Annotated in this window: 53 protein-coding genes (1 of these 53 cut by a window edge); 27 read left to right on the forward strand and 26 right to left on the reverse strand. The window is 68.8% G+C overall.

The features are described from left to right. Both ettA and JWN21_RS05895 read left to right on the forward strand, forming a co-directional pair. Positions 1-141, forward strand: partial view of an energy-dependent translational throttle protein EttA gene (gene ettA / locus JWN21_RS05890; protein ID WP_299647216.1) — the 3' portion only. 1,539 nt of this gene lie to the left of the window's left edge; 141 of the gene's 1,680 nt are visible here — the last part of the coding sequence; its start codon lies off the left edge, out of view; it ends in the stop codon at positions 139-141. A 66-nt stretch (positions 142-207) separates the two neighbouring features. Beyond that, positions 208-384: a hypothetical protein gene (locus JWN21_RS05895; protein WP_299647218.1), complete on the forward strand. Its 177-nt coding sequence runs from the start codon at positions 208-210 to the stop codon at positions 382-384. A gap of 441 nt (positions 385-825) precedes the next feature. Here the strand turns inward: JWN21_RS05895 and JWN21_RS05900 are convergent, their stop codons facing one another. The 4 genes from JWN21_RS05900 to JWN21_RS05915 are packed head-to-tail and all read right to left on the reverse strand — an operon-like array spanning position 826 to position 4,477. Continuing rightward, a complete protein-coding gene (locus JWN21_RS05900; RefSeq protein WP_299647220.1) occupies positions 826-1,596 on the reverse strand; it encodes an NYN domain-containing protein in 771 nt (256 codons plus the stop codon). A gap of 38 nt (positions 1,597-1,634) precedes the next feature. Next, positions 1,635-1,871 carry a hypothetical protein gene (locus tag JWN21_RS05905; protein ID WP_299647222.1) on the reverse strand — a complete coding sequence of 79 codons (237 nt, stop codon included), beginning with the start codon at positions 1,869-1,871 and terminating at the stop codon, positions 1,635-1,637. A gap of 47 nt (positions 1,872-1,918) precedes the next feature. Continuing rightward, positions 1,919-2,404 (reverse strand): GreA/GreB family elongation factor, encoded by a 486-nt coding sequence (locus JWN21_RS05910; protein ID WP_299647224.1) that lies wholly within the window; start codon positions 2,402-2,404, stop codon positions 1,919-1,921. A gap of 45 nt (positions 2,405-2,449) precedes the next feature. Then, the gene (locus tag JWN21_RS05915; protein WP_299647226.1) at positions 2,450-4,477 is read right to left on the reverse strand and encodes a lytic transglycosylase domain-containing protein; all 2,028 of its coding nucleotides are present in this window, start codon (positions 4,475-4,477) and stop codon (positions 2,450-2,452) included. A 4-nt stretch (positions 4,478-4,481) separates the two neighbouring features. On the opposite strand from JWN21_RS05915, the gene dapA reads away from it, so the two are divergent. The 4 genes from dapA to JWN21_RS05935 all read left to right on the forward strand — a co-directional run bounded on the left by dapA (position 4,482) and on the right by JWN21_RS05935 (position 8,933). After that, a complete protein-coding gene (gene dapA, locus JWN21_RS05920) occupies positions 4,482-5,363 on the forward strand; it encodes a 4-hydroxy-tetrahydrodipicolinate synthase (protein ID WP_299647227.1) in 882 nt (293 codons plus the stop codon). A 234-nt stretch (positions 5,364-5,597) separates the two neighbouring features. Continuing rightward, a complete protein-coding gene (gene smpB, locus JWN21_RS05925; protein ID WP_299647229.1) occupies positions 5,598-6,080 on the forward strand; it encodes an SsrA-binding protein SmpB in 483 nt (160 codons plus the stop codon). Positions 6,081-6,157: 77 nt separating this feature from the next. Next, a complete protein-coding gene (locus JWN21_RS05930) occupies positions 6,158-8,539 on the forward strand; it encodes a PAS domain-containing sensor histidine kinase (protein ID WP_299647231.1) in 2,382 nt (793 codons plus the stop codon). 43 nt (positions 8,540-8,582) lie between these two features. Further along, positions 8,583-8,933 (forward strand): response regulator, encoded by a 351-nt coding sequence (locus tag JWN21_RS05935; RefSeq protein ID WP_299647233.1) that lies wholly within the window; start codon positions 8,583-8,585, stop codon positions 8,931-8,933. Between the two features lie 25 nt (positions 8,934-8,958). Here JWN21_RS05935 and JWN21_RS05940 read toward each other — a convergent pair whose 3' ends face one another. Then, on the reverse strand, positions 8,959-9,318 hold the full coding sequence (locus tag JWN21_RS05940) for a hypothetical protein (protein WP_299647235.1): 360 nt from the start codon (positions 9,316-9,318) through the stop codon (positions 8,959-8,961). Positions 9,319-9,714: 396 nt separating this feature from the next. On the opposite strand from JWN21_RS05940, the gene ilvD reads away from it, so the two are divergent. From ilvD to JWN21_RS05960, 4 genes are read left to right on the forward strand one after another with little or no spacing between them, the layout of a single operon-like run. Then, complete coding sequence (gene ilvD, locus JWN21_RS05945) at positions 9,715-11,433, forward strand: dihydroxy-acid dehydratase (RefSeq protein ID WP_299647237.1); 1,719 nt, start codon at positions 9,715-9,717, stop codon at positions 11,431-11,433. Continuing rightward, entirely contained in the window at positions 11,420-11,773 is a 354-nt protein-coding gene (locus JWN21_RS05950; RefSeq protein WP_299647239.1) for a hypothetical protein, read from the forward strand. Before ilvD ends, JWN21_RS05950 begins: the two co-directional genes overlap by 14 nt. Then, positions 11,773-13,152 (forward strand): NAD(P)H-hydrate dehydratase, encoded by a 1,380-nt coding sequence (locus JWN21_RS05955; RefSeq protein ID WP_299647241.1) that lies wholly within the window; start codon positions 11,773-11,775, stop codon positions 13,150-13,152. The genes JWN21_RS05950 and JWN21_RS05955 overlap by 1 nt, the downstream gene beginning before the upstream one ends. After that, entirely contained in the window at positions 13,143-14,327 is a 1,185-nt protein-coding gene (locus JWN21_RS05960) for a class I SAM-dependent RNA methyltransferase (RefSeq protein WP_299647243.1), read from the forward strand. The genes JWN21_RS05955 and JWN21_RS05960 overlap by 10 nt, the downstream gene beginning before the upstream one ends. A 75-nt stretch (positions 14,328-14,402) precedes the next feature. Here the strand turns inward: JWN21_RS05960 and truA are convergent, their stop codons facing one another. Both truA and fmt read right to left on the reverse strand, forming a co-directional pair. After that, positions 14,403-15,155 (reverse strand): tRNA pseudouridine(38-40) synthase TruA, encoded by a 753-nt coding sequence (truA, locus tag JWN21_RS05965; RefSeq protein ID WP_299647245.1) that lies wholly within the window; start codon positions 15,153-15,155, stop codon positions 14,403-14,405. Then, the gene (gene fmt, locus JWN21_RS05970) at positions 15,152-16,063 is read right to left on the reverse strand and encodes a methionyl-tRNA formyltransferase (protein ID WP_299647247.1); all 912 of its coding nucleotides are present in this window, start codon (positions 16,061-16,063) and stop codon (positions 15,152-15,154) included. The genes truA and fmt overlap by 4 nt, the downstream gene beginning before the upstream one ends. 149 nt (positions 16,064-16,212) lie before the next feature. On the opposite strand from fmt, the gene recR reads away from it, so the two are divergent. The 3 genes from recR (at position 16,213) to rmuC (ending at position 18,921) form a co-directional block, all read left to right on the forward strand. Then, entirely contained in the window at positions 16,213-16,809 is a 597-nt protein-coding gene (gene recR / locus JWN21_RS05975) for a recombination mediator RecR (RefSeq protein WP_299647249.1), read from the forward strand. Positions 16,810-16,880: 71 nt separating this feature from the next. Beyond that, entirely contained in the window at positions 16,881-17,405 is a 525-nt protein-coding gene (gene def, locus JWN21_RS05980) for a peptide deformylase (protein ID WP_299647251.1), read from the forward strand. 61 nt (positions 17,406-17,466) lie between these two features. Next, the gene (gene rmuC / locus JWN21_RS05985) at positions 17,467-18,921 is read left to right on the forward strand and encodes a DNA recombination protein RmuC (protein WP_299647252.1); all 1,455 of its coding nucleotides are present in this window, start codon (positions 17,467-17,469) and stop codon (positions 18,919-18,921) included. Here rmuC and JWN21_RS05990 read toward each other — a convergent pair. The 7 genes from JWN21_RS05990 to JWN21_RS06020 all read right to left on the reverse strand — a co-directional run bounded on the left by JWN21_RS05990 (position 18,918) and on the right by JWN21_RS06020 (position 24,159). Beyond that, positions 18,918-19,733, reverse strand: coding sequence for an RNA methyltransferase (locus JWN21_RS05990; protein WP_299647253.1), 816 nt, complete (start codon positions 19,731-19,733; stop codon positions 18,918-18,920). The genes rmuC and JWN21_RS05990 overlap by 4 nt on opposite strands. Positions 19,734-19,845: 112 nt before the next feature. Beyond that, positions 19,846-20,124, reverse strand: coding sequence for an HPr family phosphocarrier protein (locus JWN21_RS05995; protein WP_299647254.1), 279 nt, complete (start codon positions 20,122-20,124; stop codon positions 19,846-19,848). Then, complete coding sequence (locus tag JWN21_RS06000) at positions 20,121-20,528, reverse strand: PTS sugar transporter subunit IIA (RefSeq protein ID WP_299647255.1); 408 nt, start codon at positions 20,526-20,528, stop codon at positions 20,121-20,123. The genes JWN21_RS05995 and JWN21_RS06000 overlap by 4 nt, the downstream gene beginning before the upstream one ends. Before the next feature lie 15 nt (positions 20,529-20,543). Then, positions 20,544-21,458 (reverse strand): RNase adapter RapZ, encoded by a 915-nt coding sequence (gene rapZ / locus JWN21_RS06005; RefSeq protein ID WP_299647256.1) that lies wholly within the window; start codon positions 21,456-21,458, stop codon positions 20,544-20,546. Next, the gene (locus JWN21_RS06010) at positions 21,455-21,889 is read right to left on the reverse strand and encodes an HPr kinase/phosphorylase (protein WP_299647257.1); all 435 of its coding nucleotides are present in this window, start codon (positions 21,887-21,889) and stop codon (positions 21,455-21,457) included. Before JWN21_RS06010 ends, rapZ begins: the two co-directional genes overlap by 4 nt. 4 nt (positions 21,890-21,893) lie before the next feature. Beyond that, positions 21,894-23,486, reverse strand: a complete 1,593-nt coding sequence (locus tag JWN21_RS06015; protein ID WP_299647260.1) for a stimulus-sensing domain-containing protein — start codon at positions 23,484-23,486, stop codon at positions 21,894-21,896. Beyond that, positions 23,455-24,159: a response regulator transcription factor gene (locus tag JWN21_RS06020; RefSeq protein ID WP_299647262.1), complete on the reverse strand. Its 705-nt coding sequence runs from the start codon at positions 24,157-24,159 to the stop codon at positions 23,455-23,457. Before JWN21_RS06020 ends, JWN21_RS06015 begins: the two co-directional genes overlap by 32 nt. Before the next feature lie 140 nt (positions 24,160-24,299). Between JWN21_RS06020 and JWN21_RS06025 the strand changes: the two genes are divergently transcribed. Continuing rightward, positions 24,300-25,913: a phosphoenolpyruvate carboxykinase gene (locus JWN21_RS06025; RefSeq protein WP_299647311.1), complete on the forward strand. Its 1,614-nt coding sequence runs from the start codon at positions 24,300-24,302 to the stop codon at positions 25,911-25,913. 229 nt (positions 25,914-26,142) lie between these two features. On the opposite strand, the gene JWN21_RS06030 is transcribed toward JWN21_RS06025, so the two are convergent. Continuing rightward, complete coding sequence (locus JWN21_RS06030) at positions 26,143-26,625, reverse strand: NfeD family protein (RefSeq protein ID WP_299647264.1); 483 nt, start codon at positions 26,623-26,625, stop codon at positions 26,143-26,145. A gap of 9 nt (positions 26,626-26,634) precedes the next feature. After that, on the reverse strand, positions 26,635-27,645 hold the full coding sequence (locus JWN21_RS06035) for an SPFH domain-containing protein (RefSeq protein WP_299647266.1): 1,011 nt from the start codon (positions 27,643-27,645) through the stop codon (positions 26,635-26,637). A 118-nt stretch (positions 27,646-27,763) separates the two neighbouring features. On the opposite strand from JWN21_RS06035, the gene guaB reads away from it, so the two are divergent. The 3 genes from guaB (at position 27,764) to JWN21_RS06050 (ending at position 31,100) form a co-directional block, all read left to right on the forward strand. Beyond that, the gene (gene guaB, locus JWN21_RS06040; RefSeq protein ID WP_299647268.1) at positions 27,764-29,221 is read left to right on the forward strand and encodes an IMP dehydrogenase; all 1,458 of its coding nucleotides are present in this window, start codon (positions 27,764-27,766) and stop codon (positions 29,219-29,221) included. A 171-nt stretch (positions 29,222-29,392) separates the two neighbouring features. Next, positions 29,393-30,568 carry an RsmB/NOP family class I SAM-dependent RNA methyltransferase gene (locus JWN21_RS06045; protein ID WP_299647270.1) on the forward strand — a complete coding sequence of 392 codons (1,176 nt, stop codon included), beginning with the start codon at positions 29,393-29,395 and terminating at the stop codon, positions 30,566-30,568. Between the two features lie 34 nt (positions 30,569-30,602). Beyond that, positions 30,603-31,100, forward strand: coding sequence for a tetratricopeptide repeat protein (locus tag JWN21_RS06050; protein WP_299647272.1), 498 nt, complete (start codon positions 30,603-30,605; stop codon positions 31,098-31,100). On the opposite strand, the gene rsmA is transcribed toward JWN21_RS06050, so the two are convergent. The 4 genes from rsmA to JWN21_RS06070 form a co-directional block, all read right to left on the reverse strand. Continuing rightward, positions 31,075-31,905: a 16S rRNA (adenine(1518)-N(6)/adenine(1519)-N(6))-dimethyltransferase RsmA gene (gene rsmA, locus JWN21_RS06055; protein WP_299647313.1), complete on the reverse strand. Its 831-nt coding sequence runs from the start codon at positions 31,903-31,905 to the stop codon at positions 31,075-31,077. The two genes, JWN21_RS06050 and rsmA, sit on opposite strands and share 26 nt — an antisense overlap. Continuing rightward, entirely contained in the window at positions 31,899-32,873 is a 975-nt protein-coding gene (gene pdxA, locus JWN21_RS06060) for a 4-hydroxythreonine-4-phosphate dehydrogenase PdxA (RefSeq protein ID WP_299647274.1), read from the reverse strand. The genes rsmA and pdxA overlap by 7 nt, the downstream gene beginning before the upstream one ends. A 4-nt stretch (positions 32,874-32,877) precedes the next feature. Further along, complete coding sequence (locus JWN21_RS06065) at positions 32,878-34,254, reverse strand: peptidylprolyl isomerase (protein ID WP_299647276.1); 1,377 nt, start codon at positions 34,252-34,254, stop codon at positions 32,878-32,880. A 71-nt stretch (positions 34,255-34,325) separates the two neighbouring features. After that, positions 34,326-36,590 (reverse strand): LPS assembly protein LptD, encoded by a 2,265-nt coding sequence (locus JWN21_RS06070; RefSeq protein ID WP_299647278.1) that lies wholly within the window; start codon positions 36,588-36,590, stop codon positions 34,326-34,328. Positions 36,591-36,725: 135 nt separating this feature from the next. Between JWN21_RS06070 and JWN21_RS06075 the strand changes: the two genes are divergently transcribed. The 4 genes from JWN21_RS06075 to JWN21_RS06090 all read left to right on the forward strand — a co-directional run bounded on the left by JWN21_RS06075 (position 36,726) and on the right by JWN21_RS06090 (position 39,737). After that, complete coding sequence (locus JWN21_RS06075; RefSeq protein ID WP_299647280.1) at positions 36,726-38,192, forward strand: leucyl aminopeptidase; 1,467 nt, start codon at positions 36,726-36,728, stop codon at positions 38,190-38,192. A gap of 92 nt (positions 38,193-38,284) precedes the next feature. After that, positions 38,285-38,725, forward strand: coding sequence for a DNA polymerase III subunit chi (locus JWN21_RS06080; RefSeq protein WP_299647282.1), 441 nt, complete (start codon positions 38,285-38,287; stop codon positions 38,723-38,725). Positions 38,726-38,796: 71 nt separating this feature from the next. Next, positions 38,797-39,219, forward strand: coding sequence for a nucleoside-diphosphate kinase (gene ndk / locus JWN21_RS06085; protein ID WP_299647284.1), 423 nt, complete (start codon positions 38,797-38,799; stop codon positions 39,217-39,219). A gap of 107 nt (positions 39,220-39,326) precedes the next feature. After that, the gene (locus JWN21_RS06090) at positions 39,327-39,737 is read left to right on the forward strand and encodes a GNAT family N-acetyltransferase (RefSeq protein WP_299647286.1); all 411 of its coding nucleotides are present in this window, start codon (positions 39,327-39,329) and stop codon (positions 39,735-39,737) included. On the opposite strand, the gene JWN21_RS06095 is transcribed toward JWN21_RS06090, so the two are convergent. The 4 genes from JWN21_RS06095 to purM form a co-directional block, all read right to left on the reverse strand. Continuing rightward, entirely contained in the window at positions 39,734-40,321 is a 588-nt protein-coding gene (locus tag JWN21_RS06095; protein WP_299647288.1) for a hypothetical protein, read from the reverse strand. The two genes, JWN21_RS06090 and JWN21_RS06095, sit on opposite strands and share 4 nt — an antisense overlap. Next, complete coding sequence (locus JWN21_RS06100) at positions 40,318-40,692, reverse strand: MmcQ/YjbR family DNA-binding protein (RefSeq protein ID WP_299647290.1); 375 nt, start codon at positions 40,690-40,692, stop codon at positions 40,318-40,320. Before JWN21_RS06100 ends, JWN21_RS06095 begins: the two co-directional genes overlap by 4 nt. Beyond that, positions 40,689-41,207 carry a phosphoribosylglycinamide formyltransferase gene (purN, locus tag JWN21_RS06105; RefSeq protein WP_299647315.1) on the reverse strand — a complete coding sequence of 173 codons (519 nt, stop codon included), beginning with the start codon at positions 41,205-41,207 and terminating at the stop codon, positions 40,689-40,691. Before purN ends, JWN21_RS06100 begins: the two co-directional genes overlap by 4 nt. Positions 41,208-41,378: 171 nt before the next feature. Continuing rightward, a complete protein-coding gene (gene purM / locus JWN21_RS06110) occupies positions 41,379-42,482 on the reverse strand; it encodes a phosphoribosylformylglycinamidine cyclo-ligase (RefSeq protein ID WP_299647292.1) in 1,104 nt (367 codons plus the stop codon). Between the two features lie 124 nt (positions 42,483-42,606). Here purM and JWN21_RS06115 point away from each other — a divergent pair, with 124 nt between their 5' ends. From JWN21_RS06115 to JWN21_RS06130, 4 genes are read left to right on the forward strand one after another with little or no spacing between them, the layout of a single operon-like run. Continuing rightward, positions 42,607-43,863 (forward strand): heavy-metal-associated domain-containing protein, encoded by a 1,257-nt coding sequence (locus JWN21_RS06115; protein WP_299647294.1) that lies wholly within the window; start codon positions 42,607-42,609, stop codon positions 43,861-43,863. A 48-nt stretch (positions 43,864-43,911) separates the two neighbouring features. Then, positions 43,912-44,535 (forward strand): DnaA/Hda family protein, encoded by a 624-nt coding sequence (locus JWN21_RS06120; protein ID WP_299647296.1) that lies wholly within the window; start codon positions 43,912-43,914, stop codon positions 44,533-44,535. Then, positions 44,532-46,697 carry an RNA degradosome polyphosphate kinase gene (locus JWN21_RS06125; protein WP_299647298.1) on the forward strand — a complete coding sequence of 722 codons (2,166 nt, stop codon included), beginning with the start codon at positions 44,532-44,534 and terminating at the stop codon, positions 46,695-46,697. The genes JWN21_RS06120 and JWN21_RS06125 overlap by 4 nt, the downstream gene beginning before the upstream one ends. Continuing rightward, the gene (locus tag JWN21_RS06130; RefSeq protein WP_299647300.1) at positions 46,694-48,184 is read left to right on the forward strand and encodes a Ppx/GppA family phosphatase; all 1,491 of its coding nucleotides are present in this window, start codon (positions 46,694-46,696) and stop codon (positions 48,182-48,184) included. Before JWN21_RS06125 ends, JWN21_RS06130 begins: the two co-directional genes overlap by 4 nt. Here JWN21_RS06130 and JWN21_RS06135 read toward each other — a convergent pair. Continuing rightward, on the reverse strand, positions 48,181-48,426 hold the full coding sequence (locus JWN21_RS06135) for an I78 family peptidase inhibitor (RefSeq protein WP_299647302.1): 246 nt from the start codon (positions 48,424-48,426) through the stop codon (positions 48,181-48,183). The genes JWN21_RS06130 and JWN21_RS06135 overlap by 4 nt on opposite strands. Then, positions 48,426-49,610 (reverse strand): ribonuclease D, encoded by a 1,185-nt coding sequence (gene rnd, locus JWN21_RS06140; RefSeq protein WP_299647303.1) that lies wholly within the window; start codon positions 49,608-49,610, stop codon positions 48,426-48,428. Before rnd ends, JWN21_RS06135 begins: the two co-directional genes overlap by 1 nt. A gap of 185 nt (positions 49,611-49,795) precedes the next feature. Here rnd and aspS point away from each other — a divergent pair, with 185 nt between their 5' ends. After that, a complete protein-coding gene (gene aspS / locus JWN21_RS06145; RefSeq protein WP_299647305.1) occupies positions 49,796-51,631 on the forward strand; it encodes an aspartate--tRNA ligase in 1,836 nt (611 codons plus the stop codon). Between the two features lie 207 nt (positions 51,632-51,838). After that, a partial coding sequence (locus JWN21_RS06150; RefSeq protein WP_299647307.1) for an APC family permease occupies positions 51,839-52,894 on the forward strand: 1,056 nt, incomplete at its 3' end.

Consider the following 52,894-nt stretch of genomic DNA (forward strand, 5'->3'; position numbering starts at 1 on the left):
CACATCCTGGCGTTCGAGGGTGATAGCCATGTCGAATGGTTCGAGGGGAACTTCGAGTCGTACGAAGAGGATAAGCGGCGCCGGCTGGGCGACGCGGCCGACCGGCCGACCCGGCTGGCGTACAAGAAGCTGACACGCTGATCTGCGTCAATCGGCTGGAACACGGTCGATCTCCTCTCGTTTTTCACGAAAGAGAGGAGATCGGCGATGGCTCAGAAGGGCGCAGGCGGCAATCCGGGCGCGGTGACCAAGAAGGGCGGCGATCCCGGATCGGGCGCGAAGAGCAAGACGACCGGTGGCAAGGGCGGCGGCGGCCGTTCCGGCGGCTCGAAGAGCGGCGGTGGCGGCAACAGCGGCGGCGGATCGACCGGCGGATCGAAGTAGGCGGTCAGAGTCCGTCAGTGGCGATCGTCAGACCGGGGATCGTCGCCGACGTGATCGGCTGGCCGAACTCTATCCTACCCCTGTCGGCGTATAGCTCGCCGGCCGGCGACCACATATGGTGGAGGGCGCGCGCGTTGAAGTATCCGACAGGTCGACCGAAGGAGCGATCCAGGTCTTGAGCGTGCTACCGAGCGCTGCCAGCGCCCCGTAAAGGCGCCCATGCAGTTCGGCCTGAACACCGGCGTGACGACTGGGGATCGCGTTCACCCCCCAGATCTCCCCGTCCAGCAACTCGGTCCTGACGTGACCGTCAAGGAGCCGTTCGCCTCCAGCAGCAGGAAGTCGTCCCGGCTGAGCTTTCAGACATGCTGCCCGGCCTCGGCAGTCATTGGCTGATGTGCCGTCATGCTGACGATATCCTGCCGGCGAGCGCTTGATAGTCTAGCGCAGCCGCTTGACCCAGGCGCGCCCGCCCTCGCGCTTCTCGATCTGGAAGTTGGGCACTGCCGCGATCAGGTCGCTCAGGCGCTGGTAGCCATAGTTGCGCACGTCGAAGCTGGAGCGGTTGGCGGCGAGCTGGCCCATTGCGGACAGGCTGACAAAGCCGCGCTCGTCGCGCTTGGTGGCGTCGTAGGCGTCGATCAGCAGCTTGAGCAGCTCGGCGTCGACGGGGGCCTTCTTTGCAGATCGGGTGCCGCTGATCGGCGGGGGCAGGGCCTCGTCGATCGGCACGTCGACGTTCACCACCGGCGCTGCCGGGGCGGCCTCTCCGTCCAGCTTGTCGACATCGAAGAAGCGCGTGCATGCCGTCCGGAACCCCTCGGGCGTGGTGCCGCGCCCGAAGCCGTACACGGGCAGCCCGTCCTGCTTGATCCGCGTCGCCAGCGGCATGAAGTCCGAATCGGACGACATGATCCCGAATCCCTCGACACGGCCCCGGAACAGCAGGTCCATCGCGTCGATCGTCATCTTCATGTCGGTGGCGTTCTTGCCCTTCGTCAGGTCGAACTGCTGCTGCGGCTCAAGCCCATGCTTGATCGACATGTCCTGCCAGCCCTTCAACCCCGGCTTCGACCAGTTGCCGTAGACGCGGCGCACGTTGATCGTGCCGAGCTCGGCCAGCACCGTCAGCACGGGGTCGAGCGCATGCCAGGAGGCGTTGTCCGCGTCGATCAGCAGCGCGATGTTGCGGGTGGGGGTGTCGTCGGTCATCGCGCTGCTCTCGCAGCAGCGGATGGCCGACGTCAACGTCAGCGATCGCTGTCGTACGCCTGATCGTTGGCGATATCGTCCGCCTTTTGCGGGCGGGTGGTGGAGCCGCTGTCGCCCAGCCCCTGCTTGAGGTCGTCCTGCGAGCCGATGTCGGTCTGCAGATGTCCGCCGGCCGAGCCGACGACGGCGCCTGCCTCGCTGCCGGCGACGGCGCCGTCGATCAGCTCGTGATCGTCATGGTCGCGAGCGGTGGTGGTGCGCGGATTCTCGGTCAATGCAGCTCTCCTTCGCAGACCAGAACGGACGGGGCGGGACCACGTTCCTAGCCTGGGTACTCGATCTCGATCACCTCATACTCGCGCTCGCCGGAAGGCAAGGTCACGCGCCGCAGATCACCCACCGCCGCGCCCCGCAGCGCGCGGGCGAGCGGCGCGCTCCAGCCGATGCTGTTGCCCTCGGCTTCGTCGTCCCCGACGATGGTGAGCCGCCGCCAGGCATCGTCGCTGTCGTCGTCGGTCGGGATGATAAGAACCGTCGCGCCGAAATACACCCGGTCGCGGTCCGGCTGTTGCGCTGGATCGACGACCTTGGCCGCCTTCATCCGTCTGGACAGCCAGCCCAGCCGCCGATCGATCTCGCGCAGCCGTTTGCGCCCGTAGATATAGTCGCCGTTCTCCGACCGGTCGCCGTTGCCCGCGGCCCAGGCGATCGTCTCCACCAGCGCCGGGCGTTCGGTGGCGAAGAGCTGCTCGTACTCCGCGCGAAGGGCCCCGAAGCCGGCAGGCGTGATGTAGTTCGGCTTATCCACAGAGTATTGCATCCATACCGACGTAAGCCGGGGTGGAGCGGACGACTAGGAAGGCCGCCGCCCCAGATACCAGCTCAGGTGGTGCGGCCCCCGGCTCTTCGCCCGATCCGGCCGCGTCAGGTCGTAGACCACCGCATTCTCCAGCACGCGCTGCACGTAATTGCGCGTCTCCTGGATCGGGATCGCCTCGATCCAGTCGACCATGTCGATCGCGCCGGTGCGCGGATCGCCGTTGAGGCGCAGCCACTTGTTCACGTTGCCCGGGCCGGCATTGTAGCCCGCCAGCGCCAGCGGATAACTGCCGTAATTGGCGAACACGCGGCGGAAATAGCCGGAGCCGAGCTTCATCGACAGATCGGGATTGGTCAGCAGCTCGCTGGGTTGATAGCTGATCCCCATCTTGCCCGCCTGTTCGCGCGCAGTGCCCGGCATCAGCTGCAACAGCCCGCGCGCGCCGGCCGAGCTGATCGCGGAGCGATTGAACTGGCTTTCCTGACGACCGATCGCATGGATCATCGTCCAGTCGCCCTCATATCCCATCGGCACCGGCAGCGTCGGAAAGCCGATCGCTGCCAGCGACGGCAGCCGATTCGTAAGCGCGCTGCGGCCGATCATCACCGCCAGGTCGGGCCGCTGCAGCTCTCGCCCCAGATCGGCGGCGAGCAGGTGGTCGGACTCGCTCTTCGCATCGAGCGCGATCTGGCGGATGAAGGCGGTCTGATCATCATATTGCCCCAAATTGCCGAGCAGCCGTGCCGCGCGGACGATCTCGCGGCTGCCAAAGGCGGACTTGATCACCGGATCGACCATCCGCGCGCCGACCGGCGCCGGCGCCACCAGCGGGCGGTTCAGTCGCTCCAGCGCCAGCTGCCCGTAGAACTGCTCACGGTATGCGGCCGTCGCCTCCCATAGCCGCTGCGCGTCGGCGGTCTGGCCCGCCCGCTCGGCCGCGCGTGCCGCCCAGTACAGCCCCTTGGAGCGGGTCGACGGCGTCAGCGTGCCATTAGCGTAACGCTCGAACAGCACCGCGGCATCGGCGGGCCGGTTCAGCCGCCGGAATGCGGCTTGGCCGGCGAGCCACGCGAGGCTGGTATAATCGTCGCGCTCGCCATAGCTTCTGGTGGCGACGTCGGTGCCGGGCGGAAAGACATCGATCTGGCGCGCGATGTCATAGGCGGTCTGCCACTGCCCGTCCGCCGCCGCGCCGCGTGCTGCGGTCAGCAGCACCTCCATATATTCCTTCGGATCGCCGGGCAGCGCGCTCAGCCGCCGCGACTGCGCCAGCCATGTCCGGGCGCTCGGCCCGGCGCCATTGTTGCGCAGCCAGGTCGCACGGTCGGCGACGTAGCCGGCGTCGCCGCCGTACAGTGCCGATGTGCTCGCCGAGAGATATGAAGCATCGGCAGCATTGGTGCGGAACGCCAGTCGCGCGGCGAACACCGGGCGGCGCTGGGGCGAGACATAGGCGAGGCCCGGCGCCGCCGCGCCCAGCTGACCCGCCCAGATCAGGGCATCCATCCGCGCCTCGTGATCCGCCGTCGTCAGCTGCGGTCCGAAGCTCGCCAGCACGTCGCGCTCGTCCGACGGCGCAAGCGAGCCGCCGCGCCACGCCGCGCGCGCCGCCCCCAGCGCCTCGCCAAGTTGGCCGGTCGCCAACAGGGCGCGGGCGTGGGCAACGCGGCCGCCATTGGTCTGCGGCGGAAAGACGCGGAACAACCGCGTGACGCTGGACGGCGACGCCGTGCCCGCCTTGGCCTCGGCGGCGCGCCGGATCGTCGCCTCGTTGGGCCAGCCGGGGTGCGCGAGCAGGAAGTCTGCATAGCTGTCGAACGGCAGCTGGCTGGTGTCGCTCACCACCCGCCATTGCGCCAGCGTCGCCGCGATCGACTGATCGGGCGCGGTCGCACCCGGCAGCGGTTGCACGAACTGCGGTGCGCTGTAGGAGCTGATCGCGGCGAGTGCGGCGACCGCGAGAATGGTGAGCGAGGCGGGAGCAATCATGTGGACAGGATACCGGTCGCGCCAGTATCTGTCCTGAACGAAATGGCCGCGCTTGGCCAAATGAGGCCGCATCTCGATGTTTTCCGGATCGATTCCCGCGCTGGTCACGCCGTTCGATGACGGCGGCGGCTTCGCGGAGCAAGCGTTTCGCGACTTGATCGAATGGCAGATCGCGGAAGGTTCGTCGGCGCTGGTCGCCTGCGGCACCACCGGCGAAGCGGCGACACTGAACAAGGCCGAGCACTTCCACGTCGTGCGCGTCTGCGTCGAACAGGCGAGGGGCCGCGTCCCGGTGATCGCCGGCGCGGGTTCCAACGACACGCGCGTGGCGGTCGACAACCTGACTGCGGCGAAGGAAGCGGGCGCGGACGCGGCGCTGATGGTGCCGCCCTACTACAATCGCCCGAGCCAGGACGGGATCGCGCAGCATTTCGCCGCGTTGGCAGGGGCGACGGCGCTGCCGATCATCCTCTACAACGTTCCCGGCCGCACGGTGACGGACATCCTGCCCGCGACGGTGATCCGTATCGTGCAGGAGAATCCGGCGGTCTTCATCGGCATCAAGGATGCGACCGGCGACCTCGCGCGCGTGTCGCAGCATCGTGCGGCGCTCGGAGCGGACTGGTGCCAGCTTTCCGGCAACGACGACCTGGCGTTGGCTTTCAACGTCATGGGCGGGCGCGGGTGCATTTCCGTCACCGCCAACGCCGCCCCCCGCCTTTGCGCCGAATTCCAGGCCGCCTGCGCCACGGGCGACATTGCGCGCGCACGCGAGCTGCACGACCGCCTGTTCCCGCTTCACCAGGCGATGTTCACCGACGCGTCGCCCGGCCCTGTCAAATATGCGCTTAGCCGGGTGCGGTCCGAGACGCCGCGCGGCCTGAGGCTGCCGATGACATGGCCCTCAGAGGCGGCGCAGGCTGCGGTGGACGACGCGCTGACGCATGCCGGCCTGTAGTGCTGATGGTGGTAGCATTGCTGTAGGCGATCGCCGGTCCCGCGCTGCCGTTGGCGCGCCGTTCTTCCATGACCCCCCTGTCCGCCAGTTACGTCAACCGATGACGGGGTCGTCTGCGCGCGTTCGCAGGACTTCCACCGCCTGAAGCCGCTGCCGCCCCCCGCGGACACGGCACCGCATGACCTTGAAACGGCAAGCTTCCGCTAAGCAGCCGACCCTCCTACATGCGTCCGCATGGCCCGCCCCAAACCCCTCGTGTTCGACAAGCAGAAGATCGTCGCGGAGAACCGTCGTGCGCGGTTCGAATATTCGGTCGAGCAGGTGTTCGAGGCCGGCATCGCGCTGAAGGGTACGGAGGTCAAATCGCTGCGCTCCGGCCAGGGGTCGATCGCGGAATCCTATGCGGAGGTTCGCGGCGAGGAGGTGTGGCTGGTCAACGCCAACGTTCCCGAGTTCAGCCACGGCAACCGGTTCAACCACGAGGCCAAGCGCCCGCGCAAGCTGTTGCTGCACGAGCGCGAGGTCAACAAGCTGCATGGCGCGGTCGCGCGCGAGGGCATGACGCTGGTACCGCTGTCGGTCTATTTCAACGCCCGTGGCCGCGCGAAGGTTGAGCTGGCGCTCGCCAAGGGTCGCAAGGACCATGACAAGCGCGAACACATCAAGGAGCGCGAGTGGAAGAAGGAGGCCGGACGGCTGCTGCGCGACAAGGGATGAGAATCGATCGACCATCGTCGACCGCCGCCGCGCCAGCTGCTCTTGACCAGCACCCGCACCTCGCCCGAAGCAGCGCCATGGCCACTGCCCCGATCCCGACGCCCCTGACGCCCACACGCACCGCCGCGCTCGTTGCCGTTGCCGCCGGCCTGCTGGCCGCGTTGCTCGCCTTGTGGGCGATTGACAGCGCGGCGATCGCCGCCGGGTTCCTAGCTGCGGCGCTGATCATCGCCGGAGCCGCCGCAGCTTATCGTCTGCTCGCGCCTGCCGCGCCTGCCGCGCCTTCCGATACCGATTGGACCCTGGCGCGCAGTCTCGTCGCCGCGAGCGACGACGCGGTCGCGGTGACCGACCGCGCGGGCCGCCTGGTGTGCGCCAACGACGCATTTCAATCACTGTTCCGGGGTTTCCCCACGCCGCCGGGCCTGCCGCTCGACGATGCGGGCGTCGCCGCGCTTGGTGCCGCCGGGCGCGCGGCGTGGCGTGACGGGGAGGGCAGGGCCGACCGGCTCCAGCTCGACGACCAGCGTCTGTCCGCGTCGGTCAGCCGGGCTGGCGCGGACGCCGATCTGCTCGTCTGGCGCTTTGCCACCGCCGTCGAACAGGACCTTGCCGGCACGCTCGCCACCCTGCTCGCGGGGCCGACGGGCGCGCAGCTCGGGCGCAATGGCGTCATGGCGGCGCTGATCGAGGCGGATGGCCGCGTCCGCGCCGCAAACCCGGTGCTCGCGCAACGCGCGCTCGGGCGCAGCGATGCGGAGCTGGTGGGGCGGGACTTCGCCCACCTCCTTATCACCGATAGTCGCGGGCTGGTCCGCTTCGAACGCGAGGGGCTGGAGGGCACGCCGTTGCGCGTCGTGCAGATCCCGTTCGCCGATGGTGACGACGGCCCGGTGCTGGTCGCGCTGCTGGACGACGAGGACGGCACGCCCGCGATCGGCGCGTCGGCATCGGCGCATGTCCGATCGCTGGTCTCGCTCATGCCGTTCGGCATGGCGCTGGTCGATCGCGACGGCCGCTTCCTGCAGATGAATGACGCGTTCCTGCGCGCGGCACAGGTCGATGCGAGCGCGCCACCGCTCTATCCGGGCGACCTCGTCGTGCGCGAGGACAAGGGCGCGGTCGCTGATGCGGTGCGGCGGTTCGCGGGCGGCGCGACGCATTCCGCCGACATGGCGGTGCGGCTGAAGCACCACCCCGACGAACCCGTCGCCCTCACCATCGCTGGCGCACGCGGGCTGGGCGACGCGGCCGTGCTGCTCAGCCTCAAGGACAATAGCGAGGAGACGCGGCTGAAGCGCGAGGTGGCGCAGGCAACCAAGATGCAGGCGGTCGGCCAGCTCGCGGGCGGTGTCGCGCACGACTTCAACAACATCCTCACCGCCATCATCGGCCATTGCGACCTGATGCTGATGCGTCACTCGCCCGGCGACAGCGACTATGACGACATCCAGCAGATCCGCGCCAACTCGAACCGCGCCGCCGCGTTGACCCGCCAGCTGCTCGCGTTCAGCCGGCAGCAGACCTTGCGTCCGCAGGTGCTGCAGCTGCCGGACGTCGTGTCGGAGGTGTCCAACCTGCTCAAGCGGCTGATGGGCGAGACGGTGCGTCTCGACGTCCATCACGGCCGCAATCTGGGCGCCGTGCGCGCCGATCCCGGGCAGCTCGAACAGGTGGTCGTCAATCTCGCGGTCAATGCACGCGACTCCATTCTCGCCGCCAATCCCCGCGGTGGCGGTACGCTGACGATCCGGTCGGAGGCCGTCTCCACGGCGGAAGTCCGCGCGCTCGGCAACGACGTGCTGCCGCCCGCCGACTATACCGCGCTGATCGTCAGCGACACCGGGGGTGGCATCGCGCCCGAGATCATCGGCAAGATCTTCGAGCCGTTCTTCTCGACCAAGGACAAGTTCAAGGGCACGGGCCTTGGGCTGTCGGTCGTGTACGGTATCGTTAAACAGTCCGGCGGCTGGATCTTTGCCGAATCACCGCCCGGCGAAGGCGCGCGCTTCACCATCTATCTGCCCGTCCATGCGGCGGGACCGGTCGCGAGGGTGCCGACCCGCGCGCCCGCCAAGCCGGTCGAGACCTGGGGCACCGGCACCGTGTTGCTGGTCGAGGACGAGGACATGGTCCGCGCCGTCGCCGAGCGCGCGCTGACGCGGCAGGGGTACAGCGTGCTTACCGCCGAACATGGCGAGGCCGCGCTGGAGCTGTTGGAGACGAGCGGGCGACCGGACCTGCTGATCTCCGATGTGGTGATGCCGACGATGGACGGGCCGACGATGGTCGCCAAGGTTCGCGAGCGGTATCCCGACCTCCCCGTCATCTTCATGTCGGGCTATGCCGAGGAACAGCTGCGGCGCTCGATCGACCTCGACCAGGTCGCTTTCCTGCCCAAACCCTTTTCGGTGCAGCAGCTCGCGGAGGCTGCGCGCGACGCGCTGGCGCGCGTGTAACAAGTCGCTGGCACACCTTGAAAATGCTGCTAGATGCGCGATCATGACGGGGCCGCAACAGATCCTAATCGTCGAGGACGAACCGCTGATCGCGATGATGTTGGAGGACTTTCTCGATGTCCTCGACAAGCGCTCCGCCGGCATCGCCGACAACGTCGCGTCGGCCCTGGCCAGGATCGAGCAGGGCGGGATCGACGCCGCCATCCTCGACCTGAACCTGCGCGGCGGCGAAAAGAGCACGCCGATCGCGGAGGTGCTCGCGACCAAGGGAATTCCGTTCCTGTTCGCCACCGGCGGCAGCGACGACAGCGTCGACCCGCGCTTCCGCGATCGGCCGTGCCTGAGCAAGCCGTTCACCATGGACGGTGTACAACAGGCGCTGGAGGCGCTCTGACCCTCCCGGCGATCGGGACCCTGCGTCACCGCAACAGGATAATGTCCCGCACGGCGCGGACGCCCCCGGCTAGATCCGGGCGCAAGGTCACGATCCCGTTCCCGCGCCGAACGCTTCGCTGGCGTCGGTACTCTGGCGTCAGGCCGAACTCGCCCGCAAATACCACATCGTCGATCCAGTACGGGTCGCCAGCACCCGGTTGCAGCAGGAACAGGTGGATGTGCGCCGGATCGGTCCGCCCCGGATAGGGTCCGGGCTTGATTGTCTCGACCCGATACCGGCCATCGGCTCCGGTATTCAGCCAGCCGCGCAGGCGACCAGGGGGCTCCAGTCGCTCTCGGAACCACCGTCGGCTACAACCCGGCGGCGTTGGTGTGGTGGACATAGGGCACGACTTGCCCGGCCGGTTGCCCTGCTATTGGCGCGGCGGATGACACCCTCCGGCACCAGTTGCTCACCCCGCTCTCTGCGTGGCGCGAGCATCAGCCTCGACCCCAAAGTGGCGGGATCGCGTTCCCACACCGCTTCACATCCTTCGCAGCCCGCAACCGGGCCGTCCATCGGATGCGGCTCTGCTGCGCGGTGACCCGTTCATCGCACCCGGCCATCATCGCCGCGGGCCCGACCGCCAAGGCCGCCAGCACCGTGCGTCGCGACATCATCACCCATGGCTTCCAACGGCCAGCTTGGCTGAACCTGGCATGGGGTCCGTGCAGTCGCAAAGACCGATCGGTGCGCAAGCTGCTTGCACAGACCTGCGGTCCCGCGACATAGCGCGCGCATGTCCCGCTTCGATAAAGCCATGCTGCCCTCGCGCCACGTCAGCGTCGGTCCCGAGCGCGCCCCGCACCGCTCTTACTACTATGCGATGGGCATCGCCGAAGAGGACATCGCCAAGCCCTTCGTCGCGCTCGCCAGCGCCGGCAACGACTCCGCTCCGTGCAACACCACGCTCGACGCGCAGGCCGACGCGGCGCGCGCGGGGGTGATCCAGGGCGGCGGCATGCCGCGGCGCTTCAACACCATCACCGTCACCGACGGCATCGCCATGGGCCATCAGGGCATGAAGGCGTCGCTGGTCAGCCGCGAGGTGATTGCGGACTCGGTCGAGCTGTCGGTGCGTGGGCACTGCTACGACGCGCTGGTCGGCTTCGCCGGGTGCGACAAGTCGCTGCCTGGCATGATGATGGCGATGCTGCGGCTCAACGTCCCGTCGATCTTCGTCTATGGCGGCTCGATCCTGCCGGGCCGGTTCGAGGGCCGGGACGTGACGGTGGTCGACGTGTTCGAGGCGGTCGGCCGGTTCGCGGCGGGAACATGCCCGCTGCAAGACCTCACCGCGCTGGAGAAGGTCGCGTGCCCCGGCGATGGCGCATGCGGGGGGCAATTCACCGCCAATACCATGGCCTGCGTCGGCGAGGCGATCGGATTGTCGTTGCCCAACAGCAACATGGTGCCCGCTCCTTACAGCTCGCGCGAGCAGATTGCGATCGCGGCCGGCGCACAGGTGATGGAGTTGGTGGCCGCGCAGCTGCGTCCCCGCGACATCTGCACCCGCGCTGCCTTCGAGAACGCCGCCCGCGTCGTCGCGGCGACCGGAGGTTCCACCAACGCCGCCCTCCACCTGCCGGCGATGGCCAACGAGGCGGGGATCGAGTTCGACCTCCACGACGTCGCACGCGTTTTCAAGGAAACGCCGTATCTCGCTGATCTGAAACCCGGCGGGCAGTATGTCGCGCGTGACATGCACGAGGCGGGCGGCGTCTACATGCTGATGAAGACGATGCTCGCGGGCGGGCTGCTCGACGGCGACTGTCTCACCGTCACCGGCCGTACGCTGGGCGAGAACATCGACATGGTGACGTGGAACCCCGATCAGAAGGTCATCTACGCCTGGGACGCGCCGATCACGCCGACCGGCGGCGTCGTCGGCCTGCGCGGCAGCCTTGCTCCGGATGGCGCTATCGTGAAGGTCGCCGGGATGCACCGCCTCCAGTTCGAAGGGCCGGCGCGCTGCTTCGACAGCGAGGAGGCGGCGTTCGCGGCGGTCGAGGCGCGCGACATCGCCGAGGGCTGCGTCGTCGTGATCCGCTACGAAGGGCCAAAGGGCGGCCCGGGGATGCGCGAGATGCTGTCCACCACCGCCGCGCTGTACGGTCTGGGCATGGGCGAGAAGGTCGCGCTGGTCACCGATGGCCGCTTCTCCGGCGCAACGCGCGGTTTCTGCATCGGTCATGTCGGACCCGAAGCGGCGGACGGCGGACCCATTGCGCTGGTCGAAGACGGCGATCCGATCAGCATCGACGCGGAGGCGGGCACGATCGACCTGCTCGTCGACGACGCCGTGCTGGCGAAGCGCCGCGCGGACTGGCGTGCGCCGGACAATGGCTACGGCTCGGGCGCACTGTGGCGCTATGCGCGCACTGTCGGTCCAGCCTATGCAGGCGCGGTGACGCACCCCGGCGCGACGGCCGAGAGCCATGTCTATGCGGACATCTAGTGCCGCGCTGCTGCTCGCGCTCGCCGCCTGCGCCGAAAGCCAGCAGGAGGAGAGCCGCGCCGCCGAGCAACGCGCCGTCGAGGCCGCGCCCAAATTCTTTTGCGCACAGGGCGAGGCCGAGCTGCTGGCTGAATGTACCGCGGAACGCGCCCGGACCGCGCAAGGTCGAGTGACAACAATCCGCCACCCGGATGGACATTTCCGTCGCCTGCTGGTCTCCGACGACGGTACTCAAGTCACGGCCGCCGATGGCGCGGACCCGGTCAGCGCGACCCGCACGGGTGACCAGATCGAGATCGTCGTCGGCAACGACCGCTACCGGCTGCCGACCACTCGCTGATGCTGCCGATCGACGGTCAGCCGATCCTCACCGCCGCCCAGATGCGAGCGGCGGAGGAAAGAGCGGCACCCACGCCCGAGGCGATGTACGCGCTGATGGAGCGGGCAGGGGCAGGCGTCGCGGACGCGGTTCGCCGCCTTGCGACAGGAGCCGAGGTGCTGGTCCTGTGCGGCCCCGGCAACAACGGCGGCGACGGCTTTGTCGCCGCGCGGATGCTCGCGGAGGCCGGACACCCGGTCCGCGTTGCGACGACCGGCAAACCAGTGTCCGACCTCGCGCGCCTGGCGCGGCAGGGCTGGACGGGGCCCAGCGAAGACTTAGTGACGGCCGGTCCAGCGACCGTCGTTGTGGACGCCTTGTTCGGAACCGGGCTGTCGCGCCCGCTGGACGGAAAAATAAGCGAAGCGCTGCATCGCCTGGTGCGTGCGGCACATCTTGGCATCGCCGTCGATCTGCCGAGTGGCCTTGCCACAGACTCAGGCGCGTACCGGACGGACCCGCCGACCTTCGACATCACGCTTGCGCTCGGCGCGCTCAAGCCGGCGCACGTCCTGTTCCCGGCAGCCGATCGCTGCGGCGCAGTGCGCATCCTTACGCTCGGTTTTGAGGTCGCCAGCGATCTGACGGTGCTGACGCGCCCGGCCTTCCTCAGTCCTGGCTGGGACGCGCACAAGTTTCGCGCCCTCGTCGCCGTGATCGCGGGCGTGATGCCGGGTGCCGGTGCGCTCGCGGCCACCGCCGCCGCGCGGGCAGGTGCCGGCTATGTCCTGTGTCTCGGCGGCGCGACCGACCGCGTCCCGCACGCGCTGGTTCGCCGCCGCTGGGCTGCGGACGCGCTTGCGGACGAGCGGATCGATGCCATCCTGATAGGACCTGGTCTGGGCCGCGACGACACCGCCCACGAGAAGCTTGCCGCTGCTCTCGCCAGTCATCACCCATTGGTGCTCGACGGTGATGCGCTGGCGCTGGTCACGCCCGCGCAGCTCGCCGCGCGGCGCGCGACGACCATTCTGACGCCGCATGGCGGCGAGTTCCATCGACTGTTCGGACCAGGCGACGGGAGCCGCGTCGATCGCGCCCGCGCCGCCGCGAAGGCGAGCGATGCCACCGTGGTACTTAAAGGCGCAGACACGGTGATCGCGAGACCCGATGGCGTCACCCTTGTCGCACCCGCAGGTCCGTCCTGGCTGGCCACGGCAGGCACCGGCGATGTGCTCGCTGGGGTCGTCGCTGCCCGCCTGGCGGTCGGCGCGCTTCCCGATCGGGCCGCGGCGGAAGCCGTGTGGCTTCACGCAGAGGCGGCACGTCGCGCGGGTCCGGCCTTCATCGCCGACGATCTTGCACAACTGCTTCCCGCCGCGATTGCAGCATGTCGCTGATCGTCCGTGTCGCCGGACGCGGCGAGGGCGTCACCGCCGACGGCCGTCACGTCGCCCTGGCGGCCCCAGGCGATACGTTGACCAATGCGGGCGAGGTCATCCCCGGCCCGCACCATCAGCTGCCGCCATGCCGTCACTTCCCCGAATGCGGCGGGTGCCAGCTCCAGCATCTCGACGACGTCAGCTACGCGACCTTCATCGCCGACCGCATCGCCGGCGCCCTCGCCGCGCAGGGGCTGACGACCGAGATCAGGCCGACGCTGCTCTCCCCGCCACGCACCCGCCGTCGCGCGACGCTGCATGCGGAGGGCAGGGGTGGGCGTGTCCAGCTCGGCTTCACCGCGCAGGCAAGTCACGCGATCGTGGACATGCACGAATGCCACATCCTCCACCCCCAGCTGTTCGCGCTCGTCGCGCCGCTCCGCAAGCTGCTCGCACGGCTCGGGCTCAAGCGCCGCGCCGACGTTCACCTGACGCTGTCGGCTCAGGGGCCGGACCTGCTGATCACCGGACTGACCGCCGATGGTCTCGCCGCCGCCGAGGCGATCACCGCCTTTGCGCAGGCACATAAACTCGCGCGCGTGTCGCTGGACGATGGCCTTGGTCCGGAGACCCGCTGGGAGCCGCAGCCGGTGACGATCGCCCTGAGTGGCACGCCGGTGCCGCTGCCGCCCGCGGCGTTCCTGCAGGCAACGGCCGAAGGCGAAGCGGCGCTGGTCGCGGCCGTGCGAGAGGCGACCGGCGGCGCGGCCACGATTGCCGACCTGTTCGCGGGGCTCGGCACGTTTGCTCTTGCGCTGCCGGGCCGCGTCTACGCCGCTGAGGGCGCGCGCGACGTGGTCCTCGCGCTCAAGGCGGCGGCCGCCCAGCGCCCGATCTTCACCGAGCATCGCGACCTGTTCCGCCGCCCGCTCACGTCTGCCGAGCTCGACCGCTTCGATGCAGTGGTGATCGACCCACCACGCGCCGGCGCGCGTGAACAGGTCGCTCAGCTCGCCGCCAGCAGGGTCGCGCGCCTCGCATACGTTTCGTGCAATCCCAGCAGTTTCGCCCGCGACGCGAAGACGCTATGCGAGAATGGCTGGCGGCTGGATTGGGTTCAGCCAGTCGGGCAGTTCCGCTGGTCCACCCATGTTGAGCTGGCGGCGCGGTTCAGCAGACAGCCGTCACCCTGAACTTGTTTCAGGGTCCATGCGCACCGCCAGCGACGCAGCCTGGCGTAGCTGTCGCGCATGGATGCTGAAACAACTTCAGGGTGACGGAGGTGGGTAATCCGCCTTCACAAAGAACAGCCCGTCGGGCGGCGCGTTCAGTCCCAGCGCCGCGCGATCCCGTGCCGCCAGCGCGGCGGCCATGTCGGCGACGGCCCAGCGTCCCATCCCGACCAGCGCCAGGCACCCGACCATCGAGCGGACCTGATGGTGCAGGAACGACCGCGCGGAGGCCGCGACCGTGATGCGGTCGTCGACTCGCGTCACGACCAGCCGGTCGAGCGTCCGCACCGGGCTGTCCGCCTGACAATGGACCGAGCGAAAGGTCGTGAAGTCGTGCCGCCCCACCAGCACCGCCGCCGCTGCCGCCATCGCCTCCACGTCGAGCGGCTGCGGCACCCGCCACGCCAGTCCTCGCTCCCATGTCAGCGGGGCGCGCCTGTTTGCAACAATATAGCGGTAGTATCGCGCACGGCATGAGAACCGTGCATGCCAGTCGTCCGCTGCCACCTCGCACGCGGTCACCGCCACGGGCGCAGGTCGCACGCGCGCGTTCAGCGCCTCCATCAGGCGAAACGGCGCAATGTCCTTGGTGAGATCGACATGTGCCCGCATCGCCAGCGCATGCACCCCCGCGTCGGTCCGCCCCGCCGCGTGCACCGTCGCCGCTTCGCCGGTGACCGCGAACGCCGCTTCCTCCAACGAGCGTTGGACGGAAGGCCCGCTCGATTGCCGCTGCCAGCCCTGAAAGGGGCGGCCGTCATATTCGACCGTCAACGCAAACCGCGTCAAAGCCGCGTCCCGGTGGGAACGGGAAAGCCCCGCAGCAATTCCTCGGCCGTGGTCACGCCGCGTCCGGCGCGTTGCACCAGCGTCGGCCTGATCGCGCCGTCTCCGCATGCGATCGTCAGCCGGTCGTCGACGCTGAAGCCCTCGCCGCCGGGAAAGCTGAAGGGGAGCACCGTCGCCGCCAGCACCTTGACCCGCTCGCCCGCGACCTCGAACCACGCCCCGGGCGCGGGGTTCATCGCCCGCACCAGCCGCTCGACCTCAACGGCCGGTCGCGACCAGTCGATCCGCGCCTCCGCCTTGTCGATCTTCGCCGCATAGGTGATCCCCTCGGCCGGCTGCGGCAGCGCTCCCCTTGCGTCGAGCGTCGCGAGCGTCTCGGTCATCAGCGCGGCGCCCAACCGCGCGAGTTCGTCGGTCAGCTCGCCCGCGGTCTTTCTGCCGATGGCCACCCTTCCGTCGAGCAGCACCGGCCCGGTATCCAGCCCCGCCTCCATCCGCATGATGCAAACGCCGGTCTCGTCGTCCCCCGCCAGGATCGCGCGCTGGACTGGCGCCGCGCCCCGCCAGCGCGGCAGCAGCGAGCCGTGGACGTTCAGGCAGCCGCGTTCCGGCGCATCAAGCACCGCTTGCGGCAGGATCAGGCCATAGGCGGCGACCACCGCCACGTCGGCATCGAGCGCCGCGAACGCCGCCTGCTCCTCCGCACCGCGCAGGCGAACGGGGCTGCGCACCGGGATGCCAAGTTCCTCGGCACGGCGCTGCACGGGGGAGGGGACCAGCTCGCGCCCGCGCCGCCCGCCCGGTCGCGGTGGCTGCGTGTAGGCTGCCACCACGTCGTGCCCGGCCGCGACCAGCGCGTCGAGCGTCGGCACCGCGAACGCCGGCGTACCCATGAAGATGATCCGCATGGACACCCTTCACCATATTAGTGATGCCTTCGTCACCCTGAACTTGTTTCAGGGTCCATGCGCGACGCTGACGATTGGCGAGCCGTCGCGCATGGATGCTGAAACAAGTTCAGCATGACGGATGGGAGCATTGTTCCTACATTCCTCCCATGGCGTCCCCCGAAATCGAGACCCTGACCCAGGCCCTCAGCCGCCTTCCCGGCCTTGGCCCGCGCTCCGCGCGCCGCGCCGTGCTGCACCTGCTCAAGCGGCGCGAGGCCGCGCTAGGGCCGTTGCTCGCCGCGTTGCAGGCGGTGGAGGCGCGGCTCGCCACCTGTGCGACCTGCGGCAATGTCGACACCAGCGACCCCTGCTCGATCTGTGCCGACCCGCGCCGCGACGCGCGCGCGCTGTGCGTGGTGGAGGAGGTGGCGGATCTATGGGCGCTCGACCGCTCGCGCTTGTTCCCCGGTCGCTTTCACGTGCTTGGCGGGCGGCTGTCGGCGCTCGAAGGCGTGCGACCGGAGGACCTCGCGATCGACACGCTGGTGCGGCGGGTGGAGGCGGGTGGCATCGACGAGGTGGTGCTGGCGATGAACGCGACGCTGGAGGGCCAGACCACCGCGCATTATGTCGCCGAGCGGATCGAGCGCTTTCCCGTCCGCGTGACGCAACTCGCCCACGGTCTGCCGGTGGGCGGCGAGCTCGATTACCTCGACGAAGGCACGCTGGCCCAAGCCCTGCGCGCGAGGCGTCCCGTACAATAACACCGCTGCGAGCAAGAAGACCGGTCAGCTAAGCTTGACCCTTGCACCGGCGCGCCATAGCGCCCGCCGCCATGGCCATCCTGCCCATCGTCGAGATCCCCGACCCCCGCCTCCGCCTCGTCTCGCGCGCCGTCGAACAGGTCGACGACACGACCCGCCGGCTCGTCGCCGACATGACCGAGACGATGTACGCCGCCCACGGCATCGGCCTTGCCGCGATCCAAGTCGGCGTGGCGCAGCGCGTGCTCGTCATCGACCTGCAGGAGGAGGAGGGCGCGGACGGCAAGCCGGTCCGCAACGCCGTCGCCTATATCAACCCCGAGATCCTGTCGGTATCCGACGAGCTGTCGACCTACAACGAAGGCTGCCTGTCGATCCCGGAGCAATATGCCGAGGTCGCGCGCCCCGCCAGCTGCCGCGTCCGCTGGCTGGACGAGCAGGCCGAGCGCCACGAGGAGGAACTCGACGGCCTGCTCGCCACCTGCATGCAGCACGAGATCGACCATCTCAACGGCGTGCTGTTCATCGACCATCTCAGCCGCCTGAAGCGCGCCATGGTGCTCAAGAAGCTCGACAAGCAGCGCAAGGCCGGCTGACGAAAGGGGCTGTCCCAGCTTCATCGTTCCGGCTACGTTCCTCCCCGAAAAGGGGTGCCGAATGACCGAACTGATCGCCGCTGCCGGTTTCGCGTTGCTCGCCGGGCTGTTGATCGGCTGGCTGATCGCCAGTCGCCGCTCGGGTGCGCTGGCCAGCGACCTCGCCGTCGCGCAATCGCGCTCGGCCGACGCCGACCTGATCCGCAAGGCGCGCGACGAGGTCGAGCGCGAGCGCAACGAGGCGCATCAGCTCGTCGCCGGCCTGCGCGCGGAGACCGCCGCACACGAAGCGGCGCTGCTCAAATCCGGGCAGCAGATCGCTGATCTAGTCCGCCGCGCCGAGGCGGCGGAGGCTGAGCGAAGCCAGCACGCCAGCGACCTCGCCGCACATCGCGCACAGTCGGCGGCGCGGGAGGAGGCGCATGAGGCCAACCTCGTCGCCATGCGCACCCATTTCGAAGCTGCGGCCGGCAAGGCGCTGGAAACCGCGCAGACCAAGTTCCTCGACCGCGCGCATCAGCGTTTCGCCGAGTCGGAGAAGCTGCAGGGCGAGAAGATCGCGCAGCTGCTGCAACCCGTCAGCGAGCGGCTGACACGCTACGAGGAGACGGTGACCAAGGTCGAACAGGAGCGCCGCACCGCGTTCGGCGAGCTCGACGGCCAGATCAAGGCGATGCGCGACGGGCAGGAGCGCGTCTCGACCGAAGCCGCGCGGCTGGTGAACGCGCTGCGCAACGCGCCCAAGGCGCGCGGTCGCTGGGGTGAACAGCAGCTACGCAACGTGCTGGAGACGTGCGGGCTCGCCGAACACACCGACTTCGCGATGGAGGTCAGCGTCGCGGACGGGGAGGGCGGCCGTCTGCGCCCCGATGCGATCGTGCGGGTGCCCGGCGGCAAGTCGCTGATCATCGACGCCAAGGTGTCGCTCAACGCCTATCAGGATGCCTTCAACGCGATTGACGATGCCGAGCGGTTGACCGGACTGAAGGCGCACGCGCTGTCGATGCGTACCCATGTCAACGGCTTGTCGGGCAAGAGCTATTGGTCGCAATTCGACGACACGCCGGAATATGTCGTCATGTTCGTGCCGGGCGAACACTTCCTCAACGCGGCGCTGGAGCATGACCCGGACCTGTGGGATTTCGCCTTCAACAAGCGCGTGCTGCTGGCCACCCCCACCAACCTAATCGCCATCGCGCGCACCGTCGACGCGGTATGGAAACAGGAGAAGCTCGCCACCGAGGCCCGCGAAATCGGCGCGTTGGGGAAGGAGATCTACGCGCGCATCCAGGTGATGGCGCATCATCTCGGGCGGATGAGCCGGTCGCTCGACGACACGGTCGAGAACTACAACAAGTTCGTCGGCAGCCTCGACAGCAACGTCCTCACCACCGCGAAGAAGCTCGAAGCGTACAAGATGGACGGCGGCGGCAAGCTGATCGAGACGCCCGCCGCGATCGAACGCACCGCCCGAGGCTCGGCCAAGCTCATCGCCGTAGGTGAAGCGGTCGATTAGCGGGTCGTTGTTCCGTCGGCGCCGTGTCGCCGCCCCAACACCTCATACGCCATCACCGCTGTCGCCACTGCCGCGTTGAGGCTGTCGGCCTTGCCCAGCATCGGGATCTTGACCAGCAGGTCGCAGGCGGCGGCGTAGTCGGCCGGCATGCCCTGCGCCTCGTTGCCGGTCAGCAGGAAGGTCGGCTCGACATAGGCCGCGCCGCGATAGTCGGCGTCAGTGTCGAGGCTCAGCCCGACCAGCTGCCCCGGTCCGGCGCGCAGCCACATCAAGAACGCCGGCCACTCCGCCCGCACGACAGGTACGGTGAACAGCGCGCCCATGCTCGCGCGCACCGCTTCGACGCTGAACGGATCGACGCACTCGCCGATCAGGATCAGTCCGCCGGCGCCGACCGCATCGGCCGTGCGCAGAATCGTGCCCAGATTGCCCGGATCGCGCAGCCGCTCGGCGACCAGCCAGATGCCGCTCGCGGTCCGGTCGAGCGCGTCGAGCGGCGTGTCCCACGTCTCGAACACGCCCACCACCGCCTGCGGGTTGTCCTTGCCCGACAGCTTGGAGAGGATATCGGGCGTCGTCTCGATCGCGTCGCCGCCCGCCGCCTCGACCGCGACGATAAGTTCGCCGACCAAGGGATGCGCGGCGCTCGCGAAGAACAGCTGCACCGGCAGCCGCCCGGTCTCGCGCGCCTCTGTCAGGATGCGCAGTCCTTCGGCCAGAAAGCGCCCCGACTCGCGGCGATACCGCTTGTCGCGCAGGTCGCGCACCTGTTTGATCAGGGGATTGGAGAACGCAGTGATGAGGCGAGGCATCTAATTTCCCTCCCGCTTGCGGGAGGGGCGAGGGGAGGGGCTGTCCGCACACGGTCCGCCCGACGTCCCAGGCCGACCCCCGACCCCTCCCGCAAGCGGGAGGGGAGGCGTGTCAGTCCTCGCCAAATTTCGCCTCGACCAGCGCCGCCATCGCCGCCACCGCCGCCTGCGCGCCATCGCCCTCGGCGCTGATCACGACGCTGTCGCCCATCGCCGCGCCCAGCATCATCAGGCCCATGATCGATGTTCCCGTCACCGTATCACCGCCCCCGAATCGCATCACCTGCACCTCGCACGGCTGCTGTCCGGCGAGCTGCACGAACTTGGCGGAAGCGCGCGCGTGCAGACCGCGACGATTGGTGACCGGCACCGTGCGCGAAACGCCCGTCACGCCGCCGCTTCGCCCAGTACCTCGGAGGCAACCGAGATATATTTGCGCCCCGCCTCGCGCGCCGCGGCGACTGCGTCGGCGACCTTCATCGCCTTGCGCGCGGAACCGAGCCGAATCAGCATCGGCAGGTTCATGCCCGCGATTACCTCCACATGTCCGCGCTGCATCAGCGAGATGGCGAGGTTGGACGGCGTGCCGCCGAACAGGTCGGTCAGCACGACCACGCCCGCGCCCGTGTCCACGCCGGCGATCGCGGAGGCGATATCCTCGCGGCGCTCCTCCATGTCATCCTCCGGACCGATCGCGACGGTCGCGATCTGCTCCTGCGGACCGACGACGTGGACCATCGCGGTGACGAACTCCTCCGCCAGCCGCCCGTGGGTCACCAGAACCAAGCCGATCATGTGCTCTAGATTTCTCTACCTTGTACCGGCCGGCCGGCGGTCTTCCAACGAGTCCTGCGGCGCGGCCTTCAGGTCGCGATGGGTCACCGTGGGCGAAAAGCCCCGCTCGCGCAACCACCGCCCCAGTCGGGCGGCGACATGGACCGATCGATGTCTCCCACCGGTACAGCCTATGCCCACGGTGACATAGGATTTGCCCTCCGCGCGATAGCGGGGAAGCAGCATCGCCACCAGCTCAGCGATGCGCTCGAAAGCCTCTTCGTAGGCGGGATCGGCCGCGACATAGGCGGCGACGTCGGCGTCCAGCCCCGTGCCGGGCCTGAGCGTCGGCACCCAGTGGGGGTTCTGCAGGAACCGCATGTCGAACACGAGGTCCGCGTTGCGCGGCAGCCCGCGCGCGAAGCCGAACGACGTCACCGACAGGACCGGCTCGTCCTCGCCCGCGGCAAAGCTCTGGCGCACCTGCCCCGCCAGATCGTGCGCGCTGATGTTGGTCGTGTCGATCAGCCGGTTGGCCCAGTCGCGCAAGGGAGCCAGCAGCTCGCGTTCACGCGCGATGCCGTCCGATGCTGGCCGATCGTCGGCGAGCGGATGGCGTCGCCGTGTTTCCGCATAGCGCCGCTCCAGTTCGGCGCCCGCGCAATCGAGAAACAGCGTGCCGACCTCCCGGCCCCGCCTGCTCAGATCGGACAAGCGCGCGATGATCCTGGCGGGGTCGAAATCACGTGTGGTGGTGCCCAGCCCCAATGCCAGCGGCCGCGCCGGCTCGTCACCCTCCGCCGGCGCGCTCAGCAGGCGATCGAGCAGTGGCAGCGGCAGATTGTCGACCACTTCCCATCCCAGATCCTCCAGCGTCCTCAGCACGGTAGACTTGCCGGCGCCGGACATGCCGGTGACGATCAGGATGCCCTTGTCCCTTGCAGCGCTCATGCGGGCGGCACCTCCGGCTGGCGCAACGCCCATTCGACCTTGAGCACGGTCGATGCGCGGAATGGGTCCAGCGTCACCTCACGGATGGCGATACCCGCAATGCGGCGCACGCGGCGTTCCGGCAGTCGCTGATCCTCCTCCGCCAGCCGGACCACCAGTGCCACCGGCGCGGCGTCCACGTGCGGCACGGTTACGATCCCAAGCCCCCGCACCTCGACCTGCCCGGCCATCCGTTCAGGCGACCTGGCGATCAGCCGCTGACCGTCGCGCGTGACAAGGGTGCGGTCGTCGCTCACCAGTGTCGCGCCGCGATCGATCAGACGCAGCGCCAGATCCGACTTGCCAGCCCCGGAGCGGCCCTCGATCACCACCGCCTCCCCGTCGATCGCGACGGTCGTGGCGTGCAGCGTATCGGAAGATGGCTCCGGCAAGCGGTTAATCCTCGATTGGCCGGTCGCGTGCGAGCGGCAGGCGGATGACGAAGCGCGAGCCGGCGAGCCGGTCTTCGCGCGATTCGACGGTGATCCTGCCCTGATGCCCTTCCACGATGGTGCGCGCAATCGCGAGGCCCAGGCCGGAATGTTGGCCGAACGCCTCCGTCGCGGGGCGGATCGACTGAAAGCGGAGGAACACGTCCTCGCGCGCCTCTTCCGGCACGCCGGGCCCCTCGTCCTCTACCCGCACCACCAACTCGCGACTCTCGCGCGTCACCGCCACGGTGATCAGCCCGCCATCGGGCGAAAAAGACAGCGCGTTGTCCAGCACATTCTCGAATACGCGCTCCAGCCGCGCGCCTTCGCCCAGCACCATGCATGGTCCACCCGCGCTGCGGTCGAAGCGCAGGCGAATGCCGCGCTCGACGCCGCGCTGGTCGCGCTGCCCAAGCAGTCCCTCCAGCAGTGCCGCGACATCGATCCGCTCGAAGGTTGCGCGACTCAGCTGCGCATCGAGCCGCGAGGCTTCCGAAATGTCGGTGATCAGCCGGTCGAGCCGGTGGACATCGTCATGGACGATCGCCAGCAGTCGCGCCTGCAGTTCTGGATCGGTGACGCGGCCCAGCCCATCCACCGCCGAGCGCAGAGAGGCGAGCGGGTTCTTCAGCTCATGCGTCACATCGGCCGCGAACGCCTCGGTCGCATCGATTCGCGCGCGCAGGGCCAGGCTCATGTCGGACAGCGCGCGGGCAAGGCTGCCGATCTCGTCGCGGCGGTCCGGCAGGCGCGGCACCACCACCTCGCGCGCGCGTCCCAACCGCACCCGCACCGCCGCGCGCGCCAACCGTCGCAAGGGGCGCACGATGGTGCGCGCCAGGAATAGCGACAGCAGCACGGACACCAGCGTCACCACCAGTAGGACGACGCCAAGGCGAAACCGCTCGACGCGCACGGTCTGCGTGATGTCGCGGGCGTTGACTGTGGTCAGCACGACGCCGTCGTCGCCGATCGGCGACGCGGCGGTGATGACGGGGGTGCGGTCGGGCGCGCGCCACACGGTCGCGGCGATGATCTTGCCCTCGCGCGCCGCCTTTGCGTCGGGCCACGCCGCGCCGTCGCGCCGCTCGCGATACAAAGGCGCCCGCGGCGCACCGACGACGGTGTCTATGGTGGCGTCCAGAAAGCGCGCAACGCCCTGGCCGGACGCATCCTTGTCGGGATCGGCGAGGACGAAGTTGCGTATGCCCAGCGAGCGGCTGTCCGCGGTCAGCGCACCGTCGGCGCGGTAGAGGCGGATGCGGACGCCCATCTCCTCGGCCAGCCGCGCCACCATCTCGTCACGGCGGCGGTTTCCCCCGGCCGTTATCGCGTCACCGATCAGCCGCGCCTCGCGCAACGCCTGCGCGACCCGTCCATCCAGGATGCGTGAGCGATAGGAATCGAGGTAGAAGAATCCGCCCGCGATCAGCAGCAGCACGAAAATGTTGACCGCCAGAATACGGCGCGTGAGCGAGATCTGCCCCGACCAGCGAAGCGCGAGGTCGCCCGTCTCGGCCGGGTCCTCAGTCGTCGGTAAATCTGTATCCGGCGCCATATAGTGTCTCGATGGCGTCGAAGCTGGGATCGACCTGCCGGAATTTGCGTCGCAGCCGCTTGATGTGGCTGTCGATGGTGCGGTCGTCGACATAGATGTCGTCCTGATACGCCGCATCCATCAGCTGATTGCGCGTCTTCACGATTCCGGGCCGTTGCGCCAGCGTCTCGAGGATCATGAATTCGGTGACGGTCAGCACCACCGGCTCGCCGGCCCAGGTGGTGCGGTGCCGTGCGGGGTCCATCAGCAGCCGCCCGCGCTCCAGCGGTTCGGTCGCGATCATCTCCCCGTCGCCGCTGGGCTGGGCGATCTCGGCGCGGCGCAGGATAGCGCGGATGCGCGCGAGCAGCAGCCGCTGGCTGAACGGCTTTGCGATATAATCGTCCGCACCCATTGCCAGGCCAAGCGCCTCGTCCAGCTCGTCGTCCTTGCTGGTCAGGAAGATCACCGGCACCTGGCTCTTCTCCCGCAGCCGGCGCAGCAGCTCCAGCCCGTCCATGCGCGGCATCTTGATGTCGAAGATGCACAGATCGGGCGGGTTTTCAGTGAGCGCCTTCAATGCCGTCTCGCCATCGGCATAGACGCGCGTCAGGAACCCTTCGGTCTGAAGGGCGATCGACACCGACGTCAGGATATTGCGGTCGTCGTCGACCAGGGCGATCGTGGCCGTCATCGCACCAGGGGTTAGGGCAATCCGTCGGGCCGCTCAACCAAGGTGATTTGACGCTGTCCGCAGGGCTGCGATAAGCGCACGCACAAAGGGCGCAGCGCCCCAAGCATTTGTCCGGAAGAGGATCACCGTTGAGCCAGCGTATTCCCGCCATCGATCTGGCGGCAGGCCTTCACACCACCATCAGCCCCGACGCGCGGGTTCACTGGAACCTGCATGCACCGCAGCTGGTGGAGGCCGCGATCGCACGGGGCGAGGGCCGCCTTGCCAAGGACGGACCGCTGGTGGTGGAGACGGGGCCGCATACGGGTCGCTCCGTGCGCGACCGCTTCATCGTCCGCGACGCGACCACGGAGGACACGGTCTGGTGGGGCAAGTCCAACCAGGCGATGGACGCAGGCGCGTTCGCTCGCCTGAGGCAGGACTTCCTGGCGGCGCTAGGCGAGAAGCAGGAGCTGTTCGTGCAGGACCTGTTCGGCGGGTCGCAGCCGAGCCACCGGGTCCGCGTCCGAGTCGTCAACGAACTCGCCTGGCACAACCTCTTCATCCGCAACATGCTCGTCCGGCCCGAAGAGGGCGAGCTCGCCGGCTTCGCACCCGAATACACGATCATCGATCTGCCCAGCTTCCGCGCCGATCCATCGCGTCACGGCTGCCGGGGCGAGACGGTGATTGCGGTGTCGTTCACCGACAAGCTGATCCTGATCGGCGGCACCCGCTATGGCGGCGAGATGAAGAAGTCGGTGTTCAGCCTGCTGAACTACCTGCTGCCGCCGACCGGCGTCATGCCCATGCATTGTTCGGCAAACATCGGGCCAAAAGGCGACACGGCGATCTTCTTCGGCCTGTCGGGGACCGGCAAGACGACGCTCAGCGCCGATGCCAGCCGCACGCTGATCGGCGACGACGAGCATGGCTGGTCGGACACCGCCGTCTTCAACTTCGAGGGCGGCTGCTACGCCAAGACCATCCGCCTGTCGGCCGAGGCGGAGCCGGAGATCTTCGCGACGACGAAGCGGTTCGGCACCGTGCTCGAGAATGTGGTGATGGACCCCACCACCCGCACGCTCGACCTGGACGATCCGACGCTCGCGGAGAACAGCCGTGCGGTCTATCCGATCAACTTCATTCCCAACGCATCGGCCGACAATCTCGGCCCCGTGCCGAAGAACATGATCTTCCTGACCGCGGACGCCTATGGCGTGATGCCGCCGATCGCAAAGCTGACGCCCGATCAGGCGATGTACCATTTCCTGTCCGGCTACACCGCGCGCGTCGCGGGAACGGAGATCGGCGTGGTCGAGCCGGACGCGACGTTCTCCACCTGCTTCGGCGCGCCGTTCATGCCTCGCCACCCGTCGGTCTACGGCAATCTGCTCAAGGAGCGTATCGCGGCCGGCGGCGTCGCCTGCTGGCTGGTCAATACCGGCTGGACCGGCGGCAAGTACGGCGTCGGCCATCGCATGCCGATCAAGGTCACGCGCGCGCTGCTCAACGCGGCGCTCGACGGCTCGCTCAATGATGCCGCGTTCCGTACCGACCCGAACTTCGGCTTCCAGGTGCCAGTCAACGTCGCAGGGGTGGACTCGTTGATCCTGAACCCGCGCGCGACATGGACCGACAAGGCCGCCTACGACACAACGGCGGCACAACTGGTCGACAGGTTCATCGAGAACTTCACGCAGTTCGAGAGCCAGGTGGACGAAGGTGTCCGCCGGGCCGCGCCAAGGGTGACGCGAGAAACGCAGCCCGCGTAACCTCACCCTCTCCCCCAAGCTGGAGAGGGACAGCTCGCGAAGGCGGCACGGTCAGGGCACGGCGTCGAGTCCAGGCGGCCGATCGCTCTGCACCATGACCCAAGGTCGTTGAATCTGCCTTTCGCGACGGAAGTCGGGCCCAGTCGGCCGCGTCGCGGACTGGACCCCGCCGTCCGCCGGGGAAGCGCCTGATCCAGGCTGGGTCACACTCTGGTGGGCCGTCGTGCCCTCACCCTGAGCGCTGCGCGGTCTGCCCCTCTCGCGCTTGCGGGAGAGGGAGGGGCTCCACGATCAGAACCGACCCCTCGACCGCGACCACGCGCATGGGCGTGCCCACCGTCACATCTGCGCCCCGCGCCAGCCACACCGAGTCGCCCAGCGTCACGCGGCCCTGCCCGTCGACGAACGGCTCGGCCACCTTGACGATCTGCCCCAGCAGCCGCTGCCCGCGATCGCTCAACAGCGCGTCCTCGGTGGCGGTGGGATAGTCGCGATACCAGCGCCGCCCGATCAGCACCGCGATCGCCGACCAGACCCCGAACGCACCGAGCTGCGCCGCCAGCGGCACGTCGGGCACCGCGAAGCAGATCGCCGCCGTCGCCACCGCCGCGATGGCGAGGAAGATCAGGAACACGCCCGGCGCGAGCAGCTCCGCGCCGCCAAATATCAGTGCCAGGATCAGCCACCCAAAGGCGGGGTCGACCTTATCCACGATCAGCGATCACGCTGCCGGCGATCCTTCGCCCGACGCACCGGCCAGGCTCTTGCGTTCTTCCTGCGTCACTCGAGGCACTGACGGAACAGCCTTGGAGGTCATCGGCACAGCCTCACCCAGCGCCTCCTTCGCCAATGCGCCGATGCCGCCCAGCGTACCCATCAGCTGCGTCGCCTCGACCGGGAACAGGATCGTCTTGGCATTGGGCGAGGTCGCGAACTTGCCGATCGCCTCGACATATTTCTGCGCGACGAAATAGTTGATCGCCTGAACCCCGCCGCGCTCGATCGCATCGGACACTGCGGTGGTGGCGCTCGCCTCCGCCTGCGCCGCGCGCTCGCGTGCCTCCGCGTCGCGAAAGGCGGACTCCTTGCGGCCCTCCGCCTCCAGGATGCGCGCCTGCTTCTGCCCTTCGGCGCGCAGGATTTCGGATGCGCGCGAGCCTTCCGCCTCCAGGATGTTGGCGCGCTTCTCGCGCTCAGCCTTCATCTGCCGGCCCATCGCGTTGACGATGTCGGCGGGCGGACGGATGTCCTTGATCTCGACGCGGGTGATCTTCACGCCCCAGGGATTGGTCGCGTGATCGACCACGCCCAGCAGCCGCGCATTGATCTCGTCGCGTTTGGACAGCGTCTCGTCGAGGTCCATCGACCCCATCACCGTGCGCAGGTTGGTGGTGGTGATCTGCTGCAACGCGACGAGCAGGTCGGACACCTCGTATGCGGCCTTGGCGGGGTCGAGCACCTGGAAAAACACGACGCCGTCGGTCGAGACCATCGCATTGTCGCGGGTGATGATCTCCTGCCCCGGGATGTCGATCACCTGTTCCATCATGTTCACCTTGCGGCCGACACGATAGAAAAAGGCGGGGTAGAAGTTGAAACCCGGCCGCGCGACGCTGGTGAACCGCCCGAAATGCTCGATCGTATATTGATAGCCCTGCCGGACGATCTTGATCGACGCGAACAGGTAGAACAGCACCAGCGTCAGCGCGAGTGCGGCTAAGGTCAGGCCCATCGAAACGTCACTCCCCCTGAGTTCGAACGAACATAGCAGGGCAGGGGCGACCGGCCTAGCCGCGCGCGGCGGATGCGGTTACATGGTCCGCCACTCCCGCGCAGGACTTAGGCACTTCATGGACATTCGGCTTGGCCTGACCTTCGACGACGTACTGCTCGTGCCTGCGGAGTCGGAGGTGTTGCCGAGCATGGCGGACACCCGCACCGAGCTGACGCGCGGCATCCGGCTCAACATCCCGATCCTGTCCTCGGCGATGGACACGGTGACGGAGGCCGACATGGCGATCGCGATGGCGCAGCTGGGCGGCATCGGCGTGCTCCACCGCAACCTGTCGGTGGACGAGCAGGTCGCCGCCGTGCGGCAGGTCAAGCGGTTCGAATCCGGCATGGTCGTCAATCCGATCACGATCGCGCCCGATGCCACGTTGGCGGACGCGCAGGCGTTGATGAAGAGCAACCGGATCAGCGGCATCCCGGTGGTGGAAGCGAACGGCCGACTGGTCGGCATCCTCACCAACCGCGACGTGCGCTTTGCCGAGAACCCGAAACAGCCGGTCGCCGAGCTGATGACGCACGACAACCTCGCTACGGTGTCGGTCGGCGTCGGGCAGGAGGAGGCGCGGCGCCTGCTCCACCAGCGTCGCATTGAAAAGCTGCTGGTGGTGGACGAGGCGTATCGTTGCGTCGGCCTGATCACCGTCAAGGACATGGAACGCGCGATCACCTACCCGAACGCCACCAAGGACGCCGCCGGCCGCCTTCGCGTCGCCGCCGCGACGACAGTCGGCGACAAGGGTTTCGAGCGTACGGAGGCGCTGGTCGATGCCGAGTGCGACCTGATCGTCATTGACACTGCTCATGGCCACAACCGCGACGTCGCGCGCGCGGTCGAGCGGGTGAAGCGGCTCTCCAATTCGGTGCAGGTCATGGCCGGCAATGTCGCCACCGCCGAGGCGACCCGCGCCCTGGCCGGCGCCGGCGCCGACGCGGTCAAGGTCGGCATCGGTCCGGGCTCGATCTGCACCACCCGTGTCGTCGCCGGCGTCGGCGTGCCGCAGCTGACCGCCGTGCTGGAATGCGCCGAGGCCGGACGCAAGCTGGGCGTGCCGGTGATCGCCGACGGCGGCATCCGCACCTCCGGCGACATCGCCAAGGCACTCGCGGCGGGCGCATCGAGCGTGATGATCGGCTCGCTGCTCGCCGGCACCGACGAGGCGCCCGGTGATACGTTCCTGTACCAGGGCCGTGCCTACAAATCCTATCGCGGCATGGGCTCGGTCGGCGCGATGGGGCGCGGCTCGGCGGACCGCTACTTCCAGGGCGACGTGCGCGATCAGATGAAGCTGGTTCCCGAAGGCATCGAAGGACAGGTGCCGTTCAAGGGGCCGGCGCGTGACGTCGTCCACCAGCTCGTCGGCGGGGTGAAGGCGGCAATGGGCTATACGGGCGCAGGCACGCTGGCCGAGCTGCGCGAACGCGCGCGGTTCGTGCAGATCACCGGCGCGGGGTTGATGGAGAGCCACGTCCATGACGTGACGATCACGCGGGAAGCACCGAACTATCCGACGCGCTAGCGTGGCGGTGCGGTACCAACCCTCTCCCGCCTGTGCGGGAGGTGAGGGCCTTCTTATGCTGCTCGCAAGAAGAAGACCCTCACCGCTGCGACTAAGCGTCTGCTACGCAGCCGCTAAGTCTCGCTCCTCTCCCGCAAAAGCGGGAGCGGGCAACAAAGGTCGCACATCCCCATGACACCCCCCGCCCGTACCCAGGCCGCGATCGAGCTCCTCGACGCCATCATCCTCTCCGCACGCGAAGGCGGGGCGGCGGCGGACACGCTGATCGCGCGCTATTTCGCGACGCGGCGCTACGCCGGCTCGAAGGACCGGCGCGCGGTGCGGGAGCTGATCTACGCTGCGATCCGCGCGTGCGGCGAGCGGCCGGCGAGCGGCCGAGCGGCCATGCTGGCGGTCGCCGCCAGCGACACGGACGTGCGTGCGACTTTCGACGGCTCCGCGCACGGACCCGCCCCCGTGGCTGCCGACGAGGTGCCCGCAAAGTGCGGCGTCGCCCCCGCCTGGTTGGTCCGGTCCTTGAAGGCGTCGGGTCTGGATCACGACGCCATCGGTGCGCTCGTCGACCGTGCGCCGCTCGACATCCGCGTCAACCGGCTGATGGGCTCGCCGGAAGACGTGATGACGCAGCTTGGTGCGGGAGAGGCGATTGCCGGACTGCCCGACGCGGTCCGTCTCCAAGCCGGCACCAATGTCGCGTCGCTCGGCGGGCTGGTCGAAGTTCAGGACGCGGGCAGTCAGATCGTCGCACTGGCCGCGCGCGCCGCGCCGGGAACGCGGGTCGTCGATCTGTGCGCAGGTGGCGGCGGCAAGACGCTGGCGCTCGCCGCAGCGATGGCCAACGAGGGTGTCATCCTCGCAACCGATACCGATCGCGGCCGGTTGTCGCGGCTCGGTCCGCGCGCCGACCGGGCTGGGGTCATGATCGTCCAGACCCGCCTGCTCGATCCGGGGCAGGAGGCGATGGCGCTCGAGGACTGGATGGGCACCGCCGATGTGGTGCTGGTCGACGCGCCATGTTCGGGCACCGGCACCTGGCGTCGCAATCCCGAGGCACGCTGGCGACTGACCCCCACCCGCATCGAACGGCTGATCGAGACCCAGCGCGGCATCCTTGCGGTGGCGGCGAAGCTGGTGCGCCCGGGCGGGGCGCTCGTCTACATCGTCTGCTCGCTCCTCGATGGCGAAGGCGTCGAGCAGGTCACGGCGTTCTTGAAAGGCCGTCCGGGCTGGACGGCGGATCGCCTGTCGCTGCCGGCCGGCCGGCCGCATGGCGCGGGCGTGCGCCTCGATCCCGCAAGCGACGCCACCGACGGCTTTTTTGTCGCGCGCCTGCTTGCCCCATGCTAGCGATGCGGGTGTGGGATCTCGCCTGGAGTTGATGATGCGTTCCTTGCCGCTCGTGGTAGCCGCCGGTCTGGCGCTGGTGTCGATCTCCACCTCGCTGCAAGGCCAGCGCGCCGTGTCACCGGTGGATACGCGCTCGCTGCAGTTGCTGGCCGATGGTCGCGCGGCGCGCGCGGCGGGCAACATGGACGCAGCCGTCGACGCGTTCGAGACCGCGGTGGCGGTCGATCCGCGCAATCGTGCCGCTTTCGTGGCGCTGGCCGATGCCGCCGAGGCGCGCGGCCTGCCCGGCAAGGCGATCCGCCTCTATCGCGAGGCGCTGCTGCTCGAACCAAACGATGTCGCCGCGCTGGCCGGGCAGGGCGAGGCGCTGGTCGCCAAGGGCGCGGTCAAACGCGCCCGCGAAAACCTCGCGCGCATTCGCACCATCTGCAAGAAGGGCTGCGGCGAGGCGACGCAACTCGCCGCCGTGATCGCGAAGGGTCCGCCGATCACCACCGCGCAGGCGGTCACGCCGCCGGCGAACCGCCCGTAAGCCGGGCGAGCGCTACCCACTCCTCGATCGTCACCGTCTCCGCCCGCCGCGAAACGTCGATGCCGAGCACTTCCGCCGCCGCGAGTGCGCCCGGCACGCCCTTCAGGCTCTGCCGAAGCATCTTGCGCCGCTGACCGAACGCCGCGGCGGTCAACCGTTCCAGATCGCGCACGGCGACGCCCGCCGGTGCCTCGACGGGCTCGATATGCACCACCGCCGACATCACCTTGGGCGGCGGCGTAAAGGCGGAGCGATGCACCGGCATCGCGATCCGCGCCGTCGAGCGCCACTGCGCCAGCACCGCCAGCCGCCCGAAGGCATCGTCTCCGGCCTTGGCGACGATGCGCTCGGCTACCTCCCGCTGGAACATCAGCGTCGCCGACGCCCACCAGGGCCGCCAGTCGGTGGTCAGCCAGCCGACCAGCAAGGCGGTGCCGATATTGTAGGGCAGGTTGGCGACAATGTGCGGCTTGCCCTCGAACTGCGCCGGAAGGTCGACGGCGAGCGCGTCGCCCTCGATCACCACAAGGCGGCCGGGATAGACACTGCCCAGCTCGGCGAGCGCGGGCATGCAACGTCGGTCGCGCTCCACCGCCGTCACGCGCGCCCCGGCGGCGAGCAGCGCGCGCGTCAGCCCGCCGGGGCCAGGCCCGACTTCCAGCACCTCGGCATCGGTCAGCTCGCCCGGCACGGCGGCGATGCGCGCGAGCAGCTGGCCGTCGAACAGGAAGTTCTGGCCCAGCGCCTTGCTCGCCTGCAGCCCGTGGCGCGCGACCACGTCACGCAGCGGCGGCAGCGTCACGATGCCCGCCGTGCGGCCGCCTCGCCCGCCATGCGGATCGCGGCGATCATCGCGCCGGGTTCGGCCAAGTCCTTGCCGGCGATATCGAACGCGGTGCCGTGATCGGGCGATGTCCTGACGATCGGCAGTCCCAGCGTGATGTTGACCCCCTCGTCGAAATGCAGCGTCTTGAGCGGGATCAGCGCCTGGTCGTGATACGGGCACAGCACCGCGTCATAGCCGGCGCGCGCGCGGGGCTGGAACAGCGTGTCCGCCGCCCATGGCCCGGTCACATCGATGCCCTCGGCGCGCAGGGCGGCGATCGCGGGGGCGATCACCTCGATCTCCTCGCGCCCGATCGAGCCGCCTTCGCCCGCATGCGGGTTCAGCCCCGCCACCGCCAGCCGCGGCGCTGCGATCCCGAAGTCCTGCCGCAACCCTTCCGCAGTCGTGCGTGCCTTGCCGACGATCAGCGCGATCGTGAGCAATCGCGACACATCCGCGAGCGGCACATGCACCGTCATCGGGACGACTCGAAGACCCGGCCCCGCGAGCATCATCACCGCGTCGCCCGCCGCCCGCCCGCAACGGTCGGCGACGAACTCCGTCTGCCCGGGATGAGTGAAGCCGACGCGATAGAGCTGCGCCTTGGACACCGGCCCGGTCACCAGCGCCGCCGCCGAGCCGTCGCGCACCAGCCGCGTGGCCAGCTCCAGCGCATCGAGCGCCGCGCGCGCGCCCGTGTCCGTCGGCTGCCCCGGCGTCACGGGCCCGGCAGGGGAACAGGCCAGCACGGGCAGAGCGGAGCCGAACGCCTCGACCCCCGCCTCGATGGTCGCCGCTACGACGATCGGCCCGCGCCACGCTGCGCGGATCGCGTCCGCGTCACCCACGACGACAAAGGGCGGCAGATCGCCCGCCGCCCATGCCTTGCCGATGATCTCCGGCCCGATGCCCGCCGGGTCGCCCATCGAGACGGCCAGCGGGAGCATCCGGTCAGCGATAATCGACCACCGCATCGCGCCGCAGGTCGCGCAGCTTCTGTTGCGCGCGCAGGTTGACCCGGGTCTGTTCCAGCTGGTTCTGCACCTGATCGGCACGCGGCAGATCGGCGCCGCGCACATCGTCGCGGCCGCACAGTACCAGCGAGCGAACGCCCTCGACCGGCGAGCCGAATGGCGGCGTCGCCTGGCCGATCTGCAGTTTCAGGATGATCTCCTGCAACGGCGCGGGCAGCTGGCGAACCTGGATCGAGTCGTTGTCGACCACCTCCGCACCCAGCGCTGCCCCCACCCGGTCGGCGGTGCCGCACCCCTGCAGCGTTCTCAGCCCGTTGGCGAACGCGGCCGCCCGCGCCGTCGCATCGGCCTGCGTCGTGTTGGGGGGGAAGCGCAAGGTCAGCTGCTTCAGGCTCAGCTTCGCATCGCGCGGATCGGCGGTCAGTACCTGACGCTTGTCCGTGAGGTACAGGATGGAGAACCCGCCCGAGTTGGGGATCGGACCCGCGACCTGTCCGATCTGCATCTCCGAGGCCGCCTGGGCCAGTTCGGGGGGCAGCACCGCGCCGCGTACCCAGCCCAGGTCCCCGCCCTTACCCTTGAGCGACGTCTCGGTGTACTGGTTGGCGAGCACCTCGAAGGGCTGCGTGCCCTTGGCCAGATCGGCGATGATCTCGCGCGCCTTGCCGAACACGCGCTGCTCGTTGGCTGAGTCCGCCTTGAGGAATATCTCCTTGACGTTGAACTCCTGCGTTCCCTGCGCCGCTTTCAGACGATCCAGGATGCCCTTGACCTCCTGGTCGCCGACATTGACGAACGGCTCCACCCGGCGGCGCAGATAACGCTGCCAGGCCAGCTCGGCCTCGATCTCGCGCTTCAGCGAACGGTCCGACGAGCCGGCCGCCGCGAGGATCGCCGGCAGCTTGTCCGCCGTCGTCTTGAAGCTCGCCTGCGCGGTGCGCGCAAAGGCCTGCGTCACCTCGGCGGGCGTGACGGTGATATCGGCGGTCTTCGCCTCCTGCACCTGCAACGTCTCGTCGATCAGTTGGCGCAGGATCTGCAATCGCAACCGGTCGCGTTCCTCACCCGGAATTCGGCCGACGGGTACGTTGTTGTACAGCGCGATCAGCGCCATCCGGTGGTCGACGTCGGTGCCCGTGATGACGGTGTTGTTGACGATCGCGGTCGGCTTGCGGACATTCGGGTCCACCTTGCCGAAGATCTGCAGGTTGGCGGGGATATCCAGGCCCGTTTCCGGCACGGTCGTGTCGCGCACGGTCTGGGCCGGAATCGCGGAGGCGCCGGCCGTCGCCAGCATCAGCGCCGCCGCACTCATCAGACCGGCGGTCTTGTTCTTTGAACCAAAGCTAATCACCTGCCATCCACTCCCAGCGCGCGCATCGTGCGACGACGGCCGCGACTGCCCAACTCACCCTGAACGCGCGCTTAGCGACCGAGGTTGGTGAATGCCAGTGACAACAGGAAGCTGTTGCCCCGCCGCGCGTCGCCCGTATCCTGGTAGTCACGGCGCCAGGTCAACCCGAAGCGCAGGCAGTCGTCCTCATACTGCACGCCCAGGCGATGCCGCACGGGTTCGAACCCGTCCGCGAGGCTCAGCGGGTCTTCGCGTCGATTGGTCAGATCGACGACCCCGGATGCAAAGGCCGACCAGAAACGCTTGATCTGTATCCTGCCTGCGACGCGCAGCTCCTCGCGGTCCTGTAAATCCTCGATCGCGGGGAAAATATTCCGATCCAGCCGAAGGTAGCCGATCAGGGCATAGTTCTGCTGCGACCCGACCGTCGCGTCGACCTCGTTGCGGCGGAAGGCAAAGTCGTCCTTGTCGATCCGATAGCGGTGCGTGAAGGATACGAGGTCGCGCACCCGTATCTCCGTCCGCCCGGTGATGTCGGACAGGCGATCCGACAGCCCGGTGCCGTCGGGCAAAATCGACGCGCGGCGGGTCAGGCGATAGCTTTGCCCGGCGACGGCATTGATCCGCAGCCCCGGGCGGTCGAACGCCCATTCCGCACCGTAAGTCACCCGCGTCGTGTCCTCGAACCGATCATAGCCGGGGAAGCGGTTGAGCGCGAACAGGTTGGCGTCGTCCAGATCGACCGCGCGCGAATCCTCGTTGGGCAGCGTCAAATTGGCGATGCGCGGCGACGCGACGACCTGCAGGCGAGGGGTCAGCCGTTGCGTCCCACCACCGAACGCGCCGATCAGCGGCCAGCGCAGGTCCGCCGCCACCGCGCCGATCGCGCGGGTGCGGAACCCTTCGACCCCACGATAGCTCGCGATCGCAGTCGTCAGCGTATCCTTGGTGTTGTAGGCATCGGCACGCGCGAACCCGGTCAGCACCAGTTCCTGGCCACCGCCGGTCAGCAGCCGTCGGTCCCAGCGCGCGCTCGCGAACGCGCGCTGCGTGTCCTGTCCGTCGGTGCGGGTCAGCGCCAGGCTGTTGAGCTGCACCTCCAGCCGACCGCCGCCCAGACCGTTGAAGCGTCGGCGATAATCGATTTCCGGCAATGCGATCGGCTGCAGACCCTGGTTGTCGGCGACGCGCAGCGTCTGCACCGACCAGCCGGTCAGCGCGAAATAGCTGTCCGCATCGATCCGCTCCAGCGAGGCGGTCGATCGCAGCCGATCGTCGCGGGAGATGTCGTACCGGCGCAGAAAGGTGCGATCGGTCGTGCGCCGCAGCGAGCCGCTCGCCGACCAGTTCGGCGACAACTGATAGCGCGCGACCGCGTCCAGATAGCCGCGGAACGCCATTTCCGTAGGGGTATTGGCGGCGGTCGACAGGTCGTCGCTGCGCCGGCTGGCGGTGGCATAGCCGGTGACGCGGAACGCGCCCGTCTGCCCCAACGCGTCATACTGCAGCTGCATCATCGGCAGCACCGCGGTGAACAGATGCGGGGTGATCGTCAGCCCGCGATTGGGAGCGAGCGCCAGATAATAGGGGAGGGCGACCTCCAGCCCGTTGACCGTCTTGTACCGGATGTCGGGGGCCAGCAGCCCACTGTCGCTGCGATTGCCGACGGGGGCGGAAAATCGCGGCAGGGGAATGGTGGGCAGCCCGAAGAGGTGGAAACGGCCACCGGTGAAATAGATGCGCTCACGCTCGGGGCGGTAGGTTATGCGCACCGCCGTGATCTTCCACGACGGTTCCTTGGGGCAGTTCGCGGCGTTCACGACCGCGCACGGCGTATAGGCGGCGCTGTTCAGATTGACCGTGCCGTCCGCCTCGCGGGTGCCGCGCGCCGCCGCCATCCGTCCGCCGCGTTCCAGCACGACCAGCATGTTCTCGACCGCCCCATCGCGAAGGCTGTCGGTCAACTCGATCGAGTCACCATAGGCGATGTCGCCCTGCGGGTTGGTGACGGCGATGTTGCCGGTGGCGACGACCTTGCCGGTCTTGCGATCCCACACCACCCTGTCGGCGCGCAGGCGATTGCCCTCCCGCGACATCCGCACCTCGCCTAGCGCGGTGACCTGATCGGCGTTCGTGTCATATTCCAGCGTATCGGAAGCGAATTGCACCTGCTGCGGATCGGCAGGCGCGGGTTCTGCTGGTCTGGCGTCGGCAGCCGCCGAATCGGCGGGGAGTGGTGGCGCAACGAGCCGGTCCTGCAAATCCTGAGCCGCTCCCGGCGCGGCGAGGCACAGGGCGATGGCGGCCGAACTCGCCGAAAGAAGGTGACGCAACACGAGTGAACCCGACCCCTTCGACGCCAACGCTCAATCGCCTATCGCAGCGTCGGTCCCACCGCAATCGCGCGCTTGCCTAAGCGTCGGGCCGGACTAGAGGAATGGTGTCAACGACGTTCTTCGAGGCATCTCTACATGCAAGTCACTTTCGCGCCCGCCGCCGACCACGCGGCGATCCTTGTCATGCCTGTCGAAACGGATGGGCTCGCGCGGCTTGATCTGGGCGACGCGCGATCGCTTGCGGACGCGGCCGCGCAGGCCGCCCGCTTCACGGGCGAGGCAGGGACGATGGTCGACCTGTTCGTGCCGGGCGAGCCGGTGCGCCATCGTATCCTGCTCGGCGTCGGTGCCGGAGACGAAGCCGGTTGGGCCAAGGCGGGCGGCGCGCTGACGGCGCGGCTGCTGACCTCCGGCGCAACCGAGGCGACAGTCGATCTTTCCGCCACGTCCGCAACGCCGGCCGCCGTGGCCCGATTCGCCGGGGCGGCGGGGCAGCGCGCATGGCGGCACGATGTTTACCGCACCAGGCTGCCCGAGAACCAGAAGCCCAGCCTCGCCACGCTGACCATCGTCGGCGCGCCGAACGGGACCGACGCGGCATGGCTGGCGCAGTCGGCGGTGACCGACGGCATGGCGCTGACCCGCCAGCTCGTGTCGGAGCCGCCGAACATCCTCTACCCCGAAAGCTTCGTCGAACAGGTGACCTCGTCGGTGGAGGGTCTCGGCCTCGAGGTGACGGTACTCGACACGGCGGCGATGACCGAACTCGGCATGGGCGCCTTGCTGGGCGTGGCGCAGGGATCGTCGCGGCCGGGCAGGCTGCTGGCGCTGACATGGAACGGGGCGGGTGACGGCACCCCCGCCGTGGCACTGGTCGGCAAGGGCGTGACCTTCGATACCGGCGGCATCTCCATCAAGCCGGCGGCCGGCATGGAGGACATGAAATGGGACATGGGCGGCGCCGGCGCGGTGGCGGGCGCGATGAAGGCGCTCGCCTCCCGCAAGGCCAAAGCGAACGTCATCGGCGTGATGGGGCTGGTCGAGAACATGCCCGACGGCAACGCCACCCGGCCGGGTGACATCCTGACTTCCATGTCGGGTCAGACCATCGAGGTGCTCAACACCGACGCCGAGGGCCGGCTGGTGCTCGCCGACGCGGTCACCTGGGTGCAGCGCACGCATGGCGTCAAGACGATCGTCGATCTGGCGACGCTGACGGGGGCCATGATCGTCGCGCTCGGCAACGAACATGGCGGGCTATTCTCTAACGATGACGATCTCGCCGCCCAACTGACCGCCGCCGGCCTGGCGACCGACGACAAGCTGTGGCGCTTTCCGCTGTCGCCCGTTTACGACAAGATGATCGACAGCCCGATCGCGGACATGAAGAACATCGGCGGCAAGGGTGCAGGCTCGATCACCGCCGCGCAGTTCATCCAGCGGTTCGTCGAGGAGGGGGTGAAATGGGCCCACCTCGACATCGCCGGGATGGTGTGGAGCGACAAGCCCGGCGTCCACCACGACAAGGGCGCAACCGGCTACGGCGTCCGCCTCCTCGACCGCTTCGTGCGCGACAATTTCGAGGTGGAAGGGGCCGCCTGACGCTTTTTCTGCCTTCCCCGGCTTCCGCCGGGGAAGGGAAGAAGGCTTAGAGGCAGCAGGCCCTACGTGTGACCTTGCGGGAGGGAGGAGAAATGCAGGTCGACTTCTACCACCTCACCCGCCAGCCGCTCGACCGCGTCCTGCCCCAGATCGCGGAGAAGGTCCTCGCCGCCGGCAACCGCCTGCTGATCGTGGTCGCGGACGACGACGAGCGCGCCCGCCTCGACAAGCACCTGTGGAGCTATGCACCCGACAGCTTCCTGCCGCACGGCTGCGCAGGCGGCGCGAACGACACTGACCAGCCCGTCCTGCTCGCCCCCGACATCGACGCAGCCAACGGCGCGAGGCACATCGCGCTCGCCGACGGCATCTGGCGCCCCGACGCGCTCGACTTTGACAGGGCCTTCCACTTCTTCGACGAGGAGCGCATCCGGGACGCGCGCGCCGCGTGGAAGCTGCTCGTCGGCCGCGACGAGGTCGAGCCGCGCTACTGGAAGCAGAACGACGCCGGCCGGTGGGAGCAGGCGGCCTAGTTGCCATCGCAGGGTCGCGCGACTAGGGCGGCGCGCATCCCCACCTCGCCATTCAGGAGCACGTGACCGTCATGGCCGCGACCCGTACCTTTTCGATCATCAAGCCCGATGCCACCCGCCGCAACCTGACCGGCGCGGTCACCAAGATGCTGGAGGATGCCGGCCTGCGGGTCGTCGCGTCCAAGCGCATCCAGATGACGCGCGAGCAGGCGGAGGGCTTCTACGCCGTCCACCGCGAGCGGCCGTTCTTCGGCGAGCTGGTCAGCTTCATGATTTCCGGCCCCGTCGTCGTACAGGTGCTCGAGGGCGAGAACGCGATGCAGCGCAACCGCGACGTGATGGGCGCGACCAACCCCGCCAACGCCGAACCCGGCACGATCCGCAAGGAACTGGCGGAGTCGATCGAGGCCAACAGCGTCCACGGCTCCGACTCCGACGAGAACGCCGCGACCGAGATCGCCTATTTCTTCAAGCCCGAAGAGATCGTCGGCTGAACTGGACCGTCCGCCGGGCGCGCGCTGACGACGGGGCCGCGCTCGCGCTGGTCGCCGGCGCGAGCCTGCTGGAGACGTTCCACGCGATCATCCCCGCCGCCGATCTGGTGGCGCATGCGACCGGCAAGAGCAGCCCAGCCGCGTTCGCCGGCTGGACCGCCGACGCGGGCTCAGCTGTGTTCTACGCCGGCGCGGACGGCACCGACGCGCCGGTCGGCTATGCCGTGCTCTGCCCGCCGGATTTTCCGCGCGAAATGCTCCGCGACGGCGACATCGAGCTGCGCCGCATCTACACGCTCGCCGCCGCGCACGGCACCGGCCTCGGCCCGGCGCTGATGAGCGCCGTCCTGAAGGAGGCGCGGGGCAGGGGCCATGCCCGCCTGCTGCTCGGCGTCCACCCGGACAATGCGCGCGCGCGCCGCTTCTACGAGCGTACCGGTTTCCATGTCATCGGGAAGCGGACGTTCAGCGTCGGCGCGTCGCGCTTCACCGACCCGATCTACGCGCTCGATCTCTAACGCTTCGGCACTTTCCACAACGCATCCAGCCGCGCCTGCGACCCGCCACGTTCGCGCAGCACCAGCCCGGTCAGGTCGAGCGAACGGCCCTGCAGCATGCCGCCACCCTTGGTCCGCCACGCGACATCGTAGATCGCGCGGTCACTGCGCTTCACATCGGCATCCCACCAATATGCCGTCACCAGCACCGGCAGTCTTCCCTCGGCATCGTCGCGGCCGCCGTCGGTCGCCTTGAGCAGCACGTCCTTGAACCAATCCTTGTCGATGCGCGGCTGCGGCACGGCCGTGCGCGCGGCGACACCGAGACCGGCGGGAAAAGCGACGTCGATCGTCTCGATCTTATGGCTCGCATCGGACAGCGTGAGCGCATCGCCACCGCCCGCCACCACGCCCTCCAGCCGCACGACGCGCGAGACCCTGGCCTCCTTCGCCGCCGCCGCCGTCCGCTCCGCCGCCGCCTCGCGCCGGTCGGACCAGCTGAGGTAAAGCCCGATCGCGCCGATCAGCACGCTCGCGACCGCAACGAATTCCGCCAGCGTCAGCCACCGCCGCTTGCGCGTGCGCTCTTCCTTGGTCTCGCTCACCGTCCACCCGCCTCCAGCAACCGTCTGGGTGCGACCAGCTCCCAGCTCTGCGCCACCCGGTCGCCGACCCGGTCCCAGTCCGCGTCCGGCCCGACCCGCATCGCGACCCAGCCGGACGGGCCCAGATAGGGCGGGGAATAGTAGAAGTCCGGATCATGCTCGATCAGCTGCGCCTGCTCCTCGCGCCCGCCCGTCTTGACCACCACCGCTGTCTCGCCGTCGCCATGCACATCGTGCCAGAAATAGGCGAAGAACCGCCCCTTGGTGATGAAGAACCCCGGCGAGCCATGCGACGAACGCTCCGCCGCCTCGGGCAGCTTGAGCGCGATGGCGCGAAGGCGCTCCAGATCGGCGTCGGGATTGGGGCTCATCGCGTCACGAACTCCGCCAGGACCCTGGGGTACAGCCGATGTTCCTCCACCAGCACGCGCGCGGCAAGCGTGTCCGGCGTATCGCCCGCCAGCACCGGCAGGCGCGCCTGCCCAAGCACCGCACCGCCGTCGAGCTCCTCCGTGACGAGATGCACCGAACACCCCGCCTCCGCATCGCCCGCCGCCAGCGCCCGCGCGTGGGTGTCGAGGCCCTTGTAGAGCGGCAGCAGCGAAGGGTGAATATTGAGGATGCGCCCGCGCCACCGCGCGACGAACCCGTCAGACAGCAGCCGCATGTAGCCGGCGAGCGCGATCATCCCCACGCCCGCTTCGCGCAGGGCGGCGTCGAGCTGCTCCTCATACGCCGGCTTGCCGATCCCCTTCGGCGACAAGGCCCAGGTCGCCAGACCCCGTTCGCGCGCCCAGCCGATCCCCGGCGCGTCGGGTTTGTCGGACGCGACCAGGGCTATGTCGTAAGCCTGGAAGGCTTCTGCTCCGGCCACCAGCGCCTGCATGTTCGACCCACGCCCGGAGATCAGGATACCGACCCTCAACCCAATCCCCTCCCCGGTGGAAGCCGGGCCCCAGTCGGCCGCGCCGGCGAGACCGTACCAAGATTCGCGACCAGTCGCCTGGGCCGGGCCCCGGCTTCCGCCGGGGAAGAGCGAGTATCGGTGATACGCAAGTCACGCATGGTGAGTAGCGCTCCACCCCTCCCGCGAACTCCACGTCTCCGCCGAGCCCTGCACCGTGCACCCGCGCTCGCCCGCCTCGACGGCACCGATCGCGAACACCGTCTCACCAACCGCGGTCAGCGCCGCCGTCACCGACTCCGCGTCGTCAGCCGCGACTACCACGACCATACCCACGCCAGTATTGAACGTCCGCGCCATCTCCGCCGGCTCGATCGCGCCTTGTGCCTGCAGCCACGCCATCAGCCGCGGCAGTTCCCACCGGTCCGCATCGACGACCGCATGGCACCCCACCGGCAGCACGCGCGGCACATTCTCCAGCAGCCCGCCGCCGGTGATGTGCGCCAGCCCCTTGATCAATCCCGCGCGCAACGACGGCAGCAGCGACGCGACATAGATCCGCGTCGGCGTCATCAACGTGTCGATCAACAGCCGGTCGGCGTCGAACAGCGCCGGCCGATCCAGCCGCCAGCCCTTGTCCGCCGCCAGCCTGCGGACCAGCGAGAAGCCGTTGGAATGAACCCCCGTCGATGCCAGCCCGAGCAGCACGTCGCCCGGCGCGATGCCCTCGCCGGTGAGCAGCTGCCCGCGCTCAACCGCGCCGACCGCGAACCCGGCGAGGTCATAATCGCCGGCCGCGTACATGCCCGGCATCTCCGCGGTCTCGCCACCGATCAACGCGCAACCCGCCTGCTTGCAACCCTCGGCGATCGACGCGACCACGCGCTCGGCGATCACCGGGTCGAGCGTGCCGCAGGCGAAATAATCGAGAAAGAACAGCGGCTCCGCGCCCTGCACCAGCAGGTCGTTGACGCACATCGCGACCAGATCCACGCCGACGCCGTCGTGGCGGTCCCACTCGATCGCCAGCTTCAGCTTGGTGCCGACGCCGTCGTTCGCCGCCACCAGCAGCGGGTCGATGAACCCGGCCGCCTTCGGGTCGAACACGCCGCCGAACCCGCCCAGCTCCGCGTCGGCCCCCGGCCGCCGCGTCGCGCGTGCAAGCGGGGCGATGGCGCGCACCAGCGCATTGCCGGCCGCGATCGAGACGCCGGCATCGGCATAGGAGTAGGGGGCCTTGCGGCGGTCGTCGCTCATGAGCGTTCGCTAATCGGAAAGCAGGGTCAAAGGAACTCCGTTCGTGTCGAGCGCGGTCAGGACACGTGGATGTTGGGGGCAATGTCCCTCGACTTCGCCCGGGACGAACGGCATGGGAGCCACAATGCGTACCCGCGTTTCAGTTGCCCTGTTGGCGAGCGCCGCGTTTGCGGTTGCCGGCATCGCCGTGCAGGTGCGCGCCCAGATCGAGGGCAGCGATCGCGGCGTCGTCCCCGTCGCCAGCACCTCGTCCTACGAAGTCAGCGGCGTGCTGGTCGACGTCGCGGCCAAGACTCCGGACGAAGCCCGCTACGGCGGCTGGCGTATCGCGCAGCGCAAGGCATGGACGCAGCTGTCGAAGCGGCTTGGCGGCGGCGGCGCGGCGGTGGGCGACGGCACGCTCGACCAGCTCGTGTCCGGCATCGTCGTCGAGCACGAACAGATCGGCCCGACCCGCTACATCGCCCGGCTGGGCGTACTGTTCAATCGCGCCCGCACCGCGTCGCTGCTCGGCATCGTCGATCAGGCCGCGCGCTCCGCGCCCATGCTCGTCATCCCGGTCGAACATTCCGGCGGCGTCGCGGGCGTTTTCGAACGGCGCACGGAGTGGCAGGCGGCGTGGGCGCGCTATCGGACCGGCAACAGCGCGATCGACTATGTCCGCGTCGCTGGCACCGGCCCCGATTCGCTGCTGCTCAATTACGGCCAGACGCAGCGGCGCGGGCGCGCATGGTGGCGGACGCTGATCGACCAATATGGCGCGCGCGATGTGCTGGTGCCGTCGGTGCGCCTGTCGCGGCAATGGCCCGGCGGCCCCGTGATCGGCGTTTTCCAGGCCCGCCATGGTCCCGATGGCGAGCTGCTGGGCGGTTTCTCGCTGCGCGTCGGCTCGACGGACGGGTTGCCGCAGTTGCTGGACGCCGGCGTCAAGCGGCTCGACGAGCTGTACAGTCGCGCGCTCTCCACCGGCATGCTCGCGACCGATCCCGCGCTTTCGCCGCCACCGCAGCCGGTGGTGGAAACGCCCCCGGAGGTCGGCGAAGTCGTAGAGGACATCGCCACGGCTCAGGCGACGCCAACCACGACACAGGGGATCGTCGTCAACGTCCAGTATGATTCGCTGAACGCCTCGTCGGTCGCCAACACCGAATCGGCATTGCGCGGCATCGCCGGGGTCCGCTCGGCGGGGACGACCAGTCTTGCGCTGGGCGGCGTGTCGGTGATGCGCGTCAGCTATGATGGCGATCCCGCCGCGCTGCGCGCCGCGCTGGAGGCGCGCGGCTATCAGGTGATCGGTAGCGGCACGACGCTGCGCATCCGCCGCGCGCCACAGCTGCTGCCGCCGGACATCCCGGAGGATGCGGCGCCGGTGGGCGGGTGAGCGGGCCGATCGACCCCCCGCGATGAGCGGCCCGATAGACCCGTCGCGATGAGCGGCCAGATCGCGCTTCCGCTCGGCTGGCCGCCGCGGCCGCGCGACGATGCGTTCCTGGTCACCCCGTCGAACGCACGCGCCGCCCACCTGCTGGAACATTGGGGCGCATGGCCGGTGATGACCGCGCTGCTCGTCGGCCCGCGCAAGTCCGGCCGCAGCCTGCTCGCCCGGCTGTTCGCGGCCAAAAGCGGCGGGTCGGTGATCGATGATGCCGATCGCGCGCCGGAGGAGCATCTGTTCCATGCCTGGAACCGCGCGCAGACCGCGCGCCGTCCGCTGGTGATCGTCGCCGACGCCCCGCCGCCAGCGTGGGAGATCGCGCTCCCCGACCTGCGCTCGCGTCTCGCCGCCGGCATCGTCGCGACGATCGAGGCGCCCGACGACCAGCTCGTGCGCGCGCTGCTCGCGCAACAGTTCGAGCGGCGCAACCTCGATGCCCGGCCCGAGCTCGTCGACTGGCTGGCGCAGCGCCTGGAGCGCAGCCACGTCGCCGTGCTCCGCGCGATCGACGCGCTCGATCAGGAGGTGCTGGAGACGCGAAAACGTCTAACGGTGCCGCTAGCCAGAACGACCCTCACCGCCGCCGGGCTGATCAGCCCGCCATCGGAGTCTGCATGACCCGCCCCGCCACGCTCGCCCGCCTCACCGAACCCGGCGAAGAGGCGTTCGCCCGGCACGGCGGCGACCGCTATTTCAATCGCGAACTGAGCTGGCTGGCGTTCAACCGCCGCGTGCTGGAGGAGGCGTGCAACACCCAGCACCCGCTGCTGGAGCGGCTGCGCTTCCTGTCCATCTCCGGGTCCAATCTGGACGAGTTCTTTATGGTCCGCGTCGCCGGGCTGAAGGGTCAGCAACTGCAGGGGGTGGACCACCGCTCCGCCGACGGCCTCACCGTCGGCCAGCAGCTCGCCGCCATCACGGCGGAGGCGAACCGGCTGGCGGCCTCGCAGCAGCGCGTCTGGGGCGACCTGCGCACCGATCTCGATTCGGTCGGATTGCTGGTGCTGCGGCGCGACGAGATCGACGCGGACGCCGCGGACTGGCTGGAGGAGCATTTCCGCGAACAGATCTTCCCGATGCTGACCCCGCAGGCACTCGATCCCGCGCATCCGTTTCCATTCATTCCCAATGGCGGTCTGTCGGTGATCTTCGACCTGGTGCGCGATTCTGATCGGGCCGAGATCCGCGAGCTGGTGATGCTGCCCGCCGCCACGCCACGCTTCATCCGGCTGCCCGGCGAGCCCGCGCGGTTCGTCGCGGTGGAGGCGGTGCTGAAGCGCTTCGCGCCGCTTGTCTTCCCCGGTTATGCGATCGCCGGTGCCGCCACCTTCCGGGTCCTGCGCGACAGCGACATCGAGCTGGAGGAAGAGGCGGAGGACCTGGTCCGCTACTTCGCCAACGCGATCAAGCGCCGCCGCCGGGGCCGCGTCATCCGGCTGGAGCTGGAGACGGGCACGCCCGACACGCTCGCCGCCGTGCTGCGCGCGGAATTGGGCAAGGGCAGCGCCATCATCACCGAGACGGGTCAGCTGCTGGGACTTGCCGACCTGGGGGCGCTGGTCGATCAGGACCGCCCCGACCTGAAATTTCCGCTCTTCACCCCGCGATTTCCCGAGCGCATCCGCGAATATGACGGCGACTGCTTCGCCGCGATCCGGGCCAAGGACATCGTCGTCCACCACCCGTACGAGACGTTCGAGGTGGTGGTCGCCTTCCTGCAACAGGCCGCCGCCGACCCCGACGTGGTCGCGATCAAGCAGACGCTGTATCGCGCGGGCAAGCAGTCGGCCGTCGTCAATGCGCTGATCGCGGCGGCGGAGGCGGGCAAGTCGGTGACGGCGGTGGTCGAGCTCAAGGCGCGGTTCGACGAGGAGCAGAACCTGGCCTGGGCCTCGGCGCTGGAACGCGCGGGCGTGCAGGTGGTCTACGGCTTCATCGACTGGAAGACCCACGCCAAATGCGCGATGGTGGTCCGCCGCGAGGGGGCGTATTTCCGCACCTACTGCCATTTCGGCACCGGCAACTATCACCCGGTCACCGCACGCATCTATACCGACCTCAGCTTCTTCACCGCCGATCCCGCCATCGCTCGCGACGCGGCACAGATGTTCAACTACATTACCGGCTATGTGGAGCCGACCGGCCTCGCCAAGCTGGGGCTGAGCCCGCGCGACATGCGACTTCGCCTGTCGGCGCTGATCGACGCGGAAATCGCGCACGCGCGCGCCGGCCGCCCGGGCGCGATCTGGGCCAAGATGAACAGTCTGGTCGATCCCGCCGTGATCGAGAAGCTGTACGAGGCGAGTGCGGCGGGGGTGGAGATCGACCTGATCATGCGCGGCATCTGCTGCCTGCGTCCGGGCGTGCCGGGCCTGTCGGAGCGCATCCGCGTCCGCTCGATCGTCGGCCGGTTCCTCGAACATAGCCGCATCTGGGCGTTCGGCAACGGCGCAAACTTACCCAACGAAAAAGCTAACTTGTACATCTCGTCCGCCGACTGGATGCCCCGCAACTTCGACCGCCGCGTGGAATACATGCTCCCCATCGAGAACCCCACCGTCCACGAACAGATCCTTGACCAGGTGATGGTCGCCAACCTGATCGACAACGAACAGACCTGGCTGCTCGACGCCGACGGCGGCTACACCCGCGTCGCTCCCGGCGAAAAGCCGTTCAACCTCCACCGCTACTTCATGACCAACCCGTCGCTGTCGGGTCGAGGTGCCGCGGGCGATGACGGCGAGGAAGTGCCGACCCTGTCGCTGAGGCGCGGCCATTGAGTCTGCTCTCCCCGCTGCGCCCACTCGGAAAAACGACCTCCGAACCGCGCACCGCGATCATCGACATCGGCTCCAACTCGATCCGCCTCGTCGTGTACCAGGGTCCTGCGCGCCTGCCCGCCATCCTCTTCAACGAAAAGGTGCTGGCGGGTCTCGGCCGTGGCCTTGCGGCGAGCGGCGCGATCTCGGCCGACGCGATGGCGCTCGCGCAGACCACGCTCGCCCGCTTCGCACGGCTGGCGCGGGAGATGGAAGCGACCCGCGTGCGCACCGTCGCCACCGCCGCCGTCCGCGACGCCGCCAACGGCGCAGAACTGATCGCGCATGCCAAGGCCGCTGGTCTGGCGGTCGAGCTCCTGTCGGGCGAACAGGAGGCCCTGGCGGCGGGCTATGGTGTGCTGTCCGCCTTCCCCGATGCCGACGGCATCGTCGGCGATCTGGGCGGCGGCAGTCTGGAGCTGGTGCGCGTGCGCGGCGGCGAACTGGCGGAGCGCGTGTCCTTCCCGCTGGGCGTGCTGCGCCTGCCGGCGTTTCGCGGCGGCGGCGAGCTGGAGAAGCAGGTCGTGCGCGCGATCGACAAGGCGGGCTGGAAGGGCAGGGGCAGGGGGCTGCCCTTGTATCTCGTCGGCGGGTCGTGGCGGGCGCTCGCCCGGCTGGACATGGATCTGTCAGCCTATCCGCTGCCGATCGTCCACGGCTATGCCATGGATGCGGACGCGATCGCGCGGCTGTCGCGGACGATCGAGCAGGCGTCGCGCAATCGTTTGCGCGCCACACCGGGTCTGTCCGCAGGCCGCGTTCCCACGCTGGGCGACGCCGCCGCGATCCTGTCGCTGCTGCTGCGAACGCTCGGTAGCGCTGGCACGGTCGTGTCCGCCTATGGCTTGCGCGAAGGGCTGTTGTTCCAAGATCTCGACCCCACTACCCGCGCACAGGACCCGCTCACCGTCGCGACGCGCGACGAGGGTCGCCGGGTCGCGCGCTTTCCGGAACATGGCGACCTGCTCGACCGCTGGCTCGCGCCTTTGTTCGACCGCGACGATGTGCCCGCCGCACGGCTGCGCAATGCCGCCTGCCAGCTCGCCGACGTCGGCTGGCGCGCGAACCCCGATTTCCGCGCCGAGCTGGGCGTCGAGGTGGCGCTGCACGGCAATTGGGTCGGCGTGGACGCCGCAGGGCGGGCGCAGATAGCGCAGGCGATCCATGCCAGCCTGGGGGGCGGCCCGATCCCGCTGACCTCGCTAGCCCGCCTCGCCAGCCCGGAGAAGCTCGACCGCGCCACCGCTTGGGGCCTGGCGATCCGCGTCGCTCAGCGGCTGAGCGGCGGCTTGGCCGGTCCGTTGCAACGGTCGCGGCTGTCGGCGGACGAGGGCACCGTCACGCTCCACCTCCCGCCAGAGGACCGGGCGCTCTACGGCGAGACGGTGGAGCGCCGCCATGCGGCCCTGGCGACGTTCCTCGATCGACTGCCGATCCTGTCGGCCTAGCCGCAACGCACCGCCGTGATCAGGCGCCGACGGTCCACGCGCAGGTTCAGCCGGTCCTCGCGAAAGTCCATCGTCACCAGCTGACCCGGCCACATCACCCGCACCGTGCGCGCACCCGACAGCCGCTTCGCCCGGCTCGGCACCCCACGGCGGTACCGCTCGCCGACCAGCACCTCCGCCGGCGCGGCTGAGCATAAGGCGGGTTGCTGCACCGCCGCCATCATCAACATCAGGCTCAGCATCACGCCATCTCCTCCACTGCCAGCGAGCGCGTCATCTTCAGCTTGCCGTCCAGCACCGCGAATGCCAGCCGCCCCTCGACGAGATCGACCGCATCGCGCCCGAACTGGTCGTATCGCCATCCTTCCAGCATCGCCAAGCCCTGTCGCTGCCCCGCTGCCAGAAGCTCCAGTTCCTCCGATCGCGCCAGCAGCTTGGACGCCACGTCGATATCGCGCGCGCGGATCTTGAGCAGCAGCTTGAGCAGGTCGGCGACAAGCGCCCCCTCCTTGCCGAGCCCCGGCTTGCGGTCGTCGCGCGGCGGCAGCTCGTCATCGGGCAGCGGTTCCGCGCCGGCGATCGCCGCCATCAGCCGGACGCCGATTTCGTTGGTCGCCCAGCCCGCCGACAGCCCGCGTACCTTGGCCAGCTCCGCCTGCTTGCGCGGCGCATGGCCGGCCAAGTCGGCCAGCGTCTCGTCCTTCATAATCCGTCCGCGCGGCAGGTCCTTGCCGCGCGCCTCCAGCTCGCGCCACCGTGCGATGGCTTTCAGCCGCCCCAGCACGTCGGCCTTGCGGCTCGGCACGCGCACGCGCTTCCACGCCTGTTCGGGATCGTTGGCGTAATTGGCGGGGTCGGCGAGCCGCTCCATCTCTTGATCCAGCCAGTCGCCGCGCCCGGTCTTCTTCAGCCGCTGCAGCATCTTGGGAAAGATCGCCGCCAGATGCGTCACGTCGCCGATCGCATATTCGATCTGCCTGGGCTCCAGCGGCCGCTTGCCCCAGTCGGTGAAGCGCGCGCCCTTGTCGATCTGCACACCCAACCAGCTGTCGACGAGGTTCGAATAACCGATCTGCTCGCCTTGCCCCAGCGCCATTGCCGCCACCTGCGTGTCAAACAGCGGGTGCGGCGTCGTGCCCGTCAGATTGTAGATGATCTCGAGATCCTGCCCCCCGGCGTGGAAGACCTTGAGCACGTCCTCGTTCGCTACCATCAGTTGCAGCAGCGGCGCGAGGTCCAGCCCCGGCGCCATCGGATCGATCGCCGCCGCTTCGTTCACGTCGGCGACCTGGATCAGGCACAGTTCGGGAAAGAACGTGTTCTCGCGCATGAACTCGGTGTCGACGGTGATAAAGTCGGCCTTGGCCCAGCGGGCGCAGAGTTCGGAAAGAGTGGCGGTGTCGGTGACGAGCGGGTGAATATGCATCGCCCCGCCATAGCGCGGCGGCGCGGGTTGACAAACGGGGAGGGGACGGGGGAGGGCGCGACGATCCGGAGCCGCTCAGAGTAGCGGCCATCTCTGAGCTGGTGCGACGTTGCGCTTCACGCGCGGCAAGCACCTTTCACCTCTACGAGTCCTGCTTCGCCGGGATGTATTTGTTTGGAATGATGATGCACGCCTACCGCACCCACACCTGCGCTGCGCTCGACGCCAGCACCGTCGGCTCCACCGTCCGCCTGTCGGGTTGGGTCCACCGCAAGCGCGACCACGGCGGCGTGCTGTTCATCGACCTACGTGACCATTACGGCATCACGCAGATCGTCGCCAAGGCGGGCAGCACGGCGCTGGAGCTGCTCGACAGCCTGCGCACCGAGTCTGTCGTGACCGTCACCGGCGTCGTCGTTTCGCGCGGCGAGGAGGCGACCAACGCCAATCTGGCGACGGGGGCGATCGAGGTCGTGGCCGACCGGGTCGAAGTGCAATCGTCCGCACAGGAGCTGCCGCTCCCCGTGTTCGGCGAGGCCGAATATCCCGAGGACATCCGCCTGCGCTACCGCTTCCTCGATCTGCGCCGGGAGCGACTCCACGCGAACATCATGCTTCGCGCAGCCGTCATCGCGTCGATCCGCCAGCGCATGATCGGGCAGGGCTTCACCGAGTTCCAAACGCCGATCCTGACCGCGTCAAGTCCCGAAGGCGCGCGCGACTATCTGGTCCCCAGCCGCGTCCACCCCGGCAAGTTCTACGCGCTCCCGCAGGCGCCGCAGATGTTCAAGCAGCTGCTGATGGTCGCCGGGTTCGACCGCTATTTCCAAATCGCGCCCTGCTTCCGCGATGAGGACGCGCGCGCCGACCGCTCGCCGGGCGAGTTCTACCAGCTCGATTTCGAGATGAGCTTCGTGACGCAAGAGGACGTGTTCCAGGCGATCGAGCCGGTCCTGCACGGCCTGTTCGAGGAGTTCGCCGACTGGCAGGGCCACTCTGGTGCAAAGGGGGGCCGCCAAGTTTCGGCCCTGCCGTTCCGCCGCATTCCCTTCCGCGAGGCGATGCTGACCTACGGCAGCGACAAGCCCGACCTGCGCAACCCGATCCTCATCACCGATGTTAGCGAGCATTTCCGCGGCTCGGGCTTCGGTCGCTTCGCGTCGATGGTCGAAGCCGGCGATGTAGTGCGCGCCATCCCCGCGCCCGCCACGGCCGAGAAGAGTCGCAAGTTCTTCGACGACATGAACGCCTGGGCACAGGGCGAGGGCTTCCCCGGTCTCGGCTATGCGACGCAAAAGGACGGCCTGTTCGGTGGCCCCATCGCCAACAATCACGGTCAGGAGGGGATGAAGGCGATCGCCGCCGCGCTCGGACTAGGCGTGAACGACGGCATCTTCTTCGCCGCCGGGCCTGCCCTGAAAGCCGCCAAGCTCGCCGGCCTCGCCCGCACCCGCGTCGGCGAGCAACTCAATCTCATCGACCAGAACCGTTTCGAGTTCTGCTGGATCGTCGACTTTCCGATGTTCGAATATGACGAGGACAACAAGAAGGTCGACTTCAGCCACAACCCCTTTTCGATGCCCCAAGGCGAGCTGGAAGCGCTGGAAACCAAGGACCCGCTCGACATTCTCGCCTATCAGTACGACATCGTCTGCAACGGCGTGGAGCTGTCGTCGGGCGCGATCCGCAACCATCGACCTGAGATCATGTACAGGGCGTTCGAGATCGCCGGCTACACCCCTGAAGACGTCGACCGTGACTTTGCGGGCATGATCAACGCCTTCAAATACGGCGCCCCCCCGCATGGCGGCTCGGCGCCGGGCATCGATCGCATGGTCATGCTGCTCGCGGGCGAGCCCAACATCCGCGAAGTCGTGCTGTTCCCGATGAACCAGCGCGCCGAAGACCTGATGATGGGTGCGCCGGGCAACGTGTCGCCCAAGCAGCTCAAGGAGCTGAACCTGCGCAGCACGGCGGAGGTGAAGCCAGCGGCGGCGGCAGCTGTATCCAGCGGAGGCTGAGAGAGGAGGGAGCGGTCTTCACATCTTGTCATCCCCGCGAAAGCGGGGATCCATCTTTCGACGCCAATTACTCTGTCGCCACCGCAAGAGTTGGACTCCCGCCTTCGCGGGGGTGACAAGCCTAGGATTGGGTGAGGACCAAACGGGGACTCCCCCTCGACCGCGCCCGTTGACCATGCCAACACCTGCTCGCACTACGGGGGCGCAATGCAGGACGGGCAGCTACAGCCGGCGACGCCGCCGCCGTTCGTGCGCAGTCTGGGCATCACCGGCGTTCTCTTCCTGACCCTGTCGGTGACGACGCCCGCCTCGTCGGTGTTCGTGTTCATTCCCGACATGATCGCGATCGCCGGCACCGGCGCGATCTGGGCGTTCCTTATCGCGGCGATCGTCTGTGTCGCGACCGCATTCATCTATGCCGAGCTGTCGTCCGCCTGGCCGGTGGCGGGCGGCGAATATGTCATGGTGGCGCACACGATCGGGCCGTTCGCCGGGTTCGTGATGCTGGGCGTCAACGTCTTCAACAATCTGATCTTTTTGCCGGTCGCGGGGCTGGGCCTCGCCGCGGTGCTGTCCGTCGTCTTCCCCGGACTGCCCGAAATCCCGGTGGCGCTGGCGGTAATCGTCGCCTGCACGCTGGTGGGCCTGTTCGACATCCGCATCAATGCCGCGATCACCGGATGCTTTCTGTTGCTGGAAGTGGTGGCGCTGGTGGTGGTGGCGTGGCTCGGTTTCGGGGACGCGGTGCGCTCGCCAGTCGAGTTTCTGACCGCGCCGGTCGCGGGCGCGGCGCTCGCACCTGCCAATCTCGCCTCGATCGGCGTTGCCACCTCGATCGCGATCTTCGCGCTCAACGGCTATGGTGCGGCGGTCTATTTCGGTGAGGAAATGCGCGAGGCCCCGGCGAAGATCGCGCGCGCGATCATGTGGGCGCTGGGGCTGACGCTGTTGCTGGAAGGATTGCCGCTGGCAGCACTGCTCACGGCCGCACCCGATCTGTCCACCACCTTTGCCTCCGACAACCCGTTCGGCGATCTGGTGCTGGCACTCGCCGGCCCGACCTGGGCGAAGTGGGTCGCGGTCGCGGTCGCGCTCGCCGTCGTCAACGCGATCATCGCCTGGGTGCTCGCCTGCGCGCGCTTCTTCTACGGCACCGGCCGCGATCGCAGCTGGGGTCGGCCGCTCGACGGCTGGCTCACCGCCATGCACCCGCGGCTGGGCTCGCCCTGGGCGGCGACGCTGCTGCTCGGCGCGGCGGGCATG

It is taken from the genome of Sphingomonas bacterium (assembly GCF_028292945.1).
Taxonomy (GTDB): domain Bacteria; phylum Pseudomonadota; class Alphaproteobacteria; order Sphingomonadales; family Sphingomonadaceae; genus Sphingomonas.

Excerpts from the sequence above, each read along its gene's own strand:
- JWN21_RS06120 (WP_299647296.1), top strand. The coding sequence starts at position 43,912 with ATGAGCGGCCAGATCGCGCTTCCGCTCGGCTGGCCGCCGCGGCCGCGC.
- JWN21_RS05930 (WP_299647231.1), top strand. The coding sequence starts at position 6,158 with ATGGCCACTGCCCCGATCCCGACGCCCCTGACGCCCACACGCACCGCC.
- JWN21_RS05955 (WP_299647241.1), top strand. The coding sequence starts at position 11,773 with ATGCTGCCGATCGACGGTCAGCCGATCCTCACCGCCGCCCAGATGCGA.
- JWN21_RS06115 (WP_299647294.1), top strand. The coding sequence starts at position 42,607 with ATGCGTACCCGCGTTTCAGTTGCCCTGTTGGCGAGCGCCGCGTTTGCG.
- purN (WP_299647315.1), bottom strand. The coding sequence starts at position 41,207 with ATGCAGGCGCTGGTGGCCGGAGCAGAAGCCTTCCAGGCTTACGACATA.
- JWN21_RS06035 (WP_299647266.1), bottom strand. The coding sequence starts at position 27,645 with ATGGGCCTGACCTTAGCCGCACTCGCGCTGACGCTGGTGCTGTTCTAC.
- JWN21_RS06050 (WP_299647272.1), top strand. The coding sequence starts at position 30,603 with ATGCGTTCCTTGCCGCTCGTGGTAGCCGCCGGTCTGGCGCTGGTGTCG.
- dapA (WP_299647227.1), top strand. The coding sequence starts at position 4,482 with ATGTTTTCCGGATCGATTCCCGCGCTGGTCACGCCGTTCGATGACGGC.
- rmuC (WP_299647252.1), top strand. The coding sequence starts at position 17,467 with ATGACCGAACTGATCGCCGCTGCCGGTTTCGCGTTGCTCGCCGGGCTG.
- def (WP_299647251.1), top strand. The coding sequence starts at position 16,881 with ATGGCCATCCTGCCCATCGTCGAGATCCCCGACCCCCGCCTCCGCCTC.
- aspS (WP_299647305.1), top strand. The coding sequence starts at position 49,796 with ATGCACGCCTACCGCACCCACACCTGCGCTGCGCTCGACGCCAGCACC.
- JWN21_RS06100 (WP_299647290.1), bottom strand. The coding sequence starts at position 40,692 with ATGAGCCCCAATCCCGACGCCGATCTGGAGCGCCTTCGCGCCATCGCG.
- JWN21_RS06015 (WP_299647260.1), bottom strand. The coding sequence starts at position 23,486 with ATGGCGCCGGATACAGATTTACCGACGACTGAGGACCCGGCCGAGACG.
- JWN21_RS06125 (WP_299647298.1), top strand. The coding sequence starts at position 44,532 with ATGACCCGCCCCGCCACGCTCGCCCGCCTCACCGAACCCGGCGAAGAG.
- rnd (WP_299647303.1), bottom strand. The coding sequence starts at position 49,610 with ATGCATATTCACCCGCTCGTCACCGACACCGCCACTCTTTCCGAACTC.
- JWN21_RS05960 (WP_299647243.1), top strand. The coding sequence starts at position 13,143 with ATGTCGCTGATCGTCCGTGTCGCCGGACGCGGCGAGGGCGTCACCGCC.
- JWN21_RS06000 (WP_299647255.1), bottom strand. The coding sequence starts at position 20,528 with ATGATCGGCTTGGTTCTGGTGACCCACGGGCGGCTGGCGGAGGAGTTC.
- rapZ (WP_299647256.1), bottom strand. The coding sequence starts at position 21,458 with ATGAGCGCTGCAAGGGACAAGGGCATCCTGATCGTCACCGGCATGTCC.
- JWN21_RS06020 (WP_299647262.1), bottom strand. The coding sequence starts at position 24,159 with ATGACGGCCACGATCGCCCTGGTCGACGACGACCGCAATATCCTGACG.
- JWN21_RS05900 (WP_299647220.1), bottom strand. The coding sequence starts at position 1,596 with ATGACCGACGACACCCCCACCCGCAACATCGCGCTGCTGATCGACGCG.
- JWN21_RS05915 (WP_299647226.1), bottom strand. The coding sequence starts at position 4,477 with ATGCGGCCTCATTTGGCCAAGCGCGGCCATTTCGTTCAGGACAGATAC.
- JWN21_RS06075 (WP_299647280.1), top strand. The coding sequence starts at position 36,726 with ATGCAAGTCACTTTCGCGCCCGCCGCCGACCACGCGGCGATCCTTGTC.
- JWN21_RS06080 (WP_299647282.1), top strand. The coding sequence starts at position 38,285 with ATGCAGGTCGACTTCTACCACCTCACCCGCCAGCCGCTCGACCGCGTC.
- purM (WP_299647292.1), bottom strand. The coding sequence starts at position 42,482 with ATGAGCGACGACCGCCGCAAGGCCCCCTACTCCTATGCCGATGCCGGC.
- JWN21_RS05935 (WP_299647233.1), top strand. The coding sequence starts at position 8,583 with ATGACGGGGCCGCAACAGATCCTAATCGTCGAGGACGAACCGCTGATC.
- JWN21_RS05990 (WP_299647253.1), bottom strand. The coding sequence starts at position 19,733 with ATGCCTCGCCTCATCACTGCGTTCTCCAATCCCCTGATCAAACAGGTG.
- fmt (WP_299647247.1), bottom strand. The coding sequence starts at position 16,063 with ATGCGGATCATCTTCATGGGTACGCCGGCGTTCGCGGTGCCGACGCTC.
- smpB (WP_299647229.1), top strand. The coding sequence starts at position 5,598 with ATGGCCCGCCCCAAACCCCTCGTGTTCGACAAGCAGAAGATCGTCGCG.
- pdxA (WP_299647274.1), bottom strand. The coding sequence starts at position 32,873 with ATGCTCCCGCTGGCCGTCTCGATGGGCGACCCGGCGGGCATCGGGCCG.
- ilvD (WP_299647237.1), top strand. The coding sequence starts at position 9,715 with ATGTCCCGCTTCGATAAAGCCATGCTGCCCTCGCGCCACGTCAGCGTC.
- recR (WP_299647249.1), top strand. The coding sequence starts at position 16,213 with ATGGCGTCCCCCGAAATCGAGACCCTGACCCAGGCCCTCAGCCGCCTT.
- ndk (WP_299647284.1), top strand. The coding sequence starts at position 38,797 with ATGGCCGCGACCCGTACCTTTTCGATCATCAAGCCCGATGCCACCCGC.
- JWN21_RS05950 (WP_299647239.1), top strand. The coding sequence starts at position 11,420 with ATGCGGACATCTAGTGCCGCGCTGCTGCTCGCGCTCGCCGCCTGCGCC.
- JWN21_RS05940 (WP_299647235.1), bottom strand. The coding sequence starts at position 9,318 with ATGTCCACCACACCAACGCCGCCGGGTTGTAGCCGACGGTGGTTCCGA.
- guaB (WP_299647268.1), top strand. The coding sequence starts at position 27,764 with ATGGACATTCGGCTTGGCCTGACCTTCGACGACGTACTGCTCGTGCCT.
- JWN21_RS06135 (WP_299647302.1), bottom strand. The coding sequence starts at position 48,426 with ATGCTGAGCCTGATGTTGATGATGGCGGCGGTGCAGCAACCCGCCTTA.
- JWN21_RS06045 (WP_299647270.1), top strand. The coding sequence starts at position 29,393 with ATGACACCCCCCGCCCGTACCCAGGCCGCGATCGAGCTCCTCGACGCC.
- JWN21_RS05895 (WP_299647218.1), top strand. The coding sequence starts at position 208 with ATGGCTCAGAAGGGCGCAGGCGGCAATCCGGGCGCGGTGACCAAGAAG.